At 54.8% G+C, this 57671-nt stretch carries 43 protein-coding genes, 1 tRNA gene, 3 pseudogenes and 1 other annotated feature (1 of these 48 running past the window's edge); of the genes and pseudogenes, 16 read left to right on the top strand and 31 right to left on the bottom strand.

Going from position 1 to position 57671, the window contains the following annotated elements; translation table 11 throughout:
• Window positions 1–157: 157 nt before the first annotated feature.
• The 3 genes and pseudogenes from ACMV5H_RS10860 to ACMV5H_RS10870 all read left to right on the top strand — a co-directional run bounded on the left by ACMV5H_RS10860 (window position 158) and on the right by ACMV5H_RS10870 (window position 2712).
• Window positions 158–1309, top strand: a pseudogene (locus ACMV5H_RS10860) (IS3 family transposase).
• Window positions 377–493 (top strand) — a sequence feature (AL1L pseudoknot). (Overlaps the previous pseudogene by 117 nt.)
• A gap of 79 nt (window positions 1310–1388) precedes the next feature.
• On the top strand, window positions 1389–1556 hold the full coding sequence (locus ACMV5H_RS10865; protein ID WP_414821816.1) for a hypothetical protein: 168 nt from the start codon (window positions 1389–1391) through the stop codon (window positions 1554–1556).
• 208 nt (window positions 1557–1764) lie between these two features.
• A complete protein-coding gene (locus ACMV5H_RS10870) occupies window positions 1765–2712 on the top strand; it encodes a hypothetical protein (protein ID WP_414821817.1) in 948 nt (315 codons plus the stop codon).
• On the opposite strand, the gene ACMV5H_RS10875 is transcribed toward ACMV5H_RS10870, so the two are convergent.
• From ACMV5H_RS10875 to ACMV5H_RS10890, 4 genes and pseudogenes are all read right to left on the bottom strand, one after another.
• The gene (locus ACMV5H_RS10875) at window positions 2699–3622 is read right to left on the bottom strand and encodes a DNA cytosine methyltransferase (protein ID WP_414821818.1); all 924 of its coding nucleotides are present in this window, start codon (window positions 3620–3622) and stop codon (window positions 2699–2701) included. The two genes, ACMV5H_RS10870 and ACMV5H_RS10875, sit on opposite strands and share 14 nt — an antisense overlap.
• 201 nt (window positions 3623–3823) lie before the next feature.
• Window positions 3824–4019 (bottom strand): annotated as a pseudogene (locus ACMV5H_RS10880) (integrase); the annotation flags it as partial.
• Between the two features lie 162 nt (window positions 4020–4181).
• Window positions 4182–5396, bottom strand: a complete 1215-nt coding sequence (locus tag ACMV5H_RS10885) for a tyrosine-type recombinase/integrase (RefSeq protein WP_414821819.1) — start codon at window positions 5394–5396, stop codon at window positions 4182–4184.
• A gap of 164 nt (window positions 5397–5560) precedes the next feature.
• Window positions 5561–5655, bottom strand: a tRNA-Sec gene (locus ACMV5H_RS10890).
• A gap of 174 nt (window positions 5656–5829) precedes the next feature.
• Between ACMV5H_RS10890 and ACMV5H_RS10895 the strand changes: the two genes are divergently transcribed.
• Both ACMV5H_RS10895 and ACMV5H_RS10900 read left to right on the top strand, forming a co-directional pair.
• Window positions 5830–6414, top strand: a complete 585-nt coding sequence (locus ACMV5H_RS10895; protein ID WP_021181316.1) for a DJ-1/PfpI family protein — start codon at window positions 5830–5832, stop codon at window positions 6412–6414.
• Between the two features lie 485 nt (window positions 6415–6899).
• Window positions 6900–7271, top strand: a pseudogene (locus ACMV5H_RS10900) (Rpn family recombination-promoting nuclease/putative transposase); the annotation flags it as partial.
• Between the two features lie 369 nt (window positions 7272–7640).
• On the opposite strand, the gene ACMV5H_RS10905 reads toward ACMV5H_RS10900, so the two are convergent.
• The 8 genes from ACMV5H_RS10905 to xylF form a co-directional block, all read right to left on the bottom strand.
• On the bottom strand, window positions 7641–8993 hold the full coding sequence (locus tag ACMV5H_RS10905; protein ID WP_414821820.1) for an amino acid permease: 1353 nt from the start codon (window positions 8991–8993) through the stop codon (window positions 7641–7643).
• An 80-nt stretch (window positions 8994–9073) separates the two neighbouring features.
• Entirely contained in the window at window positions 9074–11392 is a 2319-nt protein-coding gene (locus tag ACMV5H_RS10910; RefSeq protein ID WP_414821821.1) for an Orn/Lys/Arg decarboxylase N-terminal domain-containing protein, read from the bottom strand.
• A 123-nt stretch (window positions 11393–11515) separates the two neighbouring features.
• The gene (locus ACMV5H_RS10915; protein WP_414821822.1) at window positions 11516–12205 is read right to left on the bottom strand and encodes a helix-turn-helix transcriptional regulator; all 690 of its coding nucleotides are present in this window, start codon (window positions 12203–12205) and stop codon (window positions 11516–11518) included.
• A 260-nt stretch (window positions 12206–12465) separates the two neighbouring features.
• Complete coding sequence (locus tag ACMV5H_RS10920; RefSeq protein ID WP_414821823.1) at window positions 12466–13812, bottom strand: esterase-like activity of phytase family protein; 1347 nt, start codon at window positions 13810–13812, stop codon at window positions 12466–12468.
• Window positions 13813–13927: 115 nt separating this feature from the next.
• On the bottom strand, window positions 13928–15106 hold the full coding sequence (xylR, locus tag ACMV5H_RS10925) for a D-xylose utilization transcriptional activator XylR (RefSeq protein ID WP_059199223.1): 1179 nt from the start codon (window positions 15104–15106) through the stop codon (window positions 13928–13930).
• A gap of 51 nt (window positions 15107–15157) precedes the next feature.
• Window positions 15158–16342: a xylose ABC transporter permease XylH gene (gene xylH, locus ACMV5H_RS10930; protein WP_414821824.1), complete on the bottom strand. Its 1185-nt coding sequence runs from the start codon at window positions 16340–16342 to the stop codon at window positions 15158–15160.
• Window positions 16320–17861 carry a xylose ABC transporter ATP-binding protein gene (locus tag ACMV5H_RS10935; RefSeq protein ID WP_414821825.1) on the bottom strand — a complete coding sequence of 514 codons (1542 nt, stop codon included), beginning with the start codon at window positions 17859–17861 and terminating at the stop codon, window positions 16320–16322. Before ACMV5H_RS10935 ends, xylH begins: the two co-directional genes overlap by 23 nt.
• Before the next feature lie 28 nt (window positions 17862–17889).
• Entirely contained in the window at window positions 17890–18885 is a 996-nt protein-coding gene (gene xylF / locus ACMV5H_RS10940; RefSeq protein ID WP_179246279.1) for a D-xylose ABC transporter substrate-binding protein, read from the bottom strand.
• Between the two features lie 369 nt (window positions 18886–19254).
• Here xylF and xylA point away from each other — a divergent pair, with 369 nt between their 5' ends.
• From xylA to ACMV5H_RS10960, 4 genes are all read left to right on the top strand, one after another.
• Window positions 19255–20574 carry a xylose isomerase gene (gene xylA / locus ACMV5H_RS10945; RefSeq protein WP_414821826.1) on the top strand — a complete coding sequence of 440 codons (1320 nt, stop codon included), beginning with the start codon at window positions 19255–19257 and terminating at the stop codon, window positions 20572–20574.
• Between the two features lie 51 nt (window positions 20575–20625).
• Window positions 20626–22077: a xylulokinase gene (gene xylB, locus ACMV5H_RS10950; RefSeq protein WP_414821827.1), complete on the top strand. Its 1452-nt coding sequence runs from the start codon at window positions 20626–20628 to the stop codon at window positions 22075–22077.
• A gap of 155 nt (window positions 22078–22232) precedes the next feature.
• Window positions 22233–22784, top strand: coding sequence for a cysteine hydrolase family protein (locus tag ACMV5H_RS10955; protein WP_414821828.1), 552 nt, complete (start codon window positions 22233–22235; stop codon window positions 22782–22784).
• A gap of 2 nt (window positions 22785–22786) precedes the next feature.
• The gene (locus ACMV5H_RS10960; RefSeq protein WP_414821829.1) at window positions 22787–23704 is read left to right on the top strand and encodes a GlxA family transcriptional regulator; all 918 of its coding nucleotides are present in this window, start codon (window positions 22787–22789) and stop codon (window positions 23702–23704) included.
• On the opposite strand, the gene ACMV5H_RS10965 is transcribed toward ACMV5H_RS10960, so the two are convergent.
• Window positions 23701–24693 (bottom strand): acyltransferase, encoded by a 993-nt coding sequence (locus tag ACMV5H_RS10965; RefSeq protein WP_414821830.1) that lies wholly within the window; start codon window positions 24691–24693, stop codon window positions 23701–23703. The two genes, ACMV5H_RS10960 and ACMV5H_RS10965, sit on opposite strands and share 4 nt — an antisense overlap.
• A 354-nt stretch (window positions 24694–25047) precedes the next feature.
• Here ACMV5H_RS10965 and ACMV5H_RS10970 point away from each other — a divergent pair, with 354 nt between their 5' ends.
• The gene (locus ACMV5H_RS10970; RefSeq protein WP_414821831.1) at window positions 25048–26292 is read left to right on the top strand and encodes an MFS transporter; all 1245 of its coding nucleotides are present in this window, start codon (window positions 25048–25050) and stop codon (window positions 26290–26292) included.
• Between the two features lie 45 nt (window positions 26293–26337).
• On the opposite strand, the gene ACMV5H_RS10975 is transcribed toward ACMV5H_RS10970, so the two are convergent.
• From ACMV5H_RS10975 to fdnG, 8 genes are all read right to left on the bottom strand, one after another.
• A complete protein-coding gene (locus ACMV5H_RS10975; protein ID WP_414821832.1) occupies window positions 26338–27876 on the bottom strand; it encodes an aldehyde dehydrogenase family protein in 1539 nt (512 codons plus the stop codon).
• 219 nt (window positions 27877–28095) lie between these two features.
• Window positions 28096–29937, bottom strand: coding sequence for a selenocysteine-specific translation elongation factor (gene selB, locus ACMV5H_RS10980; protein WP_414821833.1), 1842 nt, complete (start codon window positions 29935–29937; stop codon window positions 28096–28098).
• Complete coding sequence (selA, locus tag ACMV5H_RS10985; RefSeq protein WP_414821834.1) at window positions 29934–31325, bottom strand: L-seryl-tRNA(Sec) selenium transferase; 1392 nt, start codon at window positions 31323–31325, stop codon at window positions 29934–29936. The genes selB and selA overlap by 4 nt, the downstream gene beginning before the upstream one ends.
• Window positions 31326–31396: 71 nt before the next feature.
• The gene (locus ACMV5H_RS10990) at window positions 31397–32047 is read right to left on the bottom strand and encodes a DcrB-related protein (protein ID WP_059199233.1); all 651 of its coding nucleotides are present in this window, start codon (window positions 32045–32047) and stop codon (window positions 31397–31399) included.
• Between the two features lie 192 nt (window positions 32048–32239).
• Complete coding sequence (gene fdhE, locus ACMV5H_RS10995; RefSeq protein WP_115160056.1) at window positions 32240–33169, bottom strand: formate dehydrogenase accessory protein FdhE; 930 nt, start codon at window positions 33167–33169, stop codon at window positions 32240–32242.
• Window positions 33166–33804 carry a formate dehydrogenase cytochrome b556 subunit gene (gene fdoI / locus ACMV5H_RS11000; protein ID WP_021181336.1) on the bottom strand — a complete coding sequence of 213 codons (639 nt, stop codon included), beginning with the start codon at window positions 33802–33804 and terminating at the stop codon, window positions 33166–33168. Before fdoI ends, fdhE begins: the two co-directional genes overlap by 4 nt.
• Window positions 33801–34712, bottom strand: coding sequence for a formate dehydrogenase subunit beta (gene fdxH, locus ACMV5H_RS11005; protein WP_024483267.1), 912 nt, complete (start codon window positions 34710–34712; stop codon window positions 33801–33803). The genes fdoI and fdxH overlap by 4 nt, the downstream gene beginning before the upstream one ends.
• 12 nt (window positions 34713–34724) lie before the next feature.
• The gene (fdnG, locus tag ACMV5H_RS11010) at window positions 34725–37772 is read right to left on the bottom strand and encodes a formate dehydrogenase-N subunit alpha (RefSeq protein WP_414821835.1); all 3048 of its coding nucleotides are present in this window, start codon (window positions 37770–37772) and stop codon (window positions 34725–34727) included.
• Between the two features lie 173 nt (window positions 37773–37945).
• Here fdnG and fdhD point away from each other — a divergent pair, with 173 nt between their 5' ends.
• The 5 genes from fdhD (at window position 37946) to ACMV5H_RS11035 (ending at window position 43213) form a co-directional block, all read left to right on the top strand.
• Window positions 37946–38773, top strand: a complete 828-nt coding sequence (gene fdhD, locus ACMV5H_RS11015; protein WP_414821836.1) for a formate dehydrogenase accessory sulfurtransferase FdhD — start codon at window positions 37946–37948, stop codon at window positions 38771–38773.
• 128 nt (window positions 38774–38901) lie between these two features.
• Window positions 38902–39525, top strand: coding sequence for a superoxide dismutase [Mn] (gene sodA, locus ACMV5H_RS11020; RefSeq protein ID WP_024483271.1), 624 nt, complete (start codon window positions 38902–38904; stop codon window positions 39523–39525).
• Window positions 39526–39689: 164 nt separating this feature from the next.
• Window positions 39690–41612 carry a methyl-accepting chemotaxis protein gene (locus ACMV5H_RS11025; RefSeq protein WP_414821837.1) on the top strand — a complete coding sequence of 641 codons (1923 nt, stop codon included), beginning with the start codon at window positions 39690–39692 and terminating at the stop codon, window positions 41610–41612.
• Window positions 41613–41712: 100 nt separating this feature from the next.
• A complete protein-coding gene (gene yiiM / locus ACMV5H_RS11030; RefSeq protein WP_414821838.1) occupies window positions 41713–42384 on the top strand; it encodes a 6-hydroxyaminopurine reductase in 672 nt (223 codons plus the stop codon).
• Between the two features lie 49 nt (window positions 42385–42433).
• Window positions 42434–43213: a class I SAM-dependent methyltransferase gene (locus ACMV5H_RS11035; RefSeq protein ID WP_414821839.1), complete on the top strand. Its 780-nt coding sequence runs from the start codon at window positions 42434–42436 to the stop codon at window positions 43211–43213.
• A gap of 320 nt (window positions 43214–43533) precedes the next feature.
• Here the strand turns inward: ACMV5H_RS11035 and ACMV5H_RS11040 are convergent, their stop codons facing one another.
• Both ACMV5H_RS11040 and ACMV5H_RS11045 read right to left on the bottom strand, forming a co-directional pair.
• Entirely contained in the window at window positions 43534–43896 is a 363-nt protein-coding gene (locus ACMV5H_RS11040) for a YibL family ribosome-associated protein (protein ID WP_021181343.1), read from the bottom strand.
• 67 nt (window positions 43897–43963) lie between these two features.
• The gene (locus ACMV5H_RS11045) at window positions 43964–45433 is read right to left on the bottom strand and encodes a PLP-dependent aminotransferase family protein (protein ID WP_414821840.1); all 1470 of its coding nucleotides are present in this window, start codon (window positions 45431–45433) and stop codon (window positions 43964–43966) included.
• Between the two features lie 137 nt (window positions 45434–45570).
• Between ACMV5H_RS11045 and ACMV5H_RS11050 the strand changes: the two genes are divergently transcribed.
• On the top strand, window positions 45571–46179 hold the full coding sequence (locus ACMV5H_RS11050) for a LysE family translocator (RefSeq protein WP_414821841.1): 609 nt from the start codon (window positions 45571–45573) through the stop codon (window positions 46177–46179).
• Here ACMV5H_RS11050 and ACMV5H_RS11055 read toward each other — a convergent pair.
• The 8 genes from ACMV5H_RS11055 to ACMV5H_RS11090 form a co-directional block, all read right to left on the bottom strand.
• Window positions 46176–46733, bottom strand: a complete 558-nt coding sequence (locus tag ACMV5H_RS11055; RefSeq protein WP_368438933.1) for an MltR family transcriptional regulator — start codon at window positions 46731–46733, stop codon at window positions 46176–46178. The genes ACMV5H_RS11050 and ACMV5H_RS11055 overlap by 4 nt on opposite strands.
• A 164-nt stretch (window positions 46734–46897) precedes the next feature.
• Window positions 46898–48046: a mannitol-1-phosphate 5-dehydrogenase gene (locus tag ACMV5H_RS11060; protein ID WP_115160318.1), complete on the bottom strand. Its 1149-nt coding sequence runs from the start codon at window positions 48044–48046 to the stop codon at window positions 46898–46900.
• Window positions 48047–48108: 62 nt separating this feature from the next.
• A complete protein-coding gene (locus ACMV5H_RS11065; protein WP_414821842.1) occupies window positions 48109–50025 on the bottom strand; it encodes a PTS mannitol transporter subunit IICBA in 1917 nt (638 codons plus the stop codon).
• Window positions 50026–50572: 547 nt separating this feature from the next.
• Window positions 50573–51292: a DUF3053 domain-containing protein gene (locus ACMV5H_RS11070; protein WP_414821843.1), complete on the bottom strand. Its 720-nt coding sequence runs from the start codon at window positions 51290–51292 to the stop codon at window positions 50573–50575.
• 198 nt (window positions 51293–51490) lie between these two features.
• Window positions 51491–53560: a glycine--tRNA ligase subunit beta gene (glyS, locus tag ACMV5H_RS11075; protein ID WP_414821844.1), complete on the bottom strand. Its 2070-nt coding sequence runs from the start codon at window positions 53558–53560 to the stop codon at window positions 51491–51493.
• 8 nt (window positions 53561–53568) lie between these two features.
• Window positions 53569–54477: a glycine--tRNA ligase subunit alpha gene (gene glyQ, locus ACMV5H_RS11080; protein ID WP_021181351.1), complete on the bottom strand. Its 909-nt coding sequence runs from the start codon at window positions 54475–54477 to the stop codon at window positions 53569–53571.
• A gap of 282 nt (window positions 54478–54759) precedes the next feature.
• Entirely contained in the window at window positions 54760–55503 is a 744-nt protein-coding gene (locus tag ACMV5H_RS11085) for a helix-turn-helix transcriptional regulator (RefSeq protein ID WP_414821845.1), read from the bottom strand.
• 790 nt (window positions 55504–56293) lie between these two features.
• On the bottom strand, window positions 56294–57671 hold the 3' portion of the coding sequence (locus tag ACMV5H_RS11090) for an autotransporter outer membrane beta-barrel domain-containing protein (protein ID WP_414821846.1). 611 nt of this gene lie beyond the right edge of the window; 1378 of the gene's 1989 nt are visible here — the last part of the coding sequence; the start codon falls outside the window, past its right edge; the stop codon is at window positions 56294–56296.

Consider the following 57671-nt stretch of genomic DNA (forward strand, 5'->3'; position numbering starts at 1 on the left):
TGAAGGACAAGTTAAAAAGTGGTCAGTTGAAGAAGCCGGCAACCGCCGACATTTCTGGCTAACCGCTAACAGGGGTGGGTCAGATTTACTTTGGCAGCCTGGGTCACTATTCGATTGGCATTGACACCCACCAGAGCTGCGTGAACGTGCTGTCCGAATGCTACTGGAACAACGGCTCTGAACATGCTGCCATAAATTCTATAGCCCCAAAGATAGGTTGTAGCCCCCGACACCCTCAGAGCTTGGATACGCCAGCATGAACGCAATAATGCCGTGGGTGATGGTGGCCTCTCTACAGATGAACGGCAGCGGCTTAAAGAGCTGGAGCAGGAGTCCGTGAGCTGCGGCGCAGCAACGATATCCTGCGGCAGGCCTCGGCTTATTTTGCGAAGGCGGAGTTCGACCGTCTGTGGAAAAAATAATGCCGCTGCTGGATGCCCTCAGCGGTAGCCACGGGGTCGGACCGGTATGCCATGAGCTGAATATCGCCCAGTCGACATATTACCGGTACTGTGGATATCGCCAGCATCCGGAGAAACATAGTCAGCGTGACCGCCGTGACGACCAACTGAAACGGGAAATACAGCGGGTGTATGACGAAAACTACGGTGTCTATGACATCCGTAAAGTCTGGCGCCAGTTGCAGCGTGATGGCTTCAGCGTGGCCAGATGCACGGTGGCACGGCTGATGAAGGCGATGGGTCTGGCCGGAGTTCTTCGGGGTAAAAAAGTGCGGACTACGGTCAGCCGGAAAGACGTTGCGGCAAGCGACAGGGTAAACCGCCAGTTCGTGGCAGAACGGCCCAATCAGCTTTGGGTGGCAGATTTTACGTACGTGAGCACCTGGCAGGGGTTCGCCTACGTGGTGTTCATCATCGACATGTTCGCAGGCATTATCGTGGGCTGGCGGGTGTCATCGTCGATGGAAACCACGTTCGTACTGGATGCGCTGGAGCAGGCTCTGTGGGCCCGGCGGCCGTCCGGCACTATCCATCACTCGGATAAAGGCTCGCAGTACGTATCGCTGGCGTACACGCAGCGACTGCAGGAAGCGGCTCTTCTGGCTTCAACGGGCAGCACAGGTGACTCTTATGATAATGCCATGGCCGAAAGTATTAACGGGCAGTATAAAGCGGAGGTGATACACCGGCAGAGCTGGAAAAACCGACAGGAAGTGGAGCTGGCCACACTGGCATGGGTGGACTGGTACAACAATCGTCGGCGGCTTGAGCGGCTCGGCCATATCCCACCAGCTGAAGCAGAAAAAGCATATTACGCTTCCATCGGGAAAAAGGATCTGGCAGCCTGAGTTCCCGGACTTAACTCTCTCCCACAAAACCGGTACGGTTCAATCTTGGATACTAAACTCCCTGAGAGAGGTAAACAGGATGACTAAAAATAATCATTTTTCCCCTAAGATCCGTCAGCTGGCTGTCCGCATGGGTCTGGAAAATCAGGACGGCTATGCCTCGCAGTGGGCAGCCCTGACCTCCATTGCCCCTAAAATCGGCTGCAAGCCGGAGACCCTAACCCTGCGTACCCGCACCTGCCTCTGAGCGCCAGTGGTAGGCAGATAGCCGATGCGGCTTACCAACTATGACGGTGTTGACAGCTATCAAAAAATGAATGAGGGCATCAACGCTAAAACTACATTTTTTTCATATGAAAATGAAATCCAAGATACAGAAACGCTATGAATTAATTGACATAAATTACTGTTCGCTGAGATCATGTCGCACACAGCTCTTGAATGAGGAATGAGCAATGGCAGTGAGTATAGCGGAATATTTAGGCCAAAGAACAGATGTGGAACAACAGATTGTACCCGTCGCAAGAGGCACACTGGCACAATGTCCTTTTATGGATCGCACCTGTGATAAAGTAAGTAAAAACAATCATCCGGTTTGCTCTGTCCGTAAACCAGACGGCACTATTTGGATCGTCTGTGAACATAGACTTTGTTCTACACGCCAAAAAAAGACAATCATCGTCGGTGAGCGTACACAGCTAGTTGACAATGTTTTAGTTGAACATCAGAGAGATATTTTAAGAAAAGTAGCAAAACTAATTTATCAGGATCCTGAGTTGCAGGATTCAGAGATCGGAGTAAAAAGAGAAGTCAATATCCCTTTACCTGATTCAGATAACAGCTACCACGCTGACTATGTAATGAGAAACTTTTCAGGTAGGGGAAAAGTTGACGAAGTCCTCCTCGAAATGCAAGGTGGCGGAGAAACAAGCAGCACAGGGGCGATTACTCGCCATATTGCCGTATGGGCTGATCTTGAAATCCCTACGAATGAAATTCTAAGAAGACCTGTAGCAGCGAATACTATCGAAACCAACGCATGGAGACGACAGCAAGAACAATTTCTGGTGAAGGGAAATGTTGTTGATCAAACCGGTGGGAAAATCGTTTTTGCTGTTGGTAGCTTACTCTATGACTATTTGCACAGACGTTTCAGGAATGCAAATCTAAGGGATCTTAAAGCACATAACTGGACACTTTGTATTTTAGCTTTCAAAGAAGACACGTCGGAAGAACCACAACCGGGTCCGATTCCGTTGATCATTGATGACTCAAAAACATTATTCACTAACTATTCAACGTTTGTAAGATTTTTAACAGATCAGGGCGCACCACGCCCTGAGCTATTCGAAGGATCATTCTTATGTTTAGACAATAGTACTATTACGATCATGCCTCGTTGAGCATCAACTGGTCCACAAGGACAATTCGTTTTCCTATCCACTCGGCAATAGGGACCGCAACAGCGTTCCCTACTGCTCTGAATCGATTAGAGTCCAGTTCTCTGGAAACCCCTGCAGACGCTCGTACTCGGAAGGCAGCATCCGGCGCACATACAGCATCTGAACTTCCTCTTGAGTCAAGGGTGTAGGTTTCTCCGTCGTTTCTGTACCCTTTTGCTTGAGGTCCTGCGGTTGCTTTTCGTCCAATACTTGCATGCTGGATAGAATAGATATCTGCTTTTGATAGGCCTGTATCAGAGGCTCCGGAAGCATTTGCCCTCTCTCCTTGGCCCTGTTTATCAACGATTCTAGTTGCTCCGGATTCAAAAAGGACTCGAGCGGAGCGCATGTCTCCAAGACTTGCGACAATGTACACTCTTCTTCTGCGCTGGGGTGTTCCAAAGTATTTTGCATCCAATACTCTCCACGAAACGCCATACCCGAGTTCGACCAACGTATCGATGACAACTTTGAAGTCTTGTCCATTGTGGCTGTTGAGCAGTCCGGGAACATTTTCAATAACAAGCCATTCAGGCTTTCTTTCTTCGATGAGTTTTGCATATGTATAAAATAGGCCGCTTCGGGCCCCCTCTAGACCTTTTCGTTTCCCTTGGTTAGCTGACGACACATCCTGGCAAGGAAAACCACCACACCAAACACTGCTTTCTGGGATGTCATCAGCATTCAGTTGTGTAATATCTGCATGTAATGGAACTTTCGGCCAATTCTTTCTAAGGACTTTCTGGCAAAACTTGTTGATTTCACATTGAAAAACAACTTCCATCCCCGCTTTTTCAAGACCAAGATCGAATCCACCAATCCCTGCGAAAAACGAGGATACTTTGTACTGCTTTAGTGGTTTCTTTTTCATATCGACTTTTTCATCATTTTTGATCTGTAGATCCTAACGGAAATCAATCTGGATGGCCACCTTTTTTTCGAACTAAGGTAAGTTCACTGGTATCCAAGCATTGATTCTGAAATTTACAAAACAGAGAGACTGTAATTATATACAGTTAAATTGAATTTCCAATAGGACTCTCTATTATTGCGAAAAATGTTCCATTTTCGGTTAATCAAACGGACTAACCCCCTTCTTACGGTTTGCATCAAGAAAATCCGCCCACCACTGCAGCATCAATCTTCGCTCATCCAAATGCTCAGCCTGAATAGACCCGGGTTTCGTAGACACTTTTTTGCCTCGTTTGGCTCATCTGCCGCTCAGCCGCATCCTTCGACCACATCCCTGACTCGATCAACGAACTACACCATACCCGCAGACATCGGTTTCGAAGGATTCTGGTATGTAGATAAAGCTCGACTCAAGCTCCTATTTCATCGAAACCAAACAAAAAATAAGTGTTCACGAAAACAAGCAGCACCAGCATTGATACTAGCACTGCCGCTCCCTATAAAAAAACCACGTCAGCCTAAACACGATACCCAAACTCCCCATGCACCACATTCCCATCATGCTCCAGGTTATCCATATAGTCGGCATACCACTGCAGCATCTCACGCCGCCCATCCAGATACTTTGCATGGTTGTAGGTACCACGGATGCTGTTCTTATCCACGTGAGCGAGCTGCGTCTCGATCCAGGCCGAGTTATAGCCTTGCTCGTGCAGGATGGTACTCATGGTGTGGCGGAAGCCGTGGCCGGTCAGTCGTCCCTTGTAACCCAATAGCTCAATGACCTGATTGATGCTTTCCTTGCTGATTGGCTTACGCTGATCGTTTCGACCAATGAACACCAAGGGATAGCCGCCAGTCATTGGCTTGAGAGAGTTGAACAGCTCGATGACCTGAGTCGATAAAGGAACGACATGTGGTCGCTTCATTTTCATCACTTCAACCGGTATGTTCCACAATCCCTTGTCGAAGTCGATATCCTGCCAGCGCGCAAATCTCAACTCCTGGGTTCTTACGCCCGTCAGCATGATGATCTTGGTTGCCGTTTTAGTGATGACACTGCCAGTGTAGCCAGATAGGTCTTTGAGGAAATATGGCAGTTCTTGAGCCGTCAGGAAGGGGAAGTGCTCTTTCTTCGGCGTTGCCAGAGCGCTGGCGAGATCGGGAGCAGGGTTGTAATTAGCTCTGCCGGTGATAATGGCAAAACGAAAGACCTCTCCGCAGCGTTGGCGAACCTTACGCATTTTCTCCAGCGCCCCGCGCTTCTCCATTTTGCGCAGTGCTTCCAGCAACTCCATCGGCTTGAGATCGGCAATAGGACGTTTGCCAATATAGGGGAAGATATCTTTCTCGAAGGTATCAATGATTTCATCACGATAGCGCAATGACCAGCGGTCAGCTTTAGCCTGATGCCACTCGCGGGCAACGGCTTCAAACGTGTTCTCCGAATTCAGTTTCTGAGCAAGCTTCTCAGCTTTTTTGGTTTCACCAGGATCGTCACCTGCAGCCAGAATCTTTTTAGCTACATCGCGTTTGTCACGGGCTTCTGCCAGAGATACATCGGGGTAAACGCCAAAGGCAAGACGCTTCTCTTTCTCGCCGTAACGGTACTTCAATCTCCAGTAACGAGAACCACTGGTTTTTACTTCAAGGTAAAGCCCTCCTCCATCGAAGAGCTTGTACGGCTTGTCTTTTGGTTTAGCAGTTTCAACTTGTCGGGCTGTTAGCTTCATAGGGGGCACCTCAAAAATGGGGGCATCGCCAGTGCCCCCTATGGTGCCCCCAGACTACACTTGATTTGGGTAGACATGAGTTGACACCAGGAGAGCGAAAGTGGCTTAATTTGCGGGTATTATAAGGGATTTATTGACTTTAGTGGAGTTCAGAATACATCGAATGGCGGAAGATCACAGGAGTCGAACCTGCCCAGGACCGCTGGCGGCCCCAACTGGATTTGAAGTCCAGCCGCCCCACCGGGGACGAGGATCTTCCTCTGGAAACAGGAAGCAAGTCGCAGATTATAGCGCGAATCCCCCTAGCTGCTAAGAGGGAATTCAAGTTTCCGCGATCCCCTTCTTACACTTGCTCTCCCGCACAAAACTCCCGCCTTTTATCTGCTACCCTAACCGAGCCCGGGTTATTAGCCCGTACATTGCTGGAGATGCTATGACCAAGAAAGTTGCCGTCCTGCTGAGCGAAGGATTTGAAGAGGCCGAGGCGGTTATCGTGATCGACGTGTTACGTCGTATGGAGATAGAGGTAGAGCTGCTGTCCTGCCAGGATAGGCTGGAGCTGCGCAGCTATCACCAGATACGTATGTTTGCCGATGCTCTGTTGGAACGCCGCATGGACCAACTGTACGATGCCGTGGTGATCCCCGGTGGGCCGCAGGCTACTGCCGCAATGGCGGAAAACGAGCTGGTCGTGGAGTTTATCCGCCGCCACGATCGTGCTGCCAAGCTGATCTGCCCGCTGTGTTCTGCCGCCGCTCGCGTGCTGGCTGCCAACAAACTGCTGCAAGGCCGCCGTTATGTCTGTTCTGGCGATCTGCATCAGGAGATCGAAGATGGTACCTACGTGGCTGAAAGGGTTGTGGAAGATGGCAATCTGATCAGTGGCCAAGGGTTGGGGGCCGCGTTTGATTTTGCCTTCACCGTGGCCTACCGCCTGACCGGCGATCGCACTACCACGCAAGAGCAAGCCGTACATATCTATCACGAAAACTGGCAAGCCCCACAGGCAGTGCATTAATCGCTACTGCTGCTAACTAGGCGCGGCACAGTTTACGTTTTCCGGCTCCGATGCCGAAAGCGAAAATTGTTACCGCGCTTTCTGTTTTTTACGGCTACTCCTCGCTATCCAGGTACAACGTTTTGATCCCGCTTTTGCTACGTTTAGCAGCAACCAACGCATAACAATGACCTGTAACTGTTTTGCCAGATTAGGTGAAGCCGTGGTCAGTAATACCACGATCATCAGCACGCCGGTAAAAATCCCCTCTATCCGGCCCATCGTTTTTAAAACCAAGAAAAAAGTGCGGGAATAAGCTGCACCTTTGGCGAAAATTATTCAGATTGATGACAATATGGCTATCCTTCTGAATTTTTCGGGGAAAATATATTCGACCGTAGGGTCGAAGTCAGTTGAATAACCATGACGTCGCCAATACCTCTTCCCCTGTAATAGTCGGTAGTCCATAATTACACCATGCGATGCTTTCACGGGATCTATGCTAAGAACTGGTGGATAGGCTCGCTCCCATCCTACTGGCCGGATATCTCTCTTCATCCCAGGTAGTATCGCTGGTACACTATATTGTACAGGTGGGCGAAACGTCAGACGCCGAAGCCTTTGTACGCCAACTGGCACAGCGAGTGCCGCAACATGGGGACACACTGATGACCATCGCACAACAGCTTGAACAGAAGGGCATTGAGAAGGGTATCGAGAAGGGCATTCAGCTTGGTCGGCAGGAAGGGCATTCAGAAGGCGAGCGCGATGCTACGCTGAAAATTGCCCGTACCATGCTGCAGAACGGTCTCGATCGCAACACCGTCATGAAAATGACCGGTCTGACCGAAGACGAGCTGGCACAGATCCGCCACTAATCTTATTAGAACAATGTTCTAGCCTTACTGTCGGACCTTGCCAGTAGTCTGAATAGTCGCAAAGGGACTATTTTATGGTGGGACTATTACCTGATGATATAGCAAGGTTTGGCAAATAACGGCGGTATGAAGAATTGCCGTGTAGTCGCACCGCCAGGATATTACACAAAATTGAACGTAACGCGTTTAATTAAAATGAACAACTAATAATAGCAGGGTCTTATATCTTTCCGAAAAGGGGTGATTCGCTGTATTTTATTTGTCACCGTCATAAAAAAGCCTCCCCACCATGGAGAAGGCTTTGAGATAAAAGAGCCATTCACGGTGCAGTAACGCCTTCATTGTTACCGCGCTTTCTGTTTTTTACGGCTACTCCTCGCTATCCAGATACAGTGTTTTGATCCCGCTTTTGCTGCGTTTTGCCGCAACCAGTGCATACAGCGGGATGGTGAGCATCATCATCAATACCCCCCAGAACATGGCATTGCCTCCCGATCCGAACAGGGCAAACAGACTGTAGAGAATGCCAATCACCGCCAACGTGCAGTAGAAAATGAAGCCCCCGCCCTTATTCAAGGATTTGGCCACCATGATGATCGGTAGCGCGACCAGCGCATAGATATAGGGCAGTAAAGAGGCAAACACCGACATCAGCACAATCACCTGAAACTGTTTTGCCAGATTAGGCGAAGCCGTGGTCAGTAATACCACGGTCATCAGTACGCCGGTAAAAATCAGCCCCTTCATCGGTACATCGTTTTTGTTCACCACGGCAAAGAATTTCGGGAATAACCCCTGCTTCGCGCCAGCCTTGGGGGCTTCAGACTGCAAGATCAACCAGCCAGAGATCGAACCGAAACAGGCGATAATGCTCAGTGCGGAAACCACTTCCCCGGCGAATTCACCAAACATATAACGGGCAGCATCGGCAAAGGGGGCGGCGGAATTCACCAGTTCGCTATGCGGTACTAACCCCATGATCACCGAACAGCTGGTGACATAGCACACGGCGGCAATCAGCAACCCCAATACCGTCGCCTTGGGCACCGTGGATTCGGGGTTTTCCACCTGTCCGCTGGACACCACTGCGGATTCCACCCCCAGAAAGCCCCACAAAGCCAAAGATGCGGCGGAGAGGATTGCCGAAGCGTCGCTATCCTTGGTGCCATTATAAACTTCGGTGAACAACGCGGGTTTGAACCAGAACCAGCCAATAAAACCGATCCCCAGCACTACAACCAGCATGCAGCAGGCGGTGAATGATTGGGAGCGCCCGGCCACCCTAGCCCCCAAAGAAGCCAGAGCGATAAACCCCCAGAGGATAACAATGGCGGTGATCGAGCTGACCAGCGGATCTTTGAGGATGGGGAAGAAATAACTCAGGTAACCCACACCCGCCACCAGCAGCGCCACGTTACCCACCCAGGCGCTGATCCAGTAACAGATGGTGGTCTGAAAGCCAATAAATGGCCCAAACGCGTCGCTGGCATAGGCAATAATGCCGCCGTCACGCGGTGTCACCATGCTGTTTTTCGCAAACACCAGCGCCAGGGCAATCACACCCACAATGGTAATCACCCAGCCAAATAAAGAGATAGACCCGATGCCTGCCAGATTGGTTGGCAGCATAAAGACCCCGGATCCCATCATGTTAGAGGCGGTCACCAGCGTCAGGGCGACCAACCCCATTTTTTTCACGGAGGCAGTATTAACAGAAGCCATGATATTTCCCATCATTATTGCGTTGATACACATCTTGAAGAGGGTGCGGATCGCACCCATGGGGATAAAGCGCGGGCCGATTAACGTATGGAAGCGCTGGCAGGCGTTTCTTTTATGCACCGCACCCAATAAGTGCCGTTCTCATCCACTTCCACACCCTGCAGTTCATGTTCAAAGCCGGGGAATCGCTGGCCGAAGGTCTGCAAGGCCACCAGGTAATCGACGATGGCCCGTGATTCTGACGTCACCTTTTCACCTGGCATGATGAGCGGAATGCCCGGTGGGTAAGGGGTTATCATCACGCCCAGCGTGCGGTTGCATATGTCGGCAGCCTTGACCTGCTCGGTTTGGTCGGAGATCAGGCATTGGTAGGCCTGGGAGGGGGTAAGAACAGGGATGGCCTCCGCAGAACAGGCAAGCTCCAAAAGTTCGGCAATTTTCAGCTCGATATTGGCCTGATGGATCGACCGGCATAAATCGCCGATGCCCATGTTGCGATAGGCGGGAGAGCTGGCCGCAACCTGCGGAAGCACCGAGGTCAGCGGGATATTCTCGTCATAGTGATGTTTAAATATCATCAGCATGTCGATCAGGGTATTCCATTTGCCCTGGGTAGAACCCAATGCAAATAACACCAGAATGGTGTAGTCGCCGTTGCGGGCCGGGATAATGCGCTGGGTATCCAGGAATTTTGCCACTACCGGCGCGGGGATGCCGAAAACATTCATCTTTCCTTGCGCGTTCAGCCCAGGGCAGGTAATGGTGACCTTGATGGGATCCAACATCGCATAACCCTCCGGCAAGTCGCCAAAGCCGTGCCATGCCTCTCCGGCTCGCAACTGCCAGCAGGTGGGATCGTTGGCTAGCACCTCGTCGGCCACCTGGGTGAAAGGAACCTTTTTGCCCTCCTGCAGCAACGTGCTCGGCTGCCAGACATCGAAGAACCATCCCTTGTCACTTTTTTCCGCTTTGAGCTTGTCTGCGACGGTCACCAGCGTCTTGCGGAAGCTGATAGCATCGTGGATAGCTTCATCGACCAATGTCTTACCGGCTTGCCCTTCCATCATGGCGGTCGCCACATCCATTGAGGCAATGATCGGATAGAACGGTGACGTGGTGCCGTGCATCATAAAAGCCTGATTGAAAATGTCGTAATCCACCGGGGCACGTTTGGAATTGCGGATATGTATCATCGAGGCCGAAGAAAAGGCCGCCAGCATCTTGTGTGTCGATTGCACGGCATACAGCGTTGGGCCGTTGTCTTTATCTTCGGGGACATCCATGGCGAACCGCCCCTGATACAGGGGATGGAATTTCGCATAGGCATACCAGGCTTCATCAAATTTGATCCGGGGTACCGACTTGGCCAGCTTTTGGGTGACGGCAGTGACGTCATAAATCAAACCGTCGTAAGTACAGTTAGTGATGATGGCATAAGCGGGGCTGCGGTCTTCTGCCTGATAAGCCAGCACGCTGTCATCGATTTTTTGCTGGATCGCGCTGGCCTCAAACTGATCGGGAGAGATCAAGCCAATAATGCCGAGCCCATTACGCGCAGGCTGGAAATAGACGGGTTTAGCCTGGGAGATGGTCAGCTCATGGTTGACGGACTTGTGGCAATTGCGGTCTACCAGGATGATCTTATCTTTTAAATCAATTGAGTGGCCTACTATCTGGTTAGACTGGGAAGATCCGCCTGTCACGTAGAAGGTTTTGTCCGCGCCAAAGAGTTTGGCGGCTCGCGTTTCCGATTCGCCCGGCGCTCCCTTATGTTCAAGCCAGTCCCCCATTTCCGGCGTAGAGATGCCGATGTCTGCCCGCATCAGGTTTTCGCCAAAGTAATTGATAAACTCACGGCCTACCGGGTGCTTAAGGTAGGCAACGCCCCCTTGATGCCCCGGGCAATCCCAATAGTAAGGGCTGTCTAACGCGTAACTTTTTAGCGCGGCGAAGTAAGGCGGCAGCAGGTTCTCAATATACTGGCGTATCGCCAGATGAATGCGGCCAGCAATAAAACTGGGCGTATCTTCGCTGATGTTGATGTACTCATGGATCTCTTGAATCACCTCCGTCGATAAACGCCCTAACAAAGGCACACTTGACGAAAAGAAGATGGGCACCCGGCTGTTTTTAGCCCGGATCACGCGAATAATCTCCTTGATAATGGGAGAACCCCCGCCCAAGTTAGCACCATCACACTCATTAATAATGATACAGCCGATGCCCGCTTCTTTTCGGGCCATCACCAGGGCCGTTTCATTGCTTTCCGCGTGGATAAAATGGTAGTTATTTAATGCCAGCACCTCCTTAATCGCATGATAGTCATCATCGACCTGTATTTTATTATCGCGTACAGAAACAATTAATATTGGAAAATCAAGATTGCTTGCGTAACTCATTGTATGACCTCTTCTCATCCATGTCATTGAGATATCAACTGGGATGCCAGATGATGAAAGCGAGCATACTCTTGAAGTACAAACAATAAACTGTACCAAAGGTACAGTTTTGTAGTGAGGTGATTAGCGGATGATATAACAGGGTTTGGAAAATAATGGTGGGATATAGAATTGCCATTGCTGCTTTCTGGCAAAAAATATAAATTCCCGAGTGGTTTCACAATGGACCTTCGCCAGAATATTACTTTTATGGAATTTTATCGTTCTCAACGTTCTGTTGAGAATACCGGCAATCTCTTTCTCCGCCATGCCTTGTAACAGCAGAAAAGCCACGACCCACTCCTTAGCGGATAAAATCTCGGAGGGACAAGCAACGGTTAATTTACCGATATCATCACCAGAGACAAAAAAACGTGCGGTGATGGAGTGCAGTGGTTTGATATGGCTGATAATACCAGAGCAATGAGCCTGTTTGTCGTAGTAGGGCATGCGTTCACAATAAAACACGCTGAATATGCGTTTGCTATCGATAGGGAGGATCCCTATTGCTTCAATCTTCCTCATCTCATCAATAACGCGTTGATCATGGATGGAGATAAAGGGCTTAAAAGGGGCTAGTGCGGAAGGCCTCCCATTTTCTTCCGGCTTCAGCAATAGGCCATATCTGGCATTGGCATACACGGGCTTTTTATGCACGTCCTTTAAACACCAGGCCTCATCACTAGACTCCCACGCAATCAGGATCTCCAAAGGAATAGCAATAGCTAACGAATTTAATTTCACAATAATACTTTCGGTACTGACACGAGACATTTTCCCACCTTCAATCCTTGGTGCCATTATTCGCAATACAAATGGCGACATAGTGTAAAACGCCCAGAGCAGACTACCAGAAAGCCAACCTGAAGCGGCAAGATTGAAAGTAACGTTTTATTAATATACTTTCCTGAAAATGAACGTGCCCTATATCTACTATGCTCCTCAAAAAGCGGGGTCACTTAACGTATTTCTTCATCACCGGAATAAGAAAGCCTTCCCCCAATCAGGAGAAGGCTTGGCGATAAAGGAGAGTGTTACGGCTGTAGCAGGGCTTTCACATCCAGCAAAATAAACTCGTTATCATCTGCCACGTTGGGTTCGCGGCTGGAAGAGAACGGGAAATTATTGTCGTTCCCCACGATGATATGGCTGCCATCCACCATGTCGACATTCTCGATAGTAAAGAACGGGAAGGTCAGCACGCCGTTATTCAGCGGTTTACGCGCCAGCTTCTGTGGGTCCTGAATGTTCAGCAAATCGATATATGCCCGTTTTTCTACCGGTTTGCCGACGTTAGCGTCAGAAAACGCTATTTTGTACACCCGTTTGAATTTGGCGATCTGGCTGAAGCAGTTATCCGTTGGCGCACCTGCCACACAGGCTTTATCGGCAGTACCTTCACCATTATCACGTTCGATCACCAGCCCGTGGGTGGCGTCGATCATATTGAAATCACCGATGGCGTTCTGATTGTCTTCCAACACGTACTGCCAGCTACGGCCTGTCCATGCCTGCTGTTTGACGTCAAACTCCAGCACCCGCAGATAGCGTTTGCCCGCCAGGTTCTCAAACTGTTCGCCGTCCCACAGCGCCCCTTCCAGCAGCGGATACAGCTTGCTGCCATCCGGTGATACCGCCATTCCTTCAAAGCCCTTGGAGCGCGCGACCTGGAAGTTCTGCTTGCCGTCCGGCGCACCTGGCAGCGTCAGCGTCGGGTTATCCGGCGATTTCACGACCTTGCCATCAACCTGGGTATCAAACACCGCCAGCACCTTGCCGTTCAGATCCGCTTTAATCAGGTAAGGGCCAAATTCATCGCCGATCCATAGGGCATCGTCGGCAAACTGGAAGCTTTCCGGGTCGAAATCGCTGCCGGTCAGGTAACGTTTGTCGGTGCTTTCATTGACGATATGGAACGGGACTTTTTTATCGGGATCGTGCAGGAACAGCGTTTTTAGCGGCGTTACCGTACCTTCCTTGAAATCGATACGGTAATGGTTGAGATACAGCATGGCGTCCGGCGAGTTGGCTTTGCTGCCAAAGCCGTTATCGGTCAGCACCCAGTAGGTGCCATCCGGCATGTGTTTGATGCCGGAGTGCCCCTGCAATGGCTGACCATTGATGGGTAGTCCGATGCCGGTCAGCCGATCGGCAGATTTCCCCGCTACGCTGCCCAGTTCGGTGATGCGTTTGCCGCTGGTGTATTTACCGCTCTGTTGCAGATCGGTTGGTGCATCCTGGGGGGCCGTGACGCTGGACTTCACCGGTAATACGGCGTGCCCGGCCAGCACGGCGGGGACTTCCTGAGCCTGCGCCCATAGCGTGGTGCTGAATGCCAGACAACTGGCCAGCAGTGCCAGGCGGGAGGGTAATTTATGCATATAATGAATTCCCTGGTTATGGTTTTGCCCAAAGGTAAAAAGCAACGCCACTATAGGGAGCCGTAATGACAGAAATATTATCTGCCACGTAACAAACAATGCCCACACTGCGGTTTCAATAGCCAGCCTCCCCAAAACGGTCGCGGCACTCTTTGGGCGTCATGTCATAGCCCTTCTTGAACACCGAATAGAAGTACTGCAACGATGGGTAGCCACACATCTGGGAAATTTCGTTGATGGGTAATGAGGTCGCGGTGAGTAAATTGCGGGCGCGATCAAGCTTCTCTTGGTGGATGGCGTTATGGATCGTCTGGCCGGTTTCATCCTTGAAGCGTTTTTCCAGATTGGAACGGGACATGCCCACCGCATCCAGTACCTGCTCCACCTTGATCCCCTTGCAGGCATGGTAACGGATATAGTGCATGGCCTGGATCACCGCCGGATCACGCAATGAACGGAAATCGGTAGACCGCCGTTCAATCACCTTCACCGGCGGCACCAGAATGCGCTGTAGCGGCAGCTCGCGCTGATCAAGCAGTTGATGCAACAGCTTGGCGGCACGATAGCCCATCTGGCGTGTCCCCTGCACCACCGACGACAACGCCACGCGCGACAGATAGCGCGTCAGCTCTTCGTTATCAATGCCAATCACACAGAGTTTTTCCGGCACAGGAATATCCAGGTGCTCGCACACCTGTAACAGGTGGCGCGCCCGCGCATCGGTAACGGCTATAATCCCGGTCTGCTGGGGCAAGGTCTGCACCCAGTCCGCCAAGCGGTTCTGGGCGTATTGCCAGTTCTCCGGCGCGGTTTCCATCCCCTGATACACCACCCCCTGATACTGTTCCGCCGCCACCAACTGGCGAAAAGCCTGCTCACGCTCCTGCGCCCAACGCTTCCCCCCTTCCACCGGCAGACCATAGAATGCAAAGCGGTTCAGCCCTTTTTCTTTCAGGTGCATAAACGCCGCTTCCACCAGCGCATGGTTGTCGGTCGCGATGTAATGCACCGGCGGGTAATCCGCCTCCCGATGGTAAGAGCCCCCGACGCCAACCAGCGGCACCTGGACGTTACGCAATAACTGCTCGATATTCCGGTCGTCGAAATCGGCGATCACGCCGTCCCCCAGCCAGTCCTTGATATTATCGATGCGGCAACGGAAATCCTCTTCGATAAAGATATCCCAATCGCTTTGCGACGCCTGTAAATACTCGCCAACGCCCTCCACCACCTGCCGGTCGTACACTTTATTGGCGTTGAACAACAGCGTAATACGGTAGCGCTTCTTAAACATGGGGGCTCCCCAGCAATAAATACGGCCACAGCTACAAGTGTGAAGCCACGCCTACACCCGGCGTTTGGTCGCGGAATCCATCCACACCGCCAGCAGCAAGATCGCGCCTTTGACGATATATTGCCAGAACGTCGGCACATCCAACATGCTCATGCCGTTATCCAATGAGGCCATGATAAACGCCCCCATCACCGCTCCCGCCACGCTACCGATCCCCCCGGCAAGGCTGGTGCCACCGATCACGCAGGCGGCGATAGCATCCAGCTCGGCAATGTTACCGGCAGAGGGCGAACCGGCCCCCAAGCGCGAACTGAGGATCAGCCCGGCAATCGCCACCATCAGGCCGTTGATGGCAAACACCGCCAGCTTGGTACGTTCAACGTTAACCCCGGAAAGCCGCGCGGCATCGATATTACCGCCGATGGCATAAATACGGCGGCCAAAGGCGGTACGCGACGCCATAAAGATCCCAGCCAGCATCAATGCGGTCAGGATCAGCACCGGCGTTGGTACCCCGCGATAGTCGTTCAGCAGATAAATCGCCCCTAATACCAGGATGGCCATGATGCTCTGCCGGGTGATATCACCGCTCGCTGCCGCTACCGGCAAGCCCAGCTGTGTACGTCTACTGCGCCGCCGCCACTGCCAGGCCACAAACAGCATCAGGCCGACCGCGCCAATGCCAAAACCCACTCCGTTAGGCAGGTAGCTCTGGCCAATCTGCGACATGGCATTGCTGGTGGGTGACACGGTGGTGCCATTGGTAATGCCGATCAGAATGCCGCGAAACGCCAACATCCCCGCCAGGGTGACGATAAACGAAGGAACTTTACGATAGGCGACCCACCAGCCATTCCAGGCCCCCAGCAATAGCCCCGCCAACAGCGTGACCACGATGGTCAACGGCAACGGCCAGCCGAACCAGACGTCAAATATCGCCGCCGCGCCCCCCAATAGCCCCATCATTGAACCAACGGAAAGGTCGATCTCCGCCGAAATAATCACGAACACCATGCCCACCGCCAGAATGCCGGTGATCGCCGTCTGGCGCAGCAGGTTGGAGATGTTACGGGCGCTGAGATAGGCCCCTTCGGTGGTAAAGGTAAAGAACAGCATGATGACGGCGATCGCCGCCAACATCACGAACACCTGCAAGTTGACGGTTTTCAGCCCGAACAGCGGCTTTTTTGCCCCCACTGCCGGCAGGCTGGCTTCAGATTGCGTGCTTTTCAACATGTGTTTCACTCCTCAAGGCCGCTTCCATTACCTGTTCCTGGGTCAGATCGCGGTTCACCAGATCGGCTTTAATCTGCCCCTGGTGCATCACCAATACCCGATCGCTTAACCCCAGCACCTCCGGCAATTCGGAGGACACCACAATCACCGCGAGCCCCCGCTGTGCCAATTGATTGATTAACTTGTAAATCTCTTGTTTGGCACCGATATCAATGCCGCGCGTTGGCTCATCCAGAATGAGGATTTGCGGGTTCAGCAACAGGCACTTCGCCAGGATGGCTTTCTGCTGGTTACCCCCGCTGAGACGGGCGATAGCCAGCTCCGCAGAAGACGTTTTCACCCGTAACCGTGCCAGCGATTGTTGGATAGTTGCCTGCTCCTGCGCATCATCCAGCACCGTCAATGCGCCACTGAAATCCCCCAGCGCCGCCAACGTCATATTGGCCCCCACGCCCATTACCGGCACGATGCCATCGCGCTTGCGGTCTTCTGGCACCATGGCGATGCCATATCGCATTGCCTCGCGGCAGTTGGTGATGGTGGCGGCCTGCCCTGCGATGGTGATCTTGCCCTGCCAACGCCCCGCATAGGCGCCAAACAGGCACTGCATGGTTTCGGTACGCCCGGAGCCAACCAGCCCGGCCACGCCGAGGATCTCCCCACGCCGTAGGGTAAAAGACACATTATCGGCCCGGCGGATATGGCGGTTGACCGGGTGCCAGGCAGTGAGGTTTTCCACCTGCAGGACCACCTCACCGATGGTATGGGGTTCCTGCGGATACAGCTCGGTCAGCTCACGGCCAACCATCATGGCGATGATATCGTCCTCGCTCATCTCCGCCGCAGGCCGGGTGCCAATGTGCTTGCCATCGCGGATCACGCAGATAAAGTCCGAGATCGCTTTCACCTCGTTGAGCTTGTGCGAAATATAGATACAGGCGATCCCGTGATCGCGCAGATCCGCAATGATCGCCAGCAACGTGGCGGTTTCACTTTCGGTCAATGAGGCGGTGGGTTCATCGAGTACCAGCAGGCGCACCTGTTTGTTCAAGGCCTTGGCAATCTCCACCAACTGCTGTTGGCCCAACCCCAGTTCACCCACGCGGGTATTAGGGTCAACCTCCAGCTTAACCTGCGCCAGCATGCGCTGGCAGCGCAGGTACATGTTGTCGTAATCCATCACCCCATAGCGGCCCCACTCGTTGCCGAGAAACAGGTTCTCCAGCACCGTCATCTGCTTCACCAGGGCCAATTCCTGGTGAATGATGGCGATGCCTTTCTGCTCGGTATCGCAAATGGTTTTCGCCGTAACAATCTCGCCCGAAAAATAAATATCGCCCTGATAACTGCCGTGCGGATATATTCCGCACAGCACTTTCATCAAGGTGGATTTTCCTGAGCCATTTTCACCGCACAAGGATAATACCTGCCCCGCTTCCAAGTGCAGGCTGACATTATCCACGGCTTTCACTGCGCCGAATTGTTTAGTGATATTTCGCATTTCTAACAGGCAGGGCATTATTCACTCCCCCCAGATGGCATTGCCATTAATTAAGATCGGATTGCTTATGGAAACCATCGGCAATAACCGTACTGTCGATATTCGTTTTATCCACCTGTACCGGGGTTAATAACCAGGCCGAAACCTCTTTACTGCCATTATTTAATTTGGCATTGGACTTGGGTTGTTCCCCTTTGCCCAGCTGCACGGCGATATCCGCCGCTTCGTCGGCCAGCTTGCTGATCGGTTTATAGACCGTCATGGTTTGGGTGCCAGCCACGATGCGTTTTACCGCCGCCAGATCGGCGTCCTGACCAGAGATCGCCACCTTCCCCGCCAGCCCTTGTGCAGCCAGTGCCTGAATGGCTCCACCGGCGGTGGCATCGTTGGAGGCCACGACCGCGTCGATATGGTTATTGTTGGCCGTCAGGGCGTTTTCCATGATCTTCAGCGCGTTTTCCGGCAGCCAGCCGTCGGCCCACTGATCGCCCACCACCTTGATCTTGCCGCTGTCGATCAGCGGTTGCAGCACGGTCATCTGCCCCTTGCGGAACAGCTTGGCGTTATTATCCACCGGCGAGCCGCCCATCAGGAAGTAGTTGCCCTGCGGCACGCGCTGCACCAGGCTTTCCGCCTGCATTTCACCTACTTTCTCATTATCAAACGAGATGTAGAAATCGATATCGGCATTGTTGATCATGCGGTCATAGGCCAGAACCTTGATACCTTCACGCTTCGCCTCGCTGATCACGTTGCTTAGCACCTGGCCGTTATAAGGGATGATCACCAGAACATCGACGCCGCGGTTGATCATATTCTCGATCTGCGCCATTTGGGTTTCTTCATTGCCGTTGGCCGACTGAACAAACACCTCGGCCCCCAGGGCGTTGGCTTTCTTGACAAAAATATCGCGGTCTTTTTGCCAACGTTCCAGACGCAGGTCGTCGATAGCCATACCGATTTTAATCTGTTGGCTGTAGCCCGGTTGGCTGGCCAGTAGCAGCAGTGCGCAAGCTGAAAGCAAGAGTGGTTTGAATTTCATTTTATAACCCTTGAGTTGTGTAGGGAAATAGTTATCCGTACGCTTTCAAACGGCAAAATTGAAAGGTGACGAGATAAAACACGAAACTTCCAGTGGATTGTTGTCGCTTATGCGGTGTTCAGCAATTACAGATTTTCACCAGTGAATTACGGTTTTTGGTTTAATGTTGATTTTATGATGGCGGTCATGTTTTAAACCTGTGAAATAACCCGCGACCAATAAAACCGGCCCTTCGTTAAATTATGAGATCCCGCGCACATTTAATAATTCTGTGAATTTAAGTGTGAAATAACGTAATTGAGCATTCCGCCGCTTACTCCGAAGATGAGCGCATCCCTTACGCCGGGCACCGTTACCAAGGAGTCACTCATGCAATCCTATTTTGATCAGCTAGAACAGGTTCGTTACGAAGGCACCAGCAGCAATAACCCGTTGGCTTTCCGCCACTACAACCCCGATGAAATCATCCTCGGCAAACGTATGGCCGACCATCTGCGCTTCGCCGCCTGCTACTGGCACACTTTCTGCTGGAACGGGGCAGACATGTTCGGCATTGGGGCCTTCGATCGCCCTTGGCAACAGCCGGGCGAAGCGCTGGAGCTGGCTAAACGCAAGGCTGATGTGGCGTTCGAGTTTTTCCATAAGCTGAACGTGCCTTACTACTGCTTCCACGATATCGACGTGTCACCGGAAGGGGCCACGTTAAAAGAGTATCTGAACAATTTTGCGATCATGACCGACGTGCTGGCTGAGAAACAGCAAAGCAGCGGCGTGAAGCTGCTGTGGGGCACCGCCAACTGCTTCACCCATCCGCGTTACGGTGCCGGGGCGGCGACCAATCCGGATCCGGAAGTCTTCAGCTGGGCTGCCACTCAGGTGTTCACGGCCATGAATGCTACCCACAAACTGGGCGGTGAAAACTATGTGCTGTGGGGCGGGCGTGAAGGCTATGAAACCCTGCTCAATACCGATCTGCGCCAGGAGCGTGAACAGATTGGCCGCTTTATGCAGATGGTGGTTGAGCACAAACATAAGATCGGCTTCCAGGGAACGCTGCTGATCGAGCCCAAACCCCAGGAGCCGACCAAGCATCAGTACGATTACGACGTCGCCACCGTTTACGGTTTCCTTAAACAGTTCGGCCTGGAAAAAGAGATCAAGGTAAACATCGAGGCCAATCACGCCACGCTGGCCGGGCATTCGTTCCACCACGAGATCGCCACCGCCATCGCGCTGGGGATTTTCGGCTCGGTCGATGCCAACCGGGGCGATCCACAGCTAGGTTGGGATACCGATCAGTTCCCGAACAGCGTGGAGGAAAACGCGCTGGTGATGTTCGAAATCCTCAAGGCCGGCGGTTTCACTACCGGCGGGCTGAACTTTGACTCGAAGGTGCGCCGCCAAAGTACCGACAAATATGATCTGTTCTACGGCCATATCGGCGCTATGGACACCATGGCGCTGGCGCTGAAAGTGGCCGCCCGCATGATCGAAGATGGTCAGCTACATCAGCAGGTTGCCAAACGCTATGCCGGTTGGAACGGTGAGCTGGGCCAACAGATCCTGCAAGGGAAACTGTCGCTCGAAGCGCTGGCACAGCACGCCGAGCAACAGGTGCTGGCCCCACAACATGTCAGCGGGCATCAGGAAAAGCTGGAGAACCTGGTCAACCGCTACCTGTTCGGCTAACTCTCTACGGCGCGGTGGGTCCGCTCACCGCGCTTCAAAGGATCCGTGCTCATGTACATTGGAATCGATCTCGGTACTTCCGGCGTGAAAGTCATCCTGCTAGGCGAGCAAGGCCAACTGCTGGCCAGCCAGAGTGAACCACTGCCCATCTCACGCCCCCATCCCCTATGGTCTGAACAAGACCCGCAAGATTGGTGGCAAGCCACCGACCGCGCCATGTTGGCATTAGCTAAGCAGCATAGTCTGCAACAGGTCAAAGCCATTGGCCTGACCGGCCAGATGCATGGCGCAACGTTACTGGATAAACAGCAACGGGTATTACGCCCGGCCATCCTGTGGAACGATGGCCGCAGCTTTGCGCAATGCCAGGCACTAGAACAAACCGTACCCAACTCACGTGAAATCACCGGCAACCTGATGATGCCCGGTTTCACCGCCCCCAAGCTACTGTGGGTCAAAGAGCACGAGCCACAGATTTTCCAGCAGATCGATAGGGTGTTATTGCCGAAGGATTACCTGCGCTGGTGCATCACCGGCGAGTTTGCCAGCGATATGTCCGATGCCGCAGGGACAATGTGGCTAAACGTCGCCAAACGTGACTGGAGCGACGCCATGCTTGATGCCTGCGAACTGACGCGTGAGCAGATGCCTGATCTGTTTGAAGGCAACCAGATCACCGGGCAAGTGCATAGCGAACTGGCCCAACGTTGGGGGATGGCACCGGTGCCGGTGGTGGCCGGCGGGGGTGACAATGCCGCCGGGGCGATCGGCGTTGGGCTGTATCAGGCCGGGCAGGCGATGCTGTCACTGGGTACCTCTGGCGTCTACTTCGCCGTCAGCGACGGTTTCCTCAGTAACCCGACCAGCGCGGTGCACAGCTTCTGCCATGCGCTGCCGCAGACCTGGCACCTGATGTCGGTGATGCTCAGCGCGGCGTCCTGCCTGGACTGGGCCTGCCAGTTAACCCATGTCGACAGCGTTGCCACCTTGCTGCGTAACGTTGAGCAGGCCGCTCCTGCTGAAACGCCGCTGTGGTTCTTGCCCTATCTTTCCGGCGAGCGTACGCCACACAACAACCCGAATGCCAAAGGCGCCTTCTGGGGCTTCACTCATCAACATGGGCCGAACGATCTCGCACGGGCAGTGCTGGAAGGCGTGGGTTTCGCACTGGCGGATGGCATGGACGTGCTGCATGCCAGCGGCCTGCAACCCACGGCTATCACCTTGATTGGCGGTGGTGCTCGCAGCCCGTTCTGGCGTCAGATGCTGGCCGATATCAGCGGCCAGCGGCTGGAATACCGCACCGGCGGCGACGTTGGCCCGGCATTGGGAGCCGCGCGGCTGGCACAGATTGCGCTGAACCCCGGCTACCCCTTGAGTACCCTACTGCCGGAATTACCGTTAGAGCAGGTGCATGAGCCGGATGCCGAACGGCATCAATATTATGCAGCTCAACGCCGCACCTTCCGCGAGCTTTACCGCTGCCTGCAGCCGCTGATGTAACCCCTCCCTAGCCGCACATAACCCCTCTCAATCGACGAGGGGTTTCCCTTCTTCAACGTTAGTCCGTTGTTGCCATCATGATGGCCGTTTTTGACCTTCTTTCTGCCCTATCGCTGGCGCAATATGGTGTTATACCAAATAGAGGAGGGCCGAAAATGTCACGTAGCGTACTATTGATCATCGATGTTCAACAATCTTTTCAACACCGTCCGTTCTGGCAGGAAGACGACCTGCCTGCGTTTCAACAGGCGCTGACACGCCTGATTGCGGGTTGTCAGCAGCAAGGGGTGCCGCTGGTCGACGTGTTCCATGTCTCGCCTAAGGGGCCGTTCTCTTTGGCATCTGGCTACGTGAAACGCCTGCCGTTCCTGAACCACCAGGCTGACGTTACGGTGCAAAAGCAAGTACACAATGCGCTGACTGAATCTGGCCTGGATGCCTGGCTGCGTGAACGCCAGATCAACCATCTAATCATCAGCGGTATCCGCACCGAGCAATGCTGTGAAACCACCACCCGCGTCGCCTCGGATCTAGGTTATAAAGTGACGTTTGTGACCGAAGCTACGCTCACTTTCCCAATGCATCACCCGGACGGCAGCCTCTTTACCCCCGAGCAGTTAAAGCGGCATACTGAAACCGTGCTGGTCGACCGCTTTGCCACTATTGCCAGCGTCGATGAAGCATTGGCGCAACTTTCACAGGAATAATCATGCCCAAGGCCGTTTACTTTCTGATGCTCCCCAACGTGCTGCTACTGGATGTCAGCGGCCCGGCAGAGGTATTGCGGCTAACCGGGCAGTTCCAGCTGCACTATGTCAGCCCGGTGCCGCAAATTTCCTGTTCCATCGGCATGACCATCGGCCAGCTAGCTCCCTTGCCGCAACAGTGGAACGAAGGGGATATTCTGGTGATACCGGGGGTGGCAGACTCAACGCATTACTTTGCTAGCGAGGAAGCGGCTCTGGCACGCAATTGGCTCCAGGCATTGCGCCCGGCTTTGGCCCAGCGGCAGATAGATCTGGTATGCGTCTGTTCCGGTGCGCTGTTGGCCGCCCAGGCCGGATTGCTCGACGGCTATCATTGCACCACTCACCACGCCGTGATCGAGCGCTTGCGCCAGCAGGCACCGGCAGCACAGGTGAAGGAAAACCGTATTTTCGTTGAGGATCGTGGGGTGTTTACCAGCGCGGGCATCACCGCCGGTATCGATTTGGCCCTGCACCTGGTCAATCAGCACTGTGGGGCTGACCGTACGCTGGAGATTGCCCGTGAGATGGTGGTTTATTTCCGCCGCTCCGGCGACGATCCGCAGCTCTCCCCGTGGTTACGCTATCGCAATCATCTGCATCCAGCCGTGCACCGGGCGCAGGATGTGATGGCCGCCGAGCCGGAGGCCGAGTGGTCGGTCCCTCAGGTAGCGGAGAAAGCCCACGTCAGCAGCCGCCATCTGGCCCGGCTGTTCCGTCTGCATATCGGCCTCAGCGTGCGGGAATACCATGAGCAATTGCGGCTGGCGGTAGCACAGCAACGCCTGCAACAAGGTTACGGCCTGGAAAAAGCCGCGCTAACCGCAGGCTTCTCCTCTGGGCGCCAACTGCGGCGGGCACAGCAGCGCTGGCAGGCTTAAGACACCAGCCGCCGGGTATCCACTTTCTGTAACCCCATCGACAACAGCAGGCTCACGCCAAGCGCCATGCCAAACACCCAGAAGATATCCAACAGCGGGTAGGCCGGAAACTCCCAGTGCTGGTTACGCATCACGTTAACGATCAGGGCATGAAAGCCGTAGATCGCCAGCGAGTGGCGGGAGATCACGCCTAGCCAGCCGATTGGATTCGGCAGGCAGTTTTTGCACCACACCAGCAGCGAGACCGCCGCCACAAATACCAAGGGGCCGGTGTACATATAAAACGTATCGGCAAAGCTGCCGTTGATAAACATCTGGCTTTTGGTGCCACGGATAATCAGGACCACGCTAACAATAAAGCACAGCACCGCCAACAGGCTCATACCGCGCCGTTGGGTAGCCATCATGCCGATCGCTCGCCCTGCCAAGGCATACAGCAGGTAATAGAAGGTATCGCCAAAGATGTACAGGTTCACCGGTAGTAGCTGGACATTATCCAGGGTCAGCTTGCTGGTATTAGGGTTGGCGATAATCGCCAGAATGACGATCACCCCGGCCAGATAGCGGCCAGAAACCGGTTTGACGCTGATCAGCAGCGAAAGCAGGTAGACCACCGCAATGGCATAAAAGAACCACAGGTGATAAAACACCGGCTTTTGCAGGATAGCGCGCAACGAGGGCCAAAAGCCGATGCGGGTAAAGCAGGCAATATAAATCAGGGCAATGGCGCTGTAGAACAAAATACAGCAGGTAATGCGGATAAAGTGTTTTTGGTTGGCACTGCGCTCACCAAAAAACAGAAAGCCGGAAATCATAAAAAACAGCGGCACCGAAGCCCGTGAAAGCGAGTTCAATACGTTAGCCATATCCCAGTTATGTTCACCCACAGCCACACCGTTGGCGACGTAGTAGGTGGTCGCGTGGATCATCACCACCATCATGCACGCCAGCGCACGTAAGTTATCTATCCAACCAATTTTATTGCTCATTGCTGCCCGTCAGTTGCCTATAATTCTGTCATATACCCTATGGATTTCGAGCTGCAGCTAGGCGCCCAGTTATCTCATCCCCAGGAGCTTACTTTAGTAAGTGACTGGGGTGAGATAGTGCAGGTAACAACGCTGCAGCTTGAAAGACGACGGGTATAGAGAAATGTTAATCAGAGGTTATAGCTCAGGGGGGCTCAGCACAACGCTTAAAAGCGCTATTAAGAATGAGCCTAAAATCACCTTATGATTGCCAAGGTGAACAATTGGCGGCAAAATAGCCGCCACAACTCGCTCAGTTTGCGCTCTCCCGCCCTGGCAGTTCCTTATTTCTTCTTTACTATCAGTAAAATAAAAATGAAAACATCATTACCCCCTGCGGCACTTCTGGGCCGACAGGCGCTTTTATTCCCACTTTGTCTGGTACTGTTCGAATTCGCGACCTATATCGCCAACGATATGATCCAGCCCGGTATGCTGGCGGTCGTGGCCGATTTCAACGCCGGTGTGGAATGGGTGCCCACCTCAATGACCGCCTATCTGGCTGGCGGCATTTTCCTGCAGTGGCTGCTTGGCCCGCTGTCAGATCGCCGTGGCCGCCGCCCGGTGATGCTGGCCGGGGTGCTGTTCTTTATCGTCACCTGTCTGGCCATTCTGCTGGTCACCAATATCGAACAGTTTATCGTGATGCGCTTCCTGCAAGGGATCGGCCTGTGCTTTATCGGCGCGGTGGGCTATGCCACCATTCAGGAGTCGTTTGAAGAGGCGACATGTATCAAAATCACCGCGCTGATGGCTAACGTGGCGTTGATCGCCCCGCTGCTGGGGCCGTTGGCCGGGGCCGCCTGGGTTCACGTCGCCTCCTGGCAGAGCATGTTTGTACTGTTTGCTGCCCTGGCCGCGATTGCCTTTGTCGGCCTGTGGAAAGCCATGCCTGAAACCGCCACGCTGCGGGGGGAAGCCTTCTCGGCGGCCAATCTGTGGCGGGACTATCGTCAGGTGCTGGCCAATCGGCGCTTTATCTGTGGTTCATTGGCTATCGGCTTTGCCAGCCTGCCGTTGTTGGCCTGGATTGCCCAATCTCCGGTGATCCTGATCAAGGGTGAGTCACTCTCGGCGCTGGACTATGGCTTGTTGCAAATTCCGGTGTTTGGCGCGCTGATCCTCGGCAACCTGACGCTAGCTCGCATCACCGGCAAACTCAGTATTGAACGCCCGATCAAGCTGGGCGCATGGCCGATGCTGCTGGGCCTGCTGCTCGCCGCACTGGCCACGGTATTTTCCGCCCATGCCTACCTATGGATGACCGCCGGGCTGAGCCTTTATGCTTACGGCATTGGTTTGGCGAACGCCGGTCTGTATCGCCTGACGCTGTTTTCCAGCAACGTGAGCAAAGGTGCCGTTTCGGCCGTGATGGGGATGCTGAGCATGTCGGTGTTCACCATTGGCATCGAGCTGGCCAAGGTAGCCTATGTCTGGGGCGGTAACGGGTTATTCAGCCTGTTCAATCTGGTCAGTGGCCTGTGTTGGCTGATGTTGACGGCGCTGTTCCTCAGTAAACACCGTGGTGGCGCCACTCCCGCACCGAGTGCCACAGTGTAATGGTTAATCAACCCTCTCCCTTTGGGAGAGGGTTAGCGTGAAGGGTCAGAACAGCCCCATCGGTTTCTCGGAGTAGCTCACCAGCAGGCACTTGGTCTGCTGATAGTGCTCCAACATCATCTTATGGGTTTCCCGCCCGATCCCCGACTGTTTGTAGCCGCCGAACGCCGCATGTGCCGGGTAGGCATGGTAGCAGTTGGTCCAGACGCGGCCCGCCTGAATGTTGCGCCCCATCTGGTAGGCAATGTTGCCGTTGCGGCTCCACACCCCGGCCCCCAGGCCAAAATCGGTATCATTGGCCAGCGCCAGCGCTTCATCCATATCCTTGAAAGTGGTCACCGCCAGCACCGGGCCAAAAATCTCTTCCTGGAATACCCGCATGCTGTTCTTACCGAACAGAATGGTAGGCTCCATGTAGTACCCTTGTGCCAACCCGCCATCCAGCGCCTTACGTCGGCCACCGGTCAGCACCTTGGCCCCTTCCTGCTTGCCGATCTCGATGTAGTTGAGGATGGTCTTCATCTGCCCTTCGGAAACCTGCGCCCCCATTTGGGTGCTGGCGTCCAACGGGTTGCCGCTACGGATGCTCTCCACCCGTTTGATCGCCCGTTCCATAAAGCGCTCGTAGATCGATTCCTGCACCAGCGCCCGGCTCGGACAGGTACAGACTTCCCCCTGGTTGAAGGCAAACAGCGCAAAGCCTTCCAGCGCCTTGTCGAAGAACGAGTCCTCTTTATCCATCACGTCGGCAAAGAAGATGTTGGGTGACTTGCCGCCCAGTTCCAGCGTCACCGGAATGATGTTCTGGGTGGCGTAGCCCATGATTTGGCGGCCCACTTCGGTCGAACCGGTAAAGGCCACTTTAGCGATGCGCTTGGAGGTGGCCAGATATTCCCCGATTTCACCGCCTGCGCCGTTGACCACGTTGATCACCCCTGGCGGCAGGATGTCCTGGATCAGTTCCATCAGCACCAGTACCGATAGCGGCGTCAGCTTGGCCGGTTTCAGCACGATGCAGTTACCCGCTGCCAGCGCTGGCGCCATCTTCCAGCACGCCATCAGCAGCGGGAAGTTCCACGGAATGATTTGTGCCACCACACCCATCGGTTCGTGGAAGTGATAGGCCACCGTCTCTGAGTCGATCTCACTAATCCCGCCCTCTTGTGCACGTACGCAGGCAGCAAAGTAGCGGAAATGGTCGATAGCTAACGGAACGTCGGCATTGACGGTTTCGCGGATCGGTTTGCCGTTATCCCAGGTTTCTGCCGCCGCCAGCAGATCGATATTCTGCTCCATGCGATCGGCGACCCGGTTGAGCAAATTGGCGCGCGCCTGCACCGACATTTTCCCCCATGCCCCTTTGGCATCGTGGGCCGCATCCAGCGCCAACTCGATATCCTGGGAGGAGGAGCTGGCCACTTCGCACAACGTCTGGCCGGTGATCGGCGTCAGGTTGGTGTAATACTCGCCCTGTACCGGCGCCACCCAGGCACCACCGATAAAGTTGTCATAACGTTTTTTCAGCTTGAGAGGAAACCCGGTGTTTTCAGGCGTGAGGTGACTTGCCGTAGTGGTATTCGCCATTTGTATCTCCTTTTAACGTGGCTGCAACCTTACCGCCCGCAGACGGTAAGCAGGTTCACGGCACCATGGCCGCAGATCCGGTGATCAAACTTAAGAAGCGGTGAACGATCTCTAGCCGGAATGATAGGGGTTTATGAGGAGAAATGGCGAAACAATGCTCAAACGCATGAAGGGTGTCACAATCTTTTAAACTGGGTGCAACAATATGCACCCATAATTTCAACCGCCAAACAGCCCGCGATCCCGCAGCAGGTGCTGGTTCCCCTTACGCCGGGTAAAGCCGCTGCGATCGAAGAATTCCAGCACCTGGATCGCCAGCTTGCGGCCAACCCCCAGCCGATCGCGGAAATCACCGGCATTGGTGCTGCCTTGCGTGGCGTCGAGCTCGCGGATCATTGCGGCAAACTGTTCGATACGCTGGCTGAGGTAGTAGCGATCGACCACCACGGCGGTGACGTAGCCAAGCTGTGCCGCCTTGCGCAACGCGGCGCGAACGCTGTTTTCCTCTTCGCCCAACGAGGCGGCCAGATCGCGCACCCACCAGGGATCGTCACCAAACAGCGGCTCAATGCGGCTCCACAGCGCCTGTTGCTCGCTGCTGAATGCCAAACCGTGGTCCGGCAGGTGCAGCCAACCGCGCGTATTGCGCAGCAACCCCGCCGCCAGCAGCCGATCGATCATCATAAATACCAGCGGCTCATGCAGCGCCGGTAACGCCATTCGGCGCAGACGAGCCCGCCCCAGGCCTAGCTGATCGGCATGTTGCTGATGGTATTCGGCCAACACCTGCAACAGGCGTTGCTCATGCGCTTGCACGTTGGTTGGGGCTAGCGCCATGTCGCCGGAGATCATCAGGGCATAGCCCGCCAGCAGTTCCTGCAGACCGTCATCCGTCAGTTGTCGCGCCCAGGCAAACGCGGCCAAATCCAGTGCGCCACCCGGCAAGCGCAAATCCAGCACCTGCCCATCGCTGGATGCCTGAGCCAGCGCGGCCAGCCAGGCCAGATATTCCGGCTGACGCTTGCCCCGTTTCGGCGAGGAAAGCCCCAGCACGCGTGCAGCGCCCAGCGTTTGGCGTGCGCTGATATCCCGCAGTACCAACCGATCGTTTTCCACCAGCCACAGCGGACGATCGAGGATCAGCTCCGCCAGGTTATCGGCCAGTAGCGCAATGCGCCCGGTGATATGGCTGGCGGCATGGTGAATATGCAGCGACTGCCAGTGCTGTATCGGCGCATCGGCCTCTATCACCACCAGAATACGTTCTACCGCCGCTGGCGGTTGTTGCGCCAACAGCCAGTCGCCGCGCGTTAGCTGGTCTTTGCTGACGTCACCGCTGATATTCAGCGCAATGCGCTGCCCGGCAACCGCTTGATCTGTCGCCTGATTCTGCGCATGCAAGCCGCGCACCCGCACTGGCACATCCGCACCGGTCAGCCACAGCGTATCGCCTACCGCCACGCTGCCGCCCAGCGCCGTCCCTGTCACCACCAGCCCGGCACCTTTAACGCTGAAGGCGCGATCCACCGCTAGCCGAAAACGCCGGGAGAGTAAGTGCTCACCGGGTTGCAGCGCCAACAGATGCTGGCGCAGCTCATCAATGCCTTCTCCCAGGGCCGCCGCAGTAACAAACACCGACACATCATGCCAGCCCTGCTGTGCCAATTCGGCCAACACCTGGGTTTGCACTTCAGCGATTCGTGCAGGATCTACACGGTCAGCTTTGGTTAACGCCACCGTCAACTGCGCCCTGCCGCTCAGGCGCAGGATCGCCAGGTGCTCACGGGTTTGCGCCATTACGCCATCGTCACAGGCCACCACCAGCAGCGCATGGTCGATGCCGCCAATGCCCGCCAGCATGTTAGCGAGGAATTTTTCATGGCCGGGAACGTCGATAAACCCCAGCACGCGGCCATCGGGCTGCGGCCAATAGGCATAACCAAGATCGATGGTCATGCCACGGCGTTGCTCCTCCGGCAGGCGATCGGCATTGATGCCGGTGATCGCCTGCAGCAGGGTAGTTTTACCGTGGTCGACATGGCCAGCGGTGGCGATAATCATGCGCTCAGCGCCTCAACCAGTGCGCCCTCCTGTTCCAGGCAACGTAGATCGAGCCACAGTTTGCCGTCGTTGATACGGCCAATGACCGGCTGCGGCAAGCTACGCCACTGCTGGGCCAAGCCTTCTAAGGTTGCGCCCCGGCCATCGAGTGGGGTAAAGGTCAATGCGTAGCTCGGCAGGCGATCTACCGGCAACGAACCGCTGCCAATCTGTGACCAGCACGGCTCGCTACGCAGCTCGAAACGGCCAGCAAACCGCGAAGCCAACTGGCTTTGCAAACGTTCGGCGGTTTCCTGCATCTGTTGCTGTGGGCGGGTCAGTAAGCGCAAGGTGGGTAAGTGTTCTGCCAGTAACTCTGGCTGTTGATACAACCGCAGCGTGGCTTCCAGCGCCGCCAAGGTAATTTTGCCGACGCGCAGAGCGCGCTTGAGCGGATGCTGTTGCAAACGGGCGATGAGATCTTTTTTACCTACGATAATCCCGGCCTGCGGCCCGCCCAGCAATTTATCACCGGAGAAGGTCACCAGATCGACACCTGCAGCGATCAAGCGTTGCGGCATCGGTTCGGCTGGCAAGCCGTATTGCGCCATGTCGATCAGCGAGCCACTGCCCAAATCGGTCGCCACAGGAATGCCGTATTCGTGGCCCAACACCGCCAGTTCGCTTTCATCGACCGCAGCGGTAAACCCTTGAATGCTGTAATTACTGGTGTGCACCTTCATCAACAGGCCGGTTTGCTCGTTGATGGCGGCACGATAATCTTTCAGATGTGTACGGTTGGTGGTGCCGACTTCCACCAGTTGGCAGCCAGCCTGGCGCATGACGTCCGGGATACGGAACGCGCCGCCAATCTCCACCAACTCGCCACGTGATACCACCACTTGCTGGCCCGGTGCCACTGCCGCCAGCATCAATAGCACCGCCGCCGCGTTATTGTTGACGATGCAGGCATCTTCCGCCCCGGTGAGCTGGCAGAGCAAGTCCGCGATGGCCCGATCGCGATGCCCACGGCCTGCGCCATCCAAATCGTATTCCAGCGTCACGGCACTGCCCATGGCACTGACCACCGCATCCACTGCCGGTTGCGCCAACAGCGCTCGCCCCAGATTGGTGTGTAGCACGGTGCCGCTGAGGTTAAATACCGGTTGCAACGCCGGGCGCTGCTGTTGTTCCAGGCGTGCCTGTAGCGCCTGCGGCCAGTCCTGACACCAGGCGGGCAGCTGTTGCTGCGTCTTGATGGCTTCACGCGCCTGTGTCTGCATCTGGCGCAGTAGTTCGCTGATAAGCGTCTGGCCGTGTTTGGCGACGGCGGGTTCAACCGCAGGATCGCGCAGCAGGCGGTCAATGGCAGGTAACTGGCTGTATAGGTGCTGGGATTCAGTGCTCATGGTCACTCGATTTTTCAGTGTCCGGTTATCGGCAAACTGGCTTATTGGCGTGCCGAGCTAAACCAGTCAGGTTATTTAACCTGCATGGTATCAATAATTCGCTGTACCAGGGCATGATGTAGATCCGGTGTTTTAGCTGGTGTTAACAGCTGCAACGTCACGACCCGTTTATTGAACACCGTCAACACGATGGTGGAAACCAGTTTTTGCCCGTTTACCGTCTGTTCAGTATCCAAACGATGGAACTTCTGCTTACCGACGGTGAAATTCTCTTCTTTGGTTTTCTTGATGTTCTGATAGCGGTCGGACAGCTCAGTAATGATGCTTTGCGTCAGCTCTTTGAGCATCGCATCGCTGGTATTGATCTTCATGTCTGCTGGCGGGATCACTTCCGAAGCGACGGTGCGCTGGCGCGATTTGCTGTCGAGAAACAGCTGAATGGTCGACTTGTCGTCGTTGATGATGCCGCTCAGCTTGGTCTGATCGCTGAAGCCCGGCGGCAGTTCAAAGGTGATTTGGCCTTTTTGCAGCGAGACGTTCAGGCCAGGGACGGGCTTGGGTTCTTCCACCGGCGGCGCTGGAGCTGGCGTTACGGGTTGTGTCACTACCGGTTTTGGCGCGGGGGCGGGGACTTCCGGCTTTTTGCTGTCCTGATTATCGCAGGCTACCAGCCCGGTAAGCAGCACGGCTAACGCCGCGCCTTTGGCAAGGGTCTTCAACATCATGTCTTCCTTTCGCGTTACGCGTCTTGACGTAACGGTAGCAACTCGCTTGCCGGTTTGCCAGATGTCTAATCCGAAAGTCGATGCGGCCCCCTCATGCCCCCTCTCGCTAGGGAGAGGGGGCTGCAAAAGTGATGGAGTTGAGTTGAGCAATTACCGTGGCAAGGGTCGAATAAAAAAACCCAACTGTCATTATTCCCCAGGGAACAGGAACGGGTTGATACTGCTGCGCGCAAAGCCTTCCTCTTCCATCTTGGCATCGAGGATAAGCGAAGCCAGATCGTCGGCCACCGCCTCGACCTTCGGGTCCTTCTCCTGATAGAGGATCTTCAGGTAGGTGCCGCAATCGCCACAGCTTTCCGCTTTCACCGCCGCCTGCTCACTTTCCAGTGACCAGTAGTTGAGATCGCCGGTTTGCTCGCAGTTGCTGCATTTCACCCGCACCACGTGCCATTCGCTCTCGCACAGGTTGCAGTGCAGATAGCGCAGGCCGTTCACGGTACCAAGATGCACCACGCTGGAAACCGGGATACTGCCGCACACCGGGCAGAACTGGCGATGCTCGCCGTACTCGGCCCGGGCCTTGCCAGGGATCTGGCTGGCCATCTGCGTCCAGTACAACGACAGCGCGGCCCAAAGGAACGGGGCTTTGTCGCTACCTACTTTGGCAAACTCGCCTTTCAGCAGGGCGCTGGCCAAAAGCTCCAACTCATGGGACGAGGATTTCTCCAAATTATCCAACACCGCCAGCACGTGTTCCGGTGCCTGCGGGCGCAGTTCTGCGATCAGCGATGCCAGCAGCTTGTGCCAGTGTTCGCTGCGCGGATAGACGCTGATGTCCAACGGCGGCTTGCCGCTGGCGGCGCTCTGGGTCAGCGTTTCACCGAGATCCAGCTCCAGCGGATTATCGTGGCAGGCGTTGTTCTGCGCCTGCGCAATGCTGGCAGCAAAGTTGAGATAGTCACCCAGCGGATGGTCTGCGGCCAGTTGCTGCAGACGTTCGGCTCGGCGGGTATAAAGGCTCTTCAAGTTGGCGAAAAGTAACGGCGGAATAGTTTCCGCCGTTGAAGACTTTTCACGCTGTGCCCCTAACTGCTCTTTAGGAACGATGCGGATACTCATCTGGGTTTGTCTTCCTGTTGTTTCTCGCGGACCTCACGGTACCAGCGCGGGTGATGCTTCTTGGCCCAGGCAGCCGGCACCCAACCTTCCACCATCGCGGTAATGGTGCCTTTTACCCACAACGCGGCGTAAATGTGCACCATAATCACGATGATCAACCCCACCGCTGCCAACGAATGCACCACCAACGCGATGCGGATCAGCGGAATGGAGAAGGAGGGGGCAAAGTATGGCCGCCAGATAACGATACCACTGGCCAGCAACAGCACCAGACTGATAATCGCCGCCCAGAATACGCACTTCTGACCGAAATTATAACGCCCAGTGTCACCCACTTCCTCATTCATGGCGATTTTGTGGATGTTTTTCGCCCAGACGATATCTTCCCGGTTGATCAGGTTGTGCTTCCAGTAGCGCAGGAACATCAGCAGGAACGCAACGAACATCAACACCCCGGTGAAGGGGTGAAGGATGCGTGCCAGCTGTGGCGTACCAAAGATATTCATCAGCCAGTTAAAGGACGGGAACAGGAACCCCAGCCCGCTGATGGCGGCAAAAATAAAGCAGAACGCCACAATCCAGTGGTTAATCCGCTCCGGCGCGCTGTAGCGCTGAATTGGCTTTTCCTTCCTCATTTGCGCGTCTCCTCATCATGATGCTCGTCCTTCGGATCCTGCTCTTCCTCTTCTTCAACGCGGTTTGGCCCCACGCCAACGTAGTGGAAGATACTGGCCGCGAAGGTGGCAGCAAACCCGATGGCAGCCAACGGTTTCCAGACCCCTTTCCAGAAGGTCACCGCAGGGCTGATGGTCGGGTTATCCGGTAAACCGTGATACAGCTGCGGTTTATCGGCGTGATGCAGTACGTACATCACGTGGGTGCCGCCCACGCCTGCCGGATCGTACAGACCGGCATTCTGGTAGCCACGGGTTTTCAGTTCATCGACACGTTCCGCCGCGACGTTTTTCATCGCTTCTTTGGTGCCGAAGTGGATCGCCCCGGTCGGACAGGTTTTCACACAGGCCGGTTCCTGGCCAACGCCAACACGATCGACGCACAGGGTACATTTGTACACCCGGTTGTCTTCCGCATTCATGCGTGGCACGTCGAACGGGCAACCGGCGATGCAGTAGCCACAGCCGATACAGTGTTCGGACTGGAAATCGACGATGCCGTTGGCGTACTGGATGATGGCTCCTTCCGCCGGGCACGCCTTCAGGCAGCCCGGATCGGCGCAGTGCATGCAGCCATCCTTGCGGATCAGCCACTCCAGCTTGCCGTGCTCCTCAACTTCCGAGAAGCGCATCACCGTCCACGATTTGGCGGTCAGATCGGCGGGGTTATCGTAAACCCCGACGTTGTGCCCCACTTCATCGCGGATATCATTCCATTCAGAACAGGCCACCTGGCAGGCTTTGCAGCCGATACAGGTAGTGACATCGATCAGCTTGGCCACTTCTTCCTGGTGATCGCGCGCGCGCGGTGCCGGGGTGAAGCCATTGGTGGCGGATTTACGAATGATGTCTTGAGATTGCATTGCCATAATTCGTCTCCGTTACACCTTTTCCACGTTAACCAGGAACGCCTTGAACTCTGGCGTTTGCGTATTGGCGTCGCCGACAAACGGCGTCAGCGTGTTGGCGATAAAGCCTTTCTTCGCTACCCCTTCGTAACCCCAGTGGATCGGGATGCCAATGGTGTCGACGTCCTGGCCATTTACCTGCAGAGTCCGAATACGTTTGGTCACCACCGCCTTGGCCTTGATATAGCCACGGTTGGAGCTGACTTTGACCGTATCGCCCTGCTTGATGCCTTTTTTCTCAGCCAGTTTTTCACCTATCTCGACAAACTGCTCCGGCTGGAGGATCGCATTGAGCAACGCATGCTTGGTCCAGTAGTGGAAATGCTCGGTCAGACGATAGGTCGTGCCGACATACGGGAACTTGTCGGATTTGCCCATCGCGGCCAGATCGTCTTTGAACACGCGCGCCGCCGGGTTGGACACCACGTTCGGGTGCAACGGGTTGGTGCCGAGCGGCGTTTCAAACGGCTCGTAGTGTTCAGGGAACGGTCCTTCCGCCATTTTGTCGATGGCAAACAGGCGGCCCATGCCTTCCGGTTGCATGATAAACGGCCCAACGTCACTGCCCGGTGCGGCGGCGCTGTAGTCCGGGATATCCACCCCGCCCCACTTGGCGCCATCCCATTCCAGCAACTGGCGTTTGGCATCCCACGGTTTACCCGCTGGATCCGCAGACGCACGGTTATACAGGATGCGGCGGTTCAACGGCCATGCCCAGGCCCAGCCCAGCGTATTGCCAAGGCCAGAAGGATCGGCGTTATCACGGCGCGCCATCTGGTTGCCCGCTGGCGTCCAACTGCCTGCGAAGATCCAACAGCCACTTGCCGTGGTGCCGTCATCACGTAGGTGCGCGAAGGTACTGAGTAGTTCGCCTTTCTTCACCAACACTTTGCCGTCTGGATCGAGAACATCCGCCAGCGCCCGGCCATTGCTCTCCATCGCCACTTCTTCTGGCTTCGGATTTTCCGGGGTCAGGTAATCCCAGGACATGTTCAGCAACGGCTCAGGGACCGCACCGCCGTCACGGGTGTACATTTCGCGCAGGCGCATCAGCAGCCCCGCCAGAATTTCACCGTCGTTCAGCGCTTCCCCTGGGGCATCGGCCCCTTTCCAGTGCCATTGCAGCCAGCGGCCAGAGTTCACGATCGAGCCGTTCTCTTCGGCAAAGCAGGTGGATGGCAGGCGGAACACTTCAGTCTGGATTTTCGATGGGTCAACGTCGTTAAACTCATCGTGGTTCTGCCAGAAGTTGGAGGTTTCGGTGTTCAGCGGATCGATGGTCACCAGGAACTTCAGCTTGGCCAGTGAGGCCACCACTTTGTTCTTGTTCGGGAACGACGCAACCGGGTTAAAGCCCTGGCAGATATAGCCATTCACTTTCCCTTGCGACATCATTTCGAAATACTGCAGCACGTCGTAGCCTTTGTCCCACTTCGGCAACCAGTCAAAGCCCCAGCTGTTATCTTTCTGCGCTTTGTCGCCGTAGAAGCTCTTCATCATGCTGACGAAGAATTTCGGGTAGTTGCTCCAGTAGTTGACCTGGCCCGGCAACAGCGCCTTCGGCGTGTTGGCTTTCAGGTAGGTTTCCAGATCGGCCTGCTTCTCGGAAGGTAGCGTCATGTAGCCCGGCAGGCTTTGTGACAGCAGACCCAAATCGGTCAGACCCTGGATATTGGAGTGACCACGCAGGGCGTTCACGCCACCACCTGCCATGCCCATATTGCCAAGCAGCAGTTGGATCATCGCCATGGTGCGGATGTTCTGCGCACCGACCGAGTGCTGTGTCCAGCCCAGGGCGTAGAGGAACGAGGCCGTCTTGTCGTTGGCGCTGGTTTCAGCGATATATTCGCACACCTTGATGAAATCTTCGGTTGGCGTGCCGCAAATGTTGGTTACCACCTCTGGCGTATAACGGCTGATGTGTTTTTTCAGCAGGTTCCACACGCAGTTCGGATCCTGCAGCGTAGTATCACGCTTGGCGAAGCCGTTCTCGTCGAGCTGGTAGTGCCAGGTGGTTTTATCGTATTTGCGATTTTCCGCGTCGTAGCCGCTGAACAGGCCGTCGTCAAAGGTGAAGTCTTCCCGCACCAGCAGGCTGGCGTTGGTGTAGGCGTCCACGTATTCGCGGTTAATCTTGTTATTGGTGATCAGGTACAGCAAGACGCCCGACAGGAAAGCAATGTCGGTACCTGAACGGATAGGCGTGTAGAAATCCGCCACGGATGCAGTACGGGTAAAGCGCGGATCGATGACGATCAGCTTGGCTTTATTATGAATTTTGGCTTCCATCGCCCAGCGGAATCCCACTGGATGCGCTTCTGCCGCATTCCCACCCATGACAATAATTAAGTCGGCGTTCTTGATATCAACCCAGTGGTTGGTCATCGCACCGCGACCAAATGTTGGAGCAAGACTTGCTACCGTTGGTCCGTGTCAGACACGCGCCTGGTTGTCTACGGCAAGCATGCCGAGAGCGCGACTAAATTTTTGGGTCAGCATACCGGTTTCGTTGCTGGAAGCCGAAGCACACAGCATCCCGGTGGAGAGCCAACGGTTTACCGTTACGCCAGCGGCGTTGGTGGCTTCGAAGTTGGCATCGCGGTCTTCTTTCATCAGTTTGGCGATGCGGGTGAAGGCGTCGTCCCAGCTGATTCGTTGCCACTTGTCTGAGCCTGGAGCGCGATATTCAGGGTATTGGAGACGGCTTTCGCTGTGGATGAAATCCACCAGACCTGCCCCTTTCGGGCACAGTGCACCACGGTTTACCGGATGGTCTGGATCCCCTTCGATATGGAAGATGCTCTCTTTGGCGTTTTTGGCGCCATCACCAAGGCTGTACATCAACAGCCCACAGCCGACGGAACAATACGTGCAGGTATTACGGGTTTCACGGGCGCGCAGCAACTTGTACTGCCGGGTTTCCGCCAACGCCACCGCCGGGCTAAAGCCCAGTGCAGCTACCGTGGTTCCTGCCATACCGCCAGCGCAGATCTTAAAGAACTGCCTTCTGCTGACCTGCATGGGGGGTCTCCTTTCTCTCTCGTGTTGTCACATTGTTTCAAATGACGCTTTCCCCCTCAAAGCGGGAAGCGCTAAAATCACTATTCTTATGTGGGTATTGGCCAAATGGGCCGCAACGGCGCCGCAATAATACCATAGCAGGCGTAGGGTTGTTACAAACAGGTGCCAAGAAAGTGAACAAAATTAACCAAGAGCAGCCCGCAAATGTGAACGCGCTCACGGGCCTGATCCAGGCTCAGGTGTACCAGCGCGGGCAACTGACCACCACAGAGCAAGATTGGCTCGCCGAAGAGGTGCCGGTCGCGCTGGTGTATAACGGTATTTCTCATGTGGTGATGATGTGTACGCCAAAGGATCTGGAGGCATTCGCCCTCGGTTTTTCCCTCTCGGAAGGGATTATCGACTCACCACGGGATATCTTCAGTATAGAGGTTAATCCCACCTGCAACGGCATGGAAGTACAAATCGAGCTTTCCAGCCGCCGCTTTGCCGTGCTGAAGGAGCGCCGCCGGGCGATGGCGGGCCGTACAGGGTGCGGCGTTTGTGGCATCGAACAACTGGCGGATATCTTCCGGCCAGTCACACCGCTGCCCTTTACCCAAACCTTCTCATTGGCCAATCTCGATCGCGCCCTTGATCAACTACGTCAGGTGCAGAACGTTGGCCAGTTGACGGGTTGTACCCACGCCGCAGGTTGGATCTCACCGCAGGGTGAACTGCTGGGCGGCTGCGAAGACGTTGGCCGCCATGTGGCGCTGGACAAAATGATCGGCATACGTGCCAAACAGGGCTGGCAGCAAGGGGCGATCCTGGTTTCTAGCCGGGCCAGCTATGAGATGGTGCAAAAATCCGCCATGTGCGGTGCCGAGATCCTGTTTGTGGTCTCTGCCGCCACCTCGCTGGCGGTGGAAATCGCCGAGCGCAGCAACCTGACATTGGTTGGCTTTAGCAAGCCAGGCCGGGCAACGGTGTTTACTCATCCGCAGCGTATAACCGATTAACCCCTAAACCACACAGTCTGTAGGGCATTGATAATCATTTTCAATATCATTTAATTAATTATAATGCATCATACTGCTTACGCGGTGCTCACATTTTGCGCCGCCCTACACTACTGGAGATGATGATCATGAGTTATTCACTACCATCCCTGCCTTATGCTTACGACGCACTAGAACCGCATTTCGACAAGCAGACGATGGAAATCCATCACACCAAACACCACCAGACCTATGTCAACAACGCTAACACCGTGCTGGAAGCTTACCCTGAGCTGGCTTCGCTGAGCGTAGAAGAGCTGATCCAGGATCTGGATAAAGTCCCTGCAGACAAGCGCACCTTTATGCGCAACAACGCAGGCGGCCACGCTAACCACAGCCTGTTCTGGAAAGGCCTGAAAACCGGCACCACGCTGGGTGGCGATCTGAAAGCCGCTATCGAGCGCGATTTCGGCAGCGTAGAGAAATTCCAGGAAGAGTTCGAGAAAGCCGCCGCCACCCGTTTCGGTTCTGGCTGGGCTTGGCTGGTGCTGAAAGGCGACAAGCTGGCCGTAGTCTCTACCGCTAACCAGGACAGCCCGCTGATGGGCGAAGCCGTCTCCGGCGCTTCAGGCTTGCCAATCGTTGGCCTGGACGTGTGGGAACACGCTTACTACCTGAAATTCCAGAACCGTCGCCCTGACTACATCAAGGCATTCTGGAACGTAGTGAACTGGGACGAAGCGGCCAAACGCTTCGCCGAAGCCAAGAAATAATTTGGCGTTCCCCTATGGATTTCAAGCTGCAGCTTGAAAGACGACGGGGATATCTCTGATGATGCCCGCTGATGCGGGTATCTTTTTGCCTATTTGCCGCTAAAGTTTAACCGCCCCTTGCCGATGCTTTGTTCAATTGACCAACGCCTAAAGAGGGATAAATCATGGCGGCATTGCAAGCTTTGGCAGGAAAAATCGTTCATCTCACCGTAGGTAAAAAGCTCGGACTCGGGTTCTCTCTGATGTTGATACTGGCGATCGTTATCGCTGGCACCGGGATAACCTACCTCAATCTTATCGAATCACGCAGCGACCGCATCGATTTCAGCTATCAGTTAACGGGCGAAATCAATCAGGCTAAATACACCCGTGCCATGTTTAGCCAAAATTACAATACCGACTACCTTGAACGTAACCGCAAACATATCGAGAACGCGTTGCAGCTGGCCAGCCACGCGCAAAACCTGAATTGGGATGCGCAAAGCCGCAAGGATCTGGAGCTTTTGGTGGTGTTGCTGGGTAACTATGAGCAACAACAGAAAATGTTTGCCAAAGCCGTGGTGGCAAAGGACGCGGTACGAGCCAGCTGGAACATGTCCGAAGTTCAGGACAGCCTGAGCCAGGTTGAACGTCAGTTGGGGGCTACCGATCTGCAACTGGCGTTTATCCAGTTGAACCAGAAACTGACCCAGATCCGCTACTATGCCCGTGGCCTGGTGCTGCAACCCAATCGCGACTCCGAAATCCCATTGCTCAGCGCCATCGACGACGCCCGCAGCGCCGCCAACACGCTCAGCCAACGCCTGAACGAGTCACAGCGCCCGTTGCTCCAACCTCTGTTGACCGTGCTTGACGAATATAAAGGCCGCATCGCGGCCTACCTGCCCGCCGTTGAGAATGAGATTAAGATCAGTAAACAGCTCGGCGGCTACGCTGACGAGATCGGTACGCTGGTTAACAATTTCATGAAGGATGAGTTGACGCAGACCCATAACAATATCAATACCGCGCAATGGCAGATGGGGATCACCACGGCGATCGCCATTCTTGCTGGCCTGCTGATATCATGGCGTATCACATTGCAGATCACTCGCCCCCTCAACAGCACCCTGGAACTGGCAGAACGCATTGCCAAGGGTGATCTACGCCAGGCACAAACCAGCACTCGCCGTGATGAACTGGGCCAGTTGCTTAACGCCGTCGCCGCCATGAGCCAGAACCTGCGCGATATGATTGAAAAAATCCAGATGGGGGTCAGCCAGGTCTCCACCGCCGCCGGGGAAATCGCTGCGGGCAATACCGATCTCTCTTCACGTACCGAACAACAGGCCGCCGCGGTGGAAGAAACCGCCGCCAGCATGGAACAGCTCACCGCCACGGTGAAGCAGAATGCCGACAACGCCCATCACGCCAACCAACTGGCGACCGATGCCTCACAAACGGCACAGCAGGGCGGCAAACTGGTTAACAACGTCGTCAGCACCATGCGGGATATTTCCAACAGTTCGCAGCGGATCGCCGAAATTACCACCCTAATCAACGGCATTGCCTTCCAGACCAACATCCTGGCCCTGAACGCCGCCGTAGAGGCCGCCCGTGCGGGTGAGCAAGGGCGCGGTTTCTCGGTTGTCGCCAGCGAAGTCCGTAATCTGGCCCAGCGCAGCGCCCAGGCGGCGAAAGAAATCGAAGGGTTGATTACCGAGTCGGTCAACCGGGTACAGAGCGGTACAGCACTGGTGGAAGACACCGGCAACACCATGGAGCAAATCGTCCGTTCGGTCACCCACGTACGCGACATCATGGCTGAAATAGCCGCCGCCTCCGATGAACAGACCAGAGGCATCGCGCAGATTGGTCAGGCCATTGTGGAAATGGATCACACCACGCAGCAAAACGCCGCGCTGGTGGAAGAGTCTGCCGCCGCCGCCGATTCGCTGGAAGAGCAGGCTGAGATGCTGCTGCAAAGCGTCTCGGTATTCCGTCTGGCGGACAAGGCTGCGTCAGTGGAAGCGAAAACCACCCAGCTCAAATCACCGTCGATGGCTAAACCGAGCGCCAGCACCGAAGACAACTGGACGACCTTCTAATCCCTCCGCCCGCCCGTTGATTTACGGGCGGGTTATTCTGTTCCTCCCCCTCGACTCAGGCTATGCTAGACGGCATTAACGAGCGTGAATGGAGGCCAGCATGCACCACCCAGACGTCTATCTCGGTTCGATCCAACCTTATGAAGGTGGTCGCCCCAGCGCTATCGCCAAACGCCTGGTGGAGGGGACGCTAAAGCTTACCCCCTTGGGTCTGGCAGGCGATGAGCAGGCAGAAAAAAGCTACCACGGCGGGCCTGATCGCGCCCTTTGCCACTACCCGCGCGAGCATTACGACCACTGGTGTGAACAGTTTCCCGCTCAGGCAGAACAGTTCTGCGCACCCGCCTTTGGTGAGAATATTTCGACCCTCGGCCTGACCGAGCATAACGTGTTTATGGGGGATATTTTCCGCTGGGGCGAAGCGCTGATCCAGGTAACCCAACCGCGTTCTCCGTGTTTCAAACTCAATTACCATTTCGCTATCGACGATATTTCGGTGCTGATGCAGCAAACCGGCCGCTGCGGCTGGCTGTACCGCGTGGTGTCGGCCGGATCGGTCAGTGGCGACCAACCGCTTGAACTGGTGACCCGTAATAGCGACGTTTCCGTCGCACAAGCGATCGGCATCGCCTGGCACATGCCGTTCGATGAAGAGCAGTACCGTCGTTTACTGTCGGTCACGGGGCTGTCGGCCAGCTGGAGCAAAACCATGCTGATGCGCATCACCAGTGGCAAAATCGAAGACCTCAACCGCCGTCTGCTTGGCCGTTAACCGGCGCCAGACAGAAGACATCCATCGAGTTGGATTAGGGAGTTGCGTTATGGCTACATCACCTCATTCCATTCATCACGCGGCTGCGGCTGGCTATCAGGCCAATGCGGATCGCTACGTTTTAGGTCGCCCGGATTATCCGGCGGAGATCGCCGATTGGCTGCGTGAGGTACTCGAGCTACAGCCCGGTAAGACCGTCATCGATCTGGGTGCAGGAACCGGCAAGTTCACTCCGCGCCTGCTGGAGGCCGGTGCCAACGTCATCGCCGTTGAACCGGTGGCGCCTATGCTGGAAAAGCTGGCGGCAGCATTCCCTCAGGTGAAAACGCTGGCAGGTACCGCCGAATCACTCCCGCTGCCGGATGAGTCGGTGGATGCCGTTTTGTGCGCGCAATCCTTTCACTGGTTTGCCACACGCCAGGCGCTGGCGGAAATTCAGCGCGTGCTGAAACCCGGCGGTAAGCTTGGCCTGGTGTGGAATATGCGCGATGCGCGGGTTGGCTGGGTACGTAAGCTCAACCAGATAGTCGATCGCCACGAAGGGGATGCGCCGCGTTTTTATACCGGTGAATGGCGCAGGCTGTTCCCTTACCCGGGTTTTGCCCAGCTACAGGAGCAAGTGTTTATGCTGGGGCATAGCGGAGCGCCGGAAGATGTGATTTATAACCGTGTGCGATCCACCAGCTTTATCGCCGCGTTGCCGCAACAGCAGCAGGAACAGGTGATCGAACAGATCCGCCAGTTGGTGGCAGAGGAAGAGGAGTTGCGGGGGAAGGATACGCTCACGGTGCCTTATCAGACCTGCGCATTCTTTACGACCAAGGCCTGAGCATGCCCCTCACCCTAACCCTCTCCCACAGGGAGAGGGGACCGATCGAGTTAGGCTGAAAGTATCGTGACTCTTCATCAGCACCGGCTGATTCACCTTGGTTGAGGGGGGCGATCGCGGTTGCTGAGATTACCACCGTTCTCTCAACAGAGCAGGGACTATCCGCTCCCAAGGAGAGGGGACCGATCTAATTCGTTAATTGCTTTGCGTAATACCTTGCCTTTCTTGTTCTGCCCCCCTACTTTCCGAAGTTACGCAGACTAACTACGCACTCGGGACAGCTCCCTCTCCCTGTGGGAGAGGGTTGGGGTGAGGGGTAATCAGAACGCTTTTTTGGCGTAGCCGGTAACCACTTTCAGGCCCATCTCACGGCCAAGTGCGGTCATTGGGTGTACCACGATCAGGCCACGAACGCTTTTCTTCAGCGTACCCATATCCGCCTGCTCTTTTTTGGTGATCTCGCGGCTGAACGGCAGCTGGCTCAACTTCTGCGCTTCCGCACTCAGTTTTTCCACGCGCACGTTTTTCAGGCGCTCAATCTCGGTCTTCAGCTTCTCTTTTTCTTTGAGATGTTGCGCAATCAGGTCGGTGTTACCCTGCTGGATCACCACGGTGTCTTTGTGGTTCAGTGCGTCCAGCAAATCACTCAGGCGCTTAATCTCGGCTTTTTCTTTCTCTTTCATCGTCTCTGGCCTGTTTTGTTCTATAGCGTAAAAAATATTTCGCTAGTGTAGCAAAATGCACGGCAGGTTACTCCTCACCTTGCGCAATTCCCGCAGGCAGGCCGCTCATCTCGCAGGCTTTTGCCCCCACCCGCGCCAGCGCCTGGGTGTAACGGGCGTTAAATGGATAGCAGCAGGAAAGCCGCAGCCCATTATGATAACGCCCACTGGGAGAATATAGCGTACCGGGCGTCAGGCAGATCTGCTCATCCAGCAACTGATGGAATAGCGCCACCGTGTCCACCCCTGCAGGGAACTCCACCCAGAACACAAACCCACCGGCAGGCTGAGTCGCTCTTGTCCCGCGCGGGAAATGGCGGGCAATCAGCGCCCTGGCCTCTTCCACCTGCGTCGCATAGCGTTTGCGCAAATTGCGCAGATGATGATCGTATCCCCCCGCCTCCAGGAACATGGCCAGCGTTTCCGACAGCAAGTGCGACTCCGACATCGAAGACACCGCCTTCAGCTTACGCAGCGCATCACTGAACCGGCCACCAACCACCCAGCCGATGCGAAAATCCGGTGCCAGCGTTTTGGTAAAGCTGGAGCAAAACAGCACCCAGCCGTCGCTATCAAACGCCTTCACCGCCGGGCTAAGCGCGCTGCCAAATTGCAGCTCGGCATACAGCCCATCTTCGATCAGTGGCACTTGATGATCGTTCATCAGGCGTGCCAGTCGTTTTTTCGACGCCAGCGGCATAGTGCAACCCAGTGGATTCTGTATCGTCGGCATGGCGATGACCGCATTCAGCCGTTTCTCCTGCAGCAACAACTCCAGCGCATCCAGCGATAGGCCATGCTGCGGGTCGGTAGGGATTTCCAACGCTTTCAGCCCCAGGCTGGCAAGCAACGGCAACAGGTAAAAATAGGTCGGCGACTCCAACCCCACGCAGTCGCCCGGCTTGGTGGTCACCCTGAGCGCCAGCTGCAAGGCTTCCATACAACCGTGCGTCAGCGTGATGTCACTCGGCTCCAGCAACATGCCCAACGTCATCGAACGCCGGGCGATCTGCTGGCGCAACCTCAGGCTGCCCGGCGGCAAAGCGTATTGGCCAATCAGATTCGGCTGGCGGCGTAACTGCGATGACAACATCCGCCCCAGCTTGCCACCGGGATAAAAATCCACGGTTTGCGGACAGGCGAGCGACAAATTGGTGAAGGCCGGGTTCTGCTGGGCGGCAAAGACCGTATCGATCAGGGCCAGCACATCGTCCGCCGGTTGCTCTACCCGGTTACTAGGTGCCGACGCCGTTTTCAACGCAGGCAAGGTCGCCCGCACGTAAAAGCCAGACTGTGGCCGCGCCTCGATCAGCCCCCGGTCTTCCAACTGGCGATAGGCTGCCACCACGGTATTGATGCTGACGCTATGGCTCTGTGCGCAGCGGCGCACCGAAGGCAGGCGGCTACCGGGCGGTAAAGTGCCACGATGGATAGCGGCCGCCAATGTCTCCGCCAGTTGCAGGTAGCGGGTTTCCGGGATTTCGTCGAGCAGGGTCACAATTTCTCTCCGGTTAATGGGTACAGTTAGAAATTATCGTAACTGTAACCATGACAATAGCTGATTTCTGGTTCTGTCACCATCACTCCACAGCCCTTATGCTGATGATCACCCCCCAATCATGTATGGAAAACCTTATGCTGGACTCTGCTTTTATCAGTTACGTGACCGTGATGTCGATTACCCCTGGCCCCAATAACCTGCTGCTGGCTTCGTCCGGCGTCAATTTCGGCCTGCGGCGTACCTTACCGATGATGTTTGGTATCAGTCTGGGCTGTGCGACACAGTTAGCCCTCACAACGCTATTGCTGGCGTTGATCCTTAACTGGGCCGATACCATCCGCTTTCCGCTGGCGGTAATGGGCTGTGCGTACCTGCTGTGGCTATCGTGGAAACTGTATAAGGCGGCTTCGCCGGATGCTAAACAGCAGGCGCAGCCAATGCGCTTTATCGGCGGAGCCTTGTTCCAGGCGGTGAACCCGAAAGCCTGGCTGATGGCCATCAACGTGGCGATCCTGTTCACTCCTCATGAGGGGGCGACGCTGCATCAGACGCTGTTAACCATCGCAGGCTTCACCGCGGTGAATGTTCCCTGCATCTTGATCTGGGCGTTGATGGGCGATCGGCTACGCCACGCTCTGCGTGTGACCTGGAAACTACGGTTATTTAACGGCGTGATGGCGGGCTTAATGGCAACAACCGCATTATGGCTGCTGTTTGACGAGTGGCAGACGCTGATGGCTTAAGGCTTTTGAGCACCGAGCGGGGAGAGCCGGGAGGGCTGCTTGGCGCCGATTTCCGCCAGCAGCTCGGTAATCGACAGCACCATGGTAGAACGCACCATCTGCTGGTAACGCTGGTGTTGCATGGCGATCAACGATTCATCCGCCTCGCCGGGCTGTAGAAACGTGGGAACCGGCGGCAAGGCGCTGACGCAGTGGAGCTCACTAAAGGGACCGAGTATCTCATCATCAATAAAGCGATATTCCGAACCGTCGTGGTTTAATTCTTCACGCATCGCCATCAGCAGTTCGGCATCTTCGTATTCGTGGCGGGAAATCACCCCCAGCCCGTACATCAGCTTCAGACGAACCGAAAGTTCACCAAGCGGCCCGGCACCTGACAACAGAGGTTCGACGGCATATTTCACCGCGTAATCATCTTTACGGAAAACCTGCACCACCAGGACGTTAAGCGCTTCTGCCAACAGCTCGACCGCTGCGATCAGAAAACTGCGCACCGTCTTGCCAGCGTTCAGCTTTTCCAGAACCTTGTTTTCGAATGCCTGTGTCTCGATCATCTTCGCTTTTCGAATCGCATGGGCGGTGTGGTCATTCGAGCGCCTCCCATTTACCACAGGAAGTGAGCCCGAATGGGGGGCAAAGACGCCTTGCCCCCTCACCCTACCCCTTATCCGTGGGGAAAGGGAATGAGTTTGCTTACACTGGTTTGATATCACAGCGTTTACTGCAAGGCGTTATACACAGCAACCGCCTCTTCCACAACCTTGCTGTCGGCCGGTAAACCGGAAATTTGCGCCAGCGCGGCTTTTGGCCCCAGTTTGCTCAGCAAGTCTACCAGTTCTTGTGCCTGTGGGTCCTGTTCGCTGCGGTAGCTCATGGCAGCGGCAATTCCCTTGATCAGGTTGGCGTGCGGCAAACCGTATTCCAACGTACCCAACAGCGGCTTGATCAGGCGATCGCCCGCGCTCAGTTTGCGCAACGGCTGACGGCCTACGCGCTCTACGTCATCGTGCAGATACGGGTTTTCGAAGCGGGACAGGATTTTGTTGATATAGGCGGCATGCTTGTCAGCGTCAAAACCGTAGCGCTTGATCAGCACCGCACCACTCTCTTCCATCGCCCCTTTGACCACCTGGCGGATGACCGGATCGAGGATTGCATCACGAATAGTCAACAGCTTGGCGCGTTGGCCCAGGTAGGCAGTGATCGCATGGCCGGTATTGAGGGTAAACAGCTTACGCTCTACAAACGCCATCAGGTTGTCAGTCAGTTCCATACCGGCGATGGCTGGCGGTTGCCCTTTGAATTGGGTCTGATCGACAATCCACTCGCTAAAGGTTTCCACCGTCACTTCCAGCGGATCGTTGCTGCCCGCCTCGGCTGGCGGCACGATACGGTCTACGGCGGAATCGACAAAGCCGATATGCTGCTCAACCCAGGCCTGTTCATCCTGCGGCAGTGCGTCGAACACGTGCTGTTTGAGCTGGCTGGTGCCGCGTACCATGTTTTCACAGGCGATGATATTCAGCGGTTGATTATTGCCTTGCTGATGGCGCAGGATCAGGCCTTTGGCGATAGTCCCGGCAATTCTGGCGAGGATCTGCGGGCCAACGGCGGTCGTGACAATATCGGCCTGGGCTATCAAGGCCACCGCCTCTTCGCTACCGCTGTTAACGGCACTGACGTTATTCACCTCTTCAACGCGCGCCTGCTCACCCACCACATGTACCTGATAGCTTTTGCGTTGGTTCAACGCGTCCAGCACCGTCTGGTTAACGTCAGCAAAAGTCAGTTCGGCGTGCGCGTCGGCAAGCAGTTTGCCAATAAAGCCACGGCCAATATTGCCGGCTCCGAAGTGTAATGCTTTCATATTCCACCCTTTCTTAATGTAGAAAGGTGCAGCAAGCTGCACCCTTTAAAATAATTCTGTTATCAGGCCTTCTTGCCGCCCAGCAAATCCAACACTTCCTGGACGCTGGTGGTATTCGCCAGCCGCTCGATGACGGTTTCATCATCCAACGCATTGGTCAGGCTGGTGATCACCTGGATATGCTCGTTGTTACGCGCCGCGATACCGATAACCAAGCGCGCCACCTCATCCTCTTCGTCACCGAAACGTACGCCCTGCGGATACTGGCAGAACACCACGCCGGTACGCAGCACGCGGTCTTTGGCTTCGATGGTGCCATGCGGCACGGCAATGGATTCGCCCAGATAGGTAGACGTCAGCTTTTCACGCTCCAACATGGCTGGAACATATTCTGGCTCGACGTAGCCGCCCTTCACCAGTTGCTCACCAGCAAAACGAATCGCCTGCTCTTTATCAATGGCCTGCAAACCGAGGAACACGTTGTTTTCACCCAGTTTGAACAGGTTCTGTTCGCTGGCTTCAAAGCTGTCATCCAGAGTAGAAATCACCTTCTGCTCGGTTTCGCTGGTCTTGTTAGCGGCCACCAGGCGAGCGGTCAAATCGCTGTACAGATGGCTGTCCAGGAAGTTGGTCAGCGAGATGTGCTGAGCCTGCGGCGCATGGCGCATCGCACGCTCGGTCAGATCGCGATGAGTGATCACCAGATCCACATCTTCCGGCAGGCTGTTGATCGCACTATTGGTTACCGAGATATTCTTCAGCCCCGCGTCCGCCACTTTCTTGCGTAGCACGCCAGCACCCATGGCGCTGGAACCCATACCCGCATCGCAAGCCACGATGATTTTACGCACGGTGCTCAGATCGCCGTCTACCGCTGCGTTTACCGCGGCACCGCCTTTAGACTGGGCTTTCATGTCCTGAATACGGCGGGTCGCCTCTTCCAGATCGTCTTCCTCTTTCACTTTTGAGGTTTTCAACAGGAAAGATGAGACCACGAAGGAGACCAGGAACGCCGCAAATACCGCTGCCAGGTTAGCGAAGTAGGCGCCTTTTGGCGTCATCGCCAACACCGCCAGGATAGAGCCTGGGGAGGCAGGAGATACCAGGCCACCATTCAGCAGGGTCAGAGTGAATACGCCGGTCATACCGCCCAGAATAACCGCCAGGATCAGGCGTGGATTCATCAGCACGTATGGGAAGTAGATTTCGTGGATACCCCCCAGGAAGTGGATGATCGCCGCACCGCCAGCAGACTGCTTGGCACTGCCACGGCCGAAGAACATGTAGGCCATCAGCACGCCCAAACCTGGGCCTGGGTTGGCTTCGATCAGGAAGAAGATCGATTTACCGGTTTCCGTCGCCTGCTGGATACCCAGCGGTGAGAAGATGCCGTGGTTGATGGCGTTGTTCAGGAACAGGATTTTCGCCGGTTCAACGAAGATCGAGGTCAATGGCAGCAGGTTGTTGACCACCATGATATGCACGCCAGCCGCCAACACTTTAGACAGCGCTTCGACCAATGGCCCGATACCCATAAAGGCCAGGATCACCAACAGCATACCAATGATGCCAGCGGAGAAGTTGTTGACCAACATCTCGAAGCCGCTCTTGATCTTGCCGTCGACCCAACGGTCAAAATGCTTGATCGCCCAGCCGCCCAGCGGCCCAACAATCATGGCGCCGAGGAACATCGGCATATCTGCACCGACGATCACACCCATGGTGGTGATGGCACCGACCACGCCGCCACGCTCGCCGCCCACCAGTTTACCGCCGGTATAACCGATCAGCAGTGGCAGCAGATAGGTGATCATTGGCCCAACCAGCTTGGCTAACGTCTCGTTTGGCAGCCAGCCGGTAGGAATGAATAGCGCAGTGATGATACCCCAGGCGATGAATGCGCCAATGTTGGGCATCACCATGTTACTCAGGAAACGGCCAAAGTTTTGCACTTTAACCTTGATGTCTGGTGAAAACATAAACACACCCCTATTGTTACGCGCTGACAATAAGAGCGCGCGATAATTGTTGTAACGTTCTAGCCCTGTTGATGCTGTTTGCAAAACGGACTCTACCACGCTCTTTTTACTACGCGAACTTCACGGAATTTTTGTGATCACAATCACTAATATTGCCCCTACACCCCAGTTAATTTAGTGATATTCATCACACTTATCAGGTGTAAAAAAAATACAAAGAGAAGATATACTGGCTAAATGCACCAAAAACGTGATACCAATCACACTTTAAGAACTGATGTTTGTTTTTAAAATGTGACAAGAATCACAATTTATTTCACATCCGACCACCGGGCCGTGGCTTGAAATGACATCTTCCCTGTAGGCTTCCACACCGTCGGGAAATAACCATGGCGTGGATGAAAGAAAACTACATTAAGAGATGTGATGAATAAGTGAAGTGTAGTACAGAAAATACGTGGGGGAGGGAGGGGTAAGGAGTTGGAAAAAAGCGGAATAATGTATGTGGTACCAAACGCTGGCCCACATACATTGTTTAAAACAAAGGTTACTGCATTACCGCCTGCACGGTTTTCTGCGCGTTCAGCAAGTCCTGCTGCTTGGCCACCAGATTGGACATCATGGTGTTGTACTGCGTTGCCTGCTGCTGAGTGCGGAACTGCACGCCGCCGTTGTTGAAGCTGACCTGATTGCCCTGGGCCTGCAGGAAATCCCCTACCTGTACCAGGTCTTGGACAAAACCGGCGGTGGTTGGGATCGCTGGCATCAGCGCATTGGCCGGTGCGGTAACAATCTTGTCATACGCCTGGTTGTACACCGCTTTCAGATCGTCCGGTTGTTTCAGCGCCGCGCGAGCGGTATCCGCCTGCGCCTTGGCAGTCTGGATCTGCTGGCCCAGCAGGTTTAACGCGCCGATCGACTGTTGCAGGCTATCGCGCTTGCTCATATAGTCCTGCGCGGTACGGATCTGATTAATCTGCTCCAGCGCCGGAGTCAGGCTGGCGTCCACCGACTTCGTCAACTGCTGGGAAAAACCCACCAGAATGGCGTAATCGCTGGTATAAGCACCGAATTTCTGTTTCTGATCTTCGCTCAACGTCGGTATATGTACGCCACTGCGCATGACCGTATTCTGTAAGTAATCAACGAATGCCTTGCGCTGCTCCGGCTCTTTATCGCCGCAGGCGGTCAGTTGCATAACCACCAGCAATGCCAACACCGGTGCCAGCCAACGCGCGAAACTTCTGCTCTGGATCCCTACAGCCATGTGACATAACTCCTGTTTTAAACGTGTCTTTTATCGGATTCCATGCCGTCTGCCGCCCTCCGTGCGTCTACAAGAATAGATCAACTGCCAGCGATACGAAATGTGATTGTGCGAGGCTCGCAGAATAACTCACCGTTGCGCGGCCGCTATCAGAGAAGAAAAAGCGCCCGCAGGCGCTTTTTCTTGGACTTTACACCATTATTGCAGTACGGAGATATCCGCGACCTGCAAGAACAGCTCACGCAGCTTGCTCAGCAGCGTCAGGCGGTTCACACGCACCGCTTCATCTTCTGCCATCACCATCACGCCGTCGAAGAACGCATCCACGGTTTCACGGAGTGCGGCCAATTCTACCAGCGCTTCCTGGTAGCGGCCTTCGGCGAAGAACGGTTGCAGCTTATCGCGCAGCACCACCAAGTGGGTTGCCAGCTTCAGTTCGGCCGGTTCTTTCAATACCGATGCGTGGACCTGGTCCAGCAGCGTATCGTTGGATTTAGCCAGGATATTGGAAACACGCTTGTTGGCAGCCGCCAATGCCGCTGCGGCTTCCAGCGTACGGAAATGCGTCACTGCTTTTACCCGCGCATCGAAGTCTGCTGGCTTGGTTGGGCGACGAGCCAACACGGCCTGGATGGTATCCACCGCATGGCCTTCTTCCTGATACCAGGCACGGAAACGGCCCAGCATAAAGTCGACAACCTCATCCACCACCTTGACGTTGGTCAGCTTGTCACCATACAGGCGGACAGCCTCTTCGGTCAGGGTTTGCAGATCCAGCGGCAGGTTTTTCTCAACGATAATACGCAGCACACCCAGCGCAGCACGGCGCAGTGCGAACGGGTCTTTATCGCCTTTTGGATGTTGCCCGATGCCGAAGATCCCGGCCAGAGTGTCCATCTTGTCGGCAATCGCCAACGAGCAGGCCACCAACGATTGCGGCAGCCCATCACCGGCAAAGCGTGGTTGGTACTGTTCGTTCAACGCTACCGCCACGTCTTCAGCTTCACCGTCGTGGCGCGCATAGTGCATGCCCATGACGCCTTGGGTGTCGGTGAATTCGAACACCATGTTGGTCATCAGATCGCACTTCGACAGCAACCCCGCACGCGTGGCGTGGTTGACGTCAGCCCCGATCTGGCCAGCGATCCAGCCCGCCATGGCCTGAATACGGTCGGTCTTGGCGCGCAGGGTGCCCAGTTGCTGTTGGAACAGCACGGTTTCCAGACGCGGCAGGTTGTCTTCCAGGCGTTGCTTGCGGTCGGTATTGAAGAAGAATTCGGCATCCGCCAGACGTGGGCGCACCACCTTCTCATTACCGGAGATGATTTGCTGCGGATCTTTCGATTCGATATTGGCGACGAAGATAAAGTTCGGCAGCAGTTTGCCCGCGGCGTCATACACCGGGAAATACTTCTGATCGCCCTTCATGGTGTACACCAACGCTTCCGCCGGCACCGCCAGGAATTTCTCTTCGAACTTGGCGGTCAGCACCACTGGCCATTCGACCAACGAGGTGACTTCTTCCAGCAGGCTCTCACTCAGATCGGCTTTACCGCCAATCTGCTGTGCAGCCAACTCGGCATCACGCTTGATCAAGGCTTTACGGGTTTGATAATCCGCCACCACTTTGCCGCGCTCCAACAAGATCTGCGGGTATTGATCGGCATTATCGATGGTGAATTCGGCTTCACCCATAAAGCGGTGGCCGCGAATAGTGCGGGCAGAGTCGATACCCAGCACGGTGCCAGGGATCAGTTCTGCACCCAGCAGCAGGGTCACGGTATGCACAGGGCGGACGAACTGGGTTTCTTTATCACCCCAGCGCATCAGTTTCGGGATTGGCAGCTTGGACAGCGCGGTGCTCACCATACCGGCCAGCAGTTGCTGGGCAGATTGGCCTGGCACATGGGCGCGATACAGCAACCATTCGCCTTTATCGGTCACCAGGCGCTCGGCCTGATCGACGGTGATACCGCAGCCACGCGCCCAACCTTCGGCCGCTTTGCTCGGGTGGCCGCTGGCATCGAATGCCTGGGCAATGGCTGGACCGCGTTTTTCAACTTCACGATCGGCCTGCGCAGCACTCAGATCCGCCACTTTCAACGCCAGGCGGCGCGGAGCGGCAAACCACTTCACTTCGCCATGTTCCAGGCCAGCATTGTCCAGTTCAGCGGTAAAGTTGGCGGCAAAGGCTTCTGCCAGTGAGCGAAGAGCCTTCGGCGGCAGCTCTTCCGTGCCGATTTCCACCAGGAAAGTCTGTTGTGTCATAGCTGCCTCTACTTCTTGTTACACATTGGGAAGCCCAGCGCTTCGCGGGAAGCGTAGTAGGCCTCGGCAACGGCTTTGGTCAGCGTGCGAATACGCAGAATATAGCGCTGACGCTCGGTAACCGAGATCGCCTTGCGTGCATCCAACAGGTTGAAGGTATGAGCAGCCTTGAGGATACGTTCATAAGCCGGCAGCGGCAGCGGTTTCTCCAATGCCAGCAGCGTTTGTGCTTCCTTCTCATACTGCTCGAAGCAGGAGAACAGGAAATCGACATCGGCGTATTCGAAATTGTAGGTAGACTGCTCCACTTCGTTCTGATGGAACACGTCGCCGTAGGTGGTAACGCCCAATGGGCCGTTGCTCCACACCAGATCGTAGACGCTGTCCACGCCCTGGATGTACATCGCCAGGCGTTCCAGACCGTAGGTGATCTCACCGGTGACCGGTTTGCACTCCAGACCGCCAACCTGCTGGAAATAGGTAAACTGCGTGACTTCCATGCCGTTTAACCATACTTCCCAACCCAGACCCCAGGCGCCGAGCGTCGGGTTTTCCCAGTTGTCTTCCACAAAGCGGATATCGTGGATGGTCGGATCCAGACCCAGTTCCTTCAAGGAACCCAGGTAGAGTTCCTGAATGTTTTCTGGCGATGGCTTAATCACCACCTGGAATTGGTAGTAATGCTGCAGGCGGTTCGGGTTTTCCCCGTAACGGCCGTCGGTTGGGCGACGTGACGGTTGCACATAGGCGGTGGCCATTGGCTCCGGGCCCAGTGCACGCAGGCAGGTCATCGGGTGGGATGTCCCCGCGCCAACTTCCATGTCCAGCGGTTGCACGATGGTGCAGCCCTGGCGCGCCCAATAGTCCTGTAGTGTCAGGATCAGACCCTGAAAGGTCTTGGTATCAAACTTTTGCATGTTGATTTCGCACGCGATACAAGTGGATTTAACAGAATGGGTCAGTATACCCGTTGACCGTAAGATATACAGCCAGAATCCCGCAGCAAGTGTCAATCTTCGTGAAAAAATCGCGCTTCGCGGCCAGTTAGGAAGGGATCGAGTCGATAGCTGTTGCCTGAACGAGATTGAACCAGGCGATAAGCCTCAATGAATAGGGGCGGCCTAAGCAACCGCTACACCATCCGACATTGATCATCGATACGTTCAAGCCGGAAGGCAACGTTGAGCGCTTGGCCACTCTCATTCCCGCTCGTAAAGCACCGGCCTGATGAGCTTCAGTTCGACGCCTAGCCTGATGGCATGTTTGGCATTGGTAACGCCTAATTTTTTGACCACGTTGCCGATATGATATTTTACGGTGGTGAGCTTGATCCCCAAAATCAGCGCGATTTCCTGATAGGACTTTCCCATGCTTGCCCAGTAAATCGCCTCATTCTCGCGCTTGGAGAACAGCTCTTTTTGGTTGATTTGGTCATCATCGCTGGTGTTATTCAGTTCGTGATAAAGTGCGGTTAATTTATCATGCACGGTGATCAACAGCATTTGCAGTTTATGTTGATTCTCTTTGATAATCTCTTCTATATTTTCGTCACAGGCGTCATCCATAAAAAGAGACAGCACCACCAGATTATTATTATGATCGTGCAACACAAACGTATAGCCATTGATGATGTTATAATTCTTGGCCATCTCAAAAATATTGGGGTATTTTAACCCAGCGCCGTTCTTAATATTTTCATCCCAGACGAAGGGAGTCACTCGCCGGGATGTCGTAATCAATACCGGATCGATAAGCTGGTAGTTATTTGCGGTGTAAAACTCAAACCATTCTGTTTTGTTAGAAATGATGGCGAAATCGGCAGGGTTTATTTTGCTCATGATCGCATAAGCGTACTTTATGCTGTTATACTCTTGTAAGTTTGCTTCCAAATAACTCTTTATGACTGAGTTAATAAATTCATTATTAAAGAATAAACTCGACACGCAAAGTCTCCTTATTGAAATTCCCGTTACAAATTTCAGAGCACAGCATAGAGGTAATATTTTATCATAAAAAAAACAGAAAACTCATAGTGAGTAAAAAAATTCCGTGATGATATTAATGCTTGATATATTTAATGAAAGAACTGTGTTTTTTAACCACGTTCACCCTAAGATATCAAAGCCTGATTTTTTCACTGCGTTAATAACGGGTTTACGACAGTCTGCGTGATAAATTTTTTAGTTGCTGAAGTGTTTTTCATTGGGTGTTTTTTTGCCAAAAATGTTAACATTCGTCAAAAAACACCACGTCATATCTGATAATAGCTCATTTTCTGATTGTTAATAACAGGTTAAAGCTAAAAAACTAATGATAGGGGCTGAGATTGATACGTTTTTTATATATTTCAGGCACGCAAAAGCGCTCCCACTCGTTGATTGGCGAGCGAGAGAACAATTGACAGACAACCTGTTATTTATAATAATGACAACAAAATTTCCCTGGTGTTGGCCGAATTGGCTCCTGATCCTTTAAACGGGATCAGTTTTTTTTATTTAAATCTTTTGCTCTTATGCCGTAACGATAAAGTCTTTTAGGAGCAAATGATAGTTATACTAAAGTACAGTCAGACACTGTACTTTTTCGGTGAAGGACTCGGGAAAGGCAATGGCGAACTGGGCTGACAGCCCCGTATATCAGGTGCTGTCCCGTAATAAGGGTAAGTGTTGCTCCCCCTATTCTTCCCGGCACCAAACCCTCTGGCACCGGGCAATCAGGATTAAAGCCCCCTCTTCAAAAACGCGCGCTGACCCCCACATTGTACATAAATTGCTCACCACTGCTCAAGCCGCTGGTTTGCGAAACCGTCGCAAACGCCGCCACCCGATCGCTCAATGGCATATTCGCGCCCAAGGTGATATCCATCCAGTTTTTATCCTGGCTGGCGCTGTCGCGGGTGAATGAAGTCTGGGTCGATTTCAATCCACCGCCTGCCCGGTAAACGCCATCACCGAACTGATGCTGATAGCTCACCTCCGCGTAGGGATTAACTACCCCAAGTTGGCTATCCAATCGCCATCCTACAGCGCCGATCTGCGAATGATAGGTCTGATCGTTGAAACGCATGGCCGTACTATTGTCGCCATTCTCGCTATAACCGGAGACGTTGCTGTAATCCCAGGCAAACTGGGCCATCGGCCCGGTGGTGAGGTACGAAGCGATTGGGAAGTCATACCCCGCAGTAACGCGTGCGCCCCACTGCTTACCATCGGTATCGCCGGTTTCTGTGCGGGTTAGCGAACCCAGCTGCATACTGCGGCTAATGTCGTCGTAATTCACGCTGGCATAGTGCAAATCGGCATTGACCCATCCCTGCTCAAACAGCGTCACTGAGCTGAAGGCCGACAGCAGCACGCCACGCGCCTTATAATCGTAACGGCTGGAAGGTTGCTGATTGTCGTTGGAACCTGAGATCAGCGCACCTATCAGCCACTCATCCGTCAGTTGATAATCCACGCCCAGCGTTAGGTTATGCGTGGTGGCGTCGCCATCCCCGGCAACCGTATTGGCAGAATAATCGTAACGTTGCCCGGCATAGCCGCCGAACACGCCAAATGACCCCTGCGGATTGCTGCTGGTGCGTAGCTGCTGAAAACGGCTGTCCAGGGTAGCACGGCTATCACGCGCGAAAGCGGCGGTTGCCTGGTTGAGTGCCACCGCCTGTGCCGGGCCATCCAATACCGCCTGAATATAATCGGCGATCAGTTGGTGGGCCTGCGGGCTGGGGTGGAAATGATCGGCAAACAGATAAGCCTGCTCGCTGTTAAAGCCAGGCATGGACGAACTGCATACTGCCGAAGAAACTCCCGCTGGGCAGGCCATACCGGCGGTGTTGGTAAAACCAAACTGGCCCGGATTGGCGATCGCCTCGCTGAACAGTTTGTTGACATCTACGCGCACGATATTACCGCCGCCCTGAGCCAACAGGCGATCTTCGCTCTGGTTATAAAAATCGGTAAGCTGGGCCGCCTGGGCGCTGAAACTGTCAAAAGCCGCGCTCAGTTGGGCAGCGATGGCCTGTTGCACCAGAGGATTGCTGCTGGCCTGCTGTGCCGCGGCACCTAAAGCCTGATGGATCGCCTGCTGGCGCGAAGCGTTATCCGGCGTGGCG

The sequence above is a fragment of the Serratia sp. N21D137 genome (assembly GCF_047530005.1).
Taxonomy (GTDB): domain Bacteria; phylum Pseudomonadota; class Gammaproteobacteria; order Enterobacterales; family Enterobacteriaceae; genus Chania; species Chania fonticola_B.

Coding starts and splice junctions, on each gene's coding strand:
- ACMV5H_RS10870 (WP_414821817.1), top strand. CDS start 1,765: ATGGCAGTGAGTATAGCGGAATATTTAGGCCAAAGAACAGATGTGGAA.
- ACMV5H_RS11065 (WP_414821842.1), bottom strand. CDS start 50,025: ATGTTTTCACCAGACATCAAGGTTAAAGTGCAAAACTTTGGCCGTTTC.
- ACMV5H_RS10915 (WP_414821822.1), bottom strand. CDS start 12,205: ATGTCTCGTGTCAGTACCGAAAGTATTATTGTGAAATTAAATTCGTTA.
- xylF (WP_179246279.1), bottom strand. CDS start 18,885: ATGAAATTCAAACCACTCTTGCTTTCAGCTTGCGCACTGCTGCTACTG.
- ACMV5H_RS10875 (WP_414821818.1), bottom strand. CDS start 3,622: ATGAAAAAGAAACCACTAAAGCAGTACAAAGTATCCTCGTTTTTCGCA.
- ACMV5H_RS10910 (WP_414821821.1), bottom strand. CDS start 11,392: ATGAGTTACGCAAGCAATCTTGATTTTCCAATATTAATTGTTTCTGTA.
- glyQ (WP_021181351.1), bottom strand. CDS start 54,477: ATGCAAAAGTTTGATACCAAGACCTTTCAGGGTCTGATCCTGACACTA.
- ACMV5H_RS11055 (WP_368438933.1), bottom strand. CDS start 46,733: ATGATCGAGACACAGGCATTCGAAAACAAGGTTCTGGAAAAGCTGAAC.
- yiiM (WP_414821838.1), top strand. CDS start 41,713: ATGCACCACCCAGACGTCTATCTCGGTTCGATCCAACCTTATGAAGGT.
- fdhE (WP_115160056.1), bottom strand. CDS start 33,169: ATGAGTATCCGCATCGTTCCTAAAGAGCAGTTAGGGGCACAGCGTGAA.
- xylH (WP_414821824.1), bottom strand. CDS start 16,342: ATGTTGAAAAGCACGCAATCTGAAGCCAGCCTGCCGGCAGTGGGGGCA.
- ACMV5H_RS10965 (WP_414821830.1), bottom strand. CDS start 24,693: ATGAGCAATAAAATTGGTTGGATAGATAACTTACGTGCGCTGGCGTGC.
- ACMV5H_RS10895 (WP_021181316.1), top strand. CDS start 5,830: ATGACCAAGAAAGTTGCCGTCCTGCTGAGCGAAGGATTTGAAGAGGCC.
- ACMV5H_RS10935 (WP_414821825.1), bottom strand. CDS start 17,861: ATGCCCTGCCTGTTAGAAATGCGAAATATCACTAAACAATTCGGCGCA.
- ACMV5H_RS10975 (WP_414821832.1), bottom strand. CDS start 27,876: ATGGCGAATACCACTACGGCAAGTCACCTCACGCCTGAAAACACCGGG.
- selB (WP_414821833.1), bottom strand. CDS start 29,937: ATGATTATCGCCACCGCTGGCCATGTCGACCACGGTAAAACTACCCTG.
- ACMV5H_RS11050 (WP_414821841.1), top strand. CDS start 45,571: ATGCTGGACTCTGCTTTTATCAGTTACGTGACCGTGATGTCGATTACC.
- ACMV5H_RS10865 (WP_414821816.1), top strand. CDS start 1,389: ATGACTAAAAATAATCATTTTTCCCCTAAGATCCGTCAGCTGGCTGTC.
- fdxH (WP_024483267.1), bottom strand. CDS start 34,712: ATGGCAATGCAATCTCAAGACATCATTCGTAAATCCGCCACCAATGGC.
- ACMV5H_RS11040 (WP_021181343.1), bottom strand. CDS start 43,896: ATGAAAGAGAAAGAAAAAGCCGAGATTAAGCGCCTGAGTGATTTGCTG.
- ACMV5H_RS10955 (WP_414821828.1), top strand. CDS start 22,233: ATGTCACGTAGCGTACTATTGATCATCGATGTTCAACAATCTTTTCAA.
- ACMV5H_RS11025 (WP_414821837.1), top strand. CDS start 39,690: ATGGCGGCATTGCAAGCTTTGGCAGGAAAAATCGTTCATCTCACCGTA.
- ACMV5H_RS10920 (WP_414821823.1), bottom strand. CDS start 13,812: ATGCATAAATTACCCTCCCGCCTGGCACTGCTGGCCAGTTGTCTGGCA.
- xylR (WP_059199223.1), bottom strand. CDS start 15,106: ATGTTTAAGAAGCGCTACCGTATTACGCTGTTGTTCAACGCCAATAAA.
- sodA (WP_024483271.1), top strand. CDS start 38,902: ATGAGTTATTCACTACCATCCCTGCCTTATGCTTACGACGCACTAGAA.
- xylA (WP_414821826.1), top strand. CDS start 19,255: ATGCAATCCTATTTTGATCAGCTAGAACAGGTTCGTTACGAAGGCACC.
- xylB (WP_414821827.1), top strand. CDS start 20,626: ATGTACATTGGAATCGATCTCGGTACTTCCGGCGTGAAAGTCATCCTG.
- ACMV5H_RS11035 (WP_414821839.1), top strand. CDS start 42,434: ATGGCTACATCACCTCATTCCATTCATCACGCGGCTGCGGCTGGCTAT.
- ACMV5H_RS10960 (WP_414821829.1), top strand. CDS start 22,787: ATGCCCAAGGCCGTTTACTTTCTGATGCTCCCCAACGTGCTGCTACTG.
- fdoI (WP_021181336.1), bottom strand. CDS start 33,804: ATGAGGAAGGAAAAGCCAATTCAGCGCTACAGCGCGCCGGAGCGGATT.
- ACMV5H_RS11060 (WP_115160318.1), bottom strand. CDS start 48,046: ATGAAAGCATTACACTTCGGAGCCGGCAATATTGGCCGTGGCTTTATT.
- ACMV5H_RS10905 (WP_414821820.1), bottom strand. CDS start 8,993: ATGGCTTCTGTTAATACTGCCTCCGTGAAAAAAATGGGGTTGGTCGCC.
- ACMV5H_RS10885 (WP_414821819.1), bottom strand. CDS start 5,396: ATGAAGCTAACAGCCCGACAAGTTGAAACTGCTAAACCAAAAGACAAG.
- glyS (WP_414821844.1), bottom strand. CDS start 53,560: ATGACACAACAGACTTTCCTGGTGGAAATCGGCACGGAAGAGCTGCCG.
- ACMV5H_RS11070 (WP_414821843.1), bottom strand. CDS start 51,292: ATGGCTGTAGGGATCCAGAGCAGAAGTTTCGCGCGTTGGCTGGCACCG.
- ACMV5H_RS10970 (WP_414821831.1), top strand. CDS start 25,048: ATGAAAACATCATTACCCCCTGCGGCACTTCTGGGCCGACAGGCGCTT.
- ACMV5H_RS10990 (WP_059199233.1), bottom strand. CDS start 32,047: ATGTTGAAGACCCTTGCCAAAGGCGCGGCGTTAGCCGTGCTGCTTACC.
- selA (WP_414821834.1), bottom strand. CDS start 31,325: ATGAGCACTGAATCCCAGCACCTATACAGCCAGTTACCTGCCATTGAC.